The sequence below is a fragment of the Bifidobacterium pseudolongum subsp. globosum genome (genome assembly GCF_000741295.1).
GTDB lineage: Bacteria > Actinomycetota > Actinomycetes > Actinomycetales > Bifidobacteriaceae > Bifidobacterium > Bifidobacterium globosum.
Genome location: NZ_JGZG01000012.1, coordinates 1 through 57,671, shown reverse-complemented (window position 1 = coordinate 57,671; position 57,671 = coordinate 1). Strand labels below are relative to the sequence as shown.

At 64.9% G+C, this 57,671-nt stretch carries 37 protein-coding genes, 2 tRNA genes and 3 pseudogenes (1 of these 42 running past the window's edge); 8 read left to right on the top strand and 34 right to left on the bottom strand.

From position 1 onward, the window contains the following. From BPSG_RS07365 to BPSG_RS07335, 7 genes are all read right to left on the bottom strand, one after another. A protein-coding gene (locus BPSG_RS07365) for a C1 family peptidase (RefSeq protein ID WP_414133098.1) crosses the window boundary here: on the bottom strand, nt 1–588 show its 5' end (the start). Its footprint begins 750 nt before the window's first position; the window shows 588 of its 1,338 coding nt (coding positions 1–588); the start codon lies at nt 586–588; the stop codon falls past the left edge of the window. A 159-nt stretch (nt 589–747) separates the two neighbouring features. Next, nucleotides 748–2,340 (bottom strand): coiled-coil domain-containing protein, encoded by a 1,593-nt coding sequence (locus BPSG_RS07360; protein WP_051591986.1) that lies wholly within the window; start codon nt 2,338–2,340, stop codon nt 748–750. A gap of 135 nt (nt 2,341–2,475) precedes the next feature. Then, nucleotides 2,476–3,159 carry a pyroglutamyl-peptidase I gene (locus tag BPSG_RS07355; protein ID WP_026643501.1) on the bottom strand — a complete coding sequence of 228 codons (684 nt, stop codon included), beginning with the start codon at nt 3,157–3,159 and terminating at the stop codon, nt 2,476–2,478. Between the two features lie 5 nt (nt 3,160–3,164). Next, the gene (locus BPSG_RS07350) at nt 3,165–3,902 is read right to left on the bottom strand and encodes an IspD/TarI family cytidylyltransferase (RefSeq protein WP_051591985.1); all 738 of its coding nucleotides are present in this window, start codon (nt 3,900–3,902) and stop codon (nt 3,165–3,167) included. Between the two features lie 34 nt (nt 3,903–3,936). Further along, nucleotides 3,937–5,109 (bottom strand): purine nucleoside phosphorylase YfiH/LACC1 family protein, encoded by a 1,173-nt coding sequence (locus BPSG_RS07345; protein ID WP_099309738.1) that lies wholly within the window; start codon nt 5,107–5,109, stop codon nt 3,937–3,939. Between the two features lie 55 nt (nt 5,110–5,164). Further along, the gene (locus BPSG_RS07340; protein ID WP_026643499.1) at nt 5,165–6,685 is read right to left on the bottom strand and encodes a peptidase U32 family protein; all 1,521 of its coding nucleotides are present in this window, start codon (nt 6,683–6,685) and stop codon (nt 5,165–5,167) included. Nucleotides 6,686–6,739: 54 nt separating this feature from the next. Continuing rightward, entirely contained in the window at nt 6,740–7,603 is an 864-nt protein-coding gene (locus BPSG_RS07335) for an aldo/keto reductase (protein WP_026643497.1), read from the bottom strand. Between the two features lie 314 nt (nt 7,604–7,917). Between BPSG_RS07335 and BPSG_RS08760 the strand changes: the two genes are divergently transcribed. From BPSG_RS08760 to nrdF, 4 genes are read left to right on the top strand one after another with little or no spacing between them, the layout of a single operon-like run. Further along, nucleotides 7,918–8,184 (top strand): glutaredoxin domain-containing protein, encoded by a 267-nt coding sequence (locus BPSG_RS08760; RefSeq protein WP_230473169.1) that lies wholly within the window; start codon nt 7,918–7,920, stop codon nt 8,182–8,184. After that, complete coding sequence (gene nrdI, locus BPSG_RS08755; RefSeq protein ID WP_026643495.1) at nt 8,185–8,616, top strand: class Ib ribonucleoside-diphosphate reductase assembly flavoprotein NrdI; 432 nt, start codon at nt 8,185–8,187, stop codon at nt 8,614–8,616. Continuing rightward, on the top strand, nt 8,613–10,751 hold the full coding sequence (nrdE, locus tag BPSG_RS07320) for a class 1b ribonucleoside-diphosphate reductase subunit alpha (RefSeq protein WP_051592023.1): 2,139 nt from the start codon (nt 8,613–8,615) through the stop codon (nt 10,749–10,751). Before nrdI ends, nrdE begins: the two co-directional genes overlap by 4 nt. A gap of 35 nt (nt 10,752–10,786) precedes the next feature. Then, complete coding sequence (gene nrdF / locus BPSG_RS07315; RefSeq protein WP_026643701.1) at nt 10,787–11,752, top strand: class 1b ribonucleoside-diphosphate reductase subunit beta; 966 nt, start codon at nt 10,787–10,789, stop codon at nt 11,750–11,752. A gap of 109 nt (nt 11,753–11,861) precedes the next feature. Here the strand turns inward: nrdF and BPSG_RS07310 are convergent, their stop codons facing one another. The 5 genes from BPSG_RS07310 to rpsO all read right to left on the bottom strand — a co-directional run bounded on the left by BPSG_RS07310 (nt 11,862) and on the right by rpsO (nt 19,781). Further along, nucleotides 11,862–13,445, bottom strand: a complete 1,584-nt coding sequence (locus BPSG_RS07310; protein WP_051592024.1) for a DUF2207 domain-containing protein — start codon at nt 13,443–13,445, stop codon at nt 11,862–11,864. 147 nt (nt 13,446–13,592) lie between these two features. Further along, entirely contained in the window at nt 13,593–15,779 is a 2,187-nt protein-coding gene (locus BPSG_RS07305; protein ID WP_026643703.1) for a DUF2207 domain-containing protein, read from the bottom strand. A gap of 33 nt (nt 15,780–15,812) precedes the next feature. Continuing rightward, nucleotides 15,813–16,418 (bottom strand): LemA family protein, encoded by a 606-nt coding sequence (locus BPSG_RS07300; protein WP_033502223.1) that lies wholly within the window; start codon nt 16,416–16,418, stop codon nt 15,813–15,815. 259 nt (nt 16,419–16,677) lie between these two features. After that, entirely contained in the window at nt 16,678–19,251 is a 2,574-nt protein-coding gene (locus tag BPSG_RS07295) for a polyribonucleotide nucleotidyltransferase (protein ID WP_026643705.1), read from the bottom strand. 260 nt (nt 19,252–19,511) lie between these two features. Further along, a complete protein-coding gene (gene rpsO / locus BPSG_RS07290; RefSeq protein WP_022858378.1) occupies nt 19,512–19,781 on the bottom strand; it encodes a 30S ribosomal protein S15 in 270 nt (89 codons plus the stop codon). Between the two features lie 228 nt (nt 19,782–20,009). On the opposite strand from rpsO, the gene BPSG_RS07285 reads away from it, so the two are divergent. Continuing rightward, on the top strand, nt 20,010–20,981 hold the full coding sequence (locus BPSG_RS07285; protein WP_026643706.1) for a lactate/malate family dehydrogenase: 972 nt from the start codon (nt 20,010–20,012) through the stop codon (nt 20,979–20,981). 10 nt (nt 20,982–20,991) lie between these two features. Here BPSG_RS07285 and BPSG_RS07280 read toward each other — a convergent pair whose 3' ends face one another. The 6 genes from BPSG_RS07280 to BPSG_RS07255 form a co-directional block, all read right to left on the bottom strand. Continuing rightward, nucleotides 20,992–21,690 (bottom strand): hypothetical protein, encoded by a 699-nt coding sequence (locus BPSG_RS07280; RefSeq protein WP_026643707.1) that lies wholly within the window; start codon nt 21,688–21,690, stop codon nt 20,992–20,994. Nucleotides 21,691–22,962: 1,272 nt separating this feature from the next. Next, nucleotides 22,963–23,033, bottom strand: a tRNA-Gly gene (locus BPSG_RS07275). A gap of 112 nt (nt 23,034–23,145) precedes the next feature. Further along, nucleotides 23,146–23,583: a holo-ACP synthase gene (locus BPSG_RS07270; protein WP_033502222.1), complete on the bottom strand. Its 438-nt coding sequence runs from the start codon at nt 23,581–23,583 to the stop codon at nt 23,146–23,148. A 162-nt stretch (nt 23,584–23,745) separates the two neighbouring features. Beyond that, nucleotides 23,746–33,159, bottom strand: a complete 9,414-nt coding sequence (locus BPSG_RS07265; protein ID WP_026643709.1) for a type I polyketide synthase — start codon at nt 33,157–33,159, stop codon at nt 23,746–23,748. 61 nt (nt 33,160–33,220) lie between these two features. Beyond that, nucleotides 33,221–34,906, bottom strand: a complete 1,686-nt coding sequence (locus BPSG_RS07260; RefSeq protein ID WP_033502220.1) for an acyl-CoA carboxylase subunit beta — start codon at nt 34,904–34,906, stop codon at nt 33,221–33,223. Further along, nucleotides 34,903–36,798, bottom strand: coding sequence for an acetyl/propionyl/methylcrotonyl-CoA carboxylase subunit alpha (locus BPSG_RS07255; protein WP_051592025.1), 1,896 nt, complete (start codon nt 36,796–36,798; stop codon nt 34,903–34,905). Before BPSG_RS07255 ends, BPSG_RS07260 begins: the two co-directional genes overlap by 4 nt. Nucleotides 36,799–37,158: 360 nt before the next feature. Between BPSG_RS07255 and BPSG_RS08885 the strand changes: the two are divergent. From BPSG_RS08885 to BPSG_RS07240, 3 genes and pseudogenes are all read left to right on the top strand, one after another. Continuing rightward, nucleotides 37,159–37,506, top strand: a pseudogene (locus BPSG_RS08885) (biotin transporter BioY); the annotation flags it as partial. A 737-nt stretch (nt 37,507–38,243) separates the two neighbouring features. After that, nucleotides 38,244–39,173, top strand: coding sequence for a biotin--[acetyl-CoA-carboxylase] ligase (locus tag BPSG_RS07245; protein WP_051592027.1), 930 nt, complete (start codon nt 38,244–38,246; stop codon nt 39,171–39,173). A 51-nt stretch (nt 39,174–39,224) separates the two neighbouring features. Beyond that, complete coding sequence (locus tag BPSG_RS07240) at nt 39,225–41,345, top strand: DUF6020 family protein (RefSeq protein ID WP_162165648.1); 2,121 nt, start codon at nt 39,225–39,227, stop codon at nt 41,343–41,345. A gap of 2 nt (nt 41,346–41,347) precedes the next feature. Here BPSG_RS07240 and BPSG_RS07235 read toward each other — a convergent pair whose 3' ends face one another. The 16 genes and pseudogenes from BPSG_RS07235 to BPSG_RS07160 form a co-directional block, all read right to left on the bottom strand. After that, nucleotides 41,348–42,127, bottom strand: coding sequence for a PucR family transcriptional regulator (locus BPSG_RS07235; protein WP_026643712.1), 780 nt, complete (start codon nt 42,125–42,127; stop codon nt 41,348–41,350). Nucleotides 42,128–42,274: 147 nt separating this feature from the next. After that, nucleotides 42,275–42,964, bottom strand: coding sequence for a 50S ribosomal protein L1 (gene rplA, locus BPSG_RS07230; protein WP_026643713.1), 690 nt, complete (start codon nt 42,962–42,964; stop codon nt 42,275–42,277). A 22-nt stretch (nt 42,965–42,986) separates the two neighbouring features. Next, a complete protein-coding gene (rplK, locus tag BPSG_RS07225; protein WP_026643714.1) occupies nt 42,987–43,418 on the bottom strand; it encodes a 50S ribosomal protein L11 in 432 nt (143 codons plus the stop codon). Nucleotides 43,419–43,602: 184 nt separating this feature from the next. Beyond that, nucleotides 43,603–44,604 (bottom strand): transcription termination/antitermination protein NusG, encoded by a 1,002-nt coding sequence (nusG, locus tag BPSG_RS07220; protein WP_026643715.1) that lies wholly within the window; start codon nt 44,602–44,604, stop codon nt 43,603–43,605. An 85-nt stretch (nt 44,605–44,689) separates the two neighbouring features. Continuing rightward, nucleotides 44,690–44,920 carry a preprotein translocase subunit SecE gene (secE, locus tag BPSG_RS07215; RefSeq protein WP_022858364.1) on the bottom strand — a complete coding sequence of 77 codons (231 nt, stop codon included), beginning with the start codon at nt 44,918–44,920 and terminating at the stop codon, nt 44,690–44,692. A gap of 53 nt (nt 44,921–44,973) precedes the next feature. Then, nucleotides 44,974–45,046: transfer RNA gene (locus BPSG_RS07210), tRNA-Trp, on the bottom strand. Between the two features lie 237 nt (nt 45,047–45,283). Further along, a complete protein-coding gene (locus BPSG_RS07205; protein WP_026643716.1) occupies nt 45,284–46,519 on the bottom strand; it encodes a pyridoxal phosphate-dependent aminotransferase in 1,236 nt (411 codons plus the stop codon). Nucleotides 46,520–46,545: 26 nt separating this feature from the next. Next, complete coding sequence (gene proB / locus BPSG_RS07200; RefSeq protein WP_033502219.1) at nt 46,546–47,688, bottom strand: glutamate 5-kinase; 1,143 nt, start codon at nt 47,686–47,688, stop codon at nt 46,546–46,548. A 47-nt stretch (nt 47,689–47,735) separates the two neighbouring features. After that, nucleotides 47,736–49,420 (bottom strand): annotated as a pseudogene (obgE, locus tag BPSG_RS07195) (GTPase ObgE). 369 nt (nt 49,421–49,789) lie between these two features. Further along, a complete protein-coding gene (rpmA, locus tag BPSG_RS07190) occupies nt 49,790–50,041 on the bottom strand; it encodes a 50S ribosomal protein L27 (protein WP_026643719.1) in 252 nt (83 codons plus the stop codon). 49 nt (nt 50,042–50,090) lie between these two features. After that, a complete protein-coding gene (rplU, locus tag BPSG_RS07185; protein WP_026643720.1) occupies nt 50,091–50,399 on the bottom strand; it encodes a 50S ribosomal protein L21 in 309 nt (102 codons plus the stop codon). Nucleotides 50,400–51,020: 621 nt separating this feature from the next. Beyond that, nucleotides 51,021–52,040 carry a Cna B-type domain-containing protein gene (locus tag BPSG_RS07180; RefSeq protein ID WP_129903133.1) on the bottom strand — a complete coding sequence of 340 codons (1,020 nt, stop codon included), beginning with the start codon at nt 52,038–52,040 and terminating at the stop codon, nt 51,021–51,023. 73 nt (nt 52,041–52,113) lie between these two features. Further along, nucleotides 52,114–53,118: a class C sortase gene (locus BPSG_RS07175; RefSeq protein ID WP_225545170.1), complete on the bottom strand. Its 1,005-nt coding sequence runs from the start codon at nt 53,116–53,118 to the stop codon at nt 52,114–52,116. 28 nt (nt 53,119–53,146) lie between these two features. Then, nucleotides 53,147–54,700: an isopeptide-forming domain-containing fimbrial protein gene (locus BPSG_RS07170; RefSeq protein WP_026643721.1), complete on the bottom strand. Its 1,554-nt coding sequence runs from the start codon at nt 54,698–54,700 to the stop codon at nt 53,147–53,149. A 170-nt stretch (nt 54,701–54,870) separates the two neighbouring features. Then, entirely contained in the window at nt 54,871–57,432 is a 2,562-nt protein-coding gene (locus BPSG_RS07165; RefSeq protein ID WP_269146818.1) for a SpaA isopeptide-forming pilin-related protein, read from the bottom strand. A gap of 39 nt (nt 57,433–57,471) precedes the next feature. After that, nucleotides 57,472–57,671, bottom strand: a pseudogene (locus tag BPSG_RS07160) (IS30 family transposase); the annotation flags it as partial.

Here is a 57,671-nt window from a genome sequence, read left to right as displayed (position 1 = left end):
GTTCGGGTTGTCCTGCATGTGCGCCACGGCGGTGTGCAGCAGGCGGCGCAGCTGCGTGTTCATCTCCGAGGTGTTCTTTGACGATTCGGTTTCCGGGAAGAGGCTCTTCGGCACGGCGCCGTACTTCTTGTAGATGTTCATGGCCATCGTCCACTGGCCGCCGTCGCCCATCACGTCGTGCAGCATGTGCTGGAACAGGCGCGAGTCGACCGGCTCGCCCGCGCGGATCAGGCCGGCCATGTCTTGCATGAAGTAGTTGATGCGCTCAAGCTTGTCGAAGTACATCGCATAGTTCTGCGAGAATTCGAATTCCTTGAGGTTCATGTTCTTCTTGGCCACGAAGCGCGCCACGTTGAGCGAGCTGAACAGCCAGCAGCGGCCTGAATGGTCCTGATGCGTGGCCTCGCCGTTGTCTACCACGGTCGAGAACCGGCGCTGTAGCAGGCGTGCGCGGTCGTAGTTGCGCGCCACGTTGTTGATGCCCGCGGTCGTGACCGCGTTCATGGCCATGCGGTTGGACTTGTTGGCGTCGAAGTCGTGGCGCAGGGTGTCGAGTCGGTTGGCGGACAGGGGTTTGAGCTGAGGCAAAACGGGTTCCTTTCCATGCATATGGGTGGTGAATCAATACCAATGCACAAGGGTACTCCCAGACGTGCGTGTGCGCCCGTGGCACAGTCGGCGTACGTACCAAAAGGTCCGGCCCCACGGCAAAGCGTGGGACCGGACCTTGTTGTTACCGGAATGCGGTCACTGGTCGCTGGACAGCTGGGTGTCGTCGTTGATCGCGCCGTCTTCGTCGTCCACCACCTGGTTGTCGCGCTGGTCGAACACGGGGGCGCCTTCGGAGACCATCGAACGGTCGTTCTCCTGGGCCACGGCGATCACTTCGGTTTCGGCGGCTTGGTCATGGTCGCCCTCCTGGGCGTCGGCGGCCGGCGCGTCGAGCGGCGGCACGGTCGGCGCGGCCGCGGGCTGGGCCGGTTCCTCCGCGTTGTCAATCAGCACGTCGTCGTCCTGATCGCCGTCCGCGGTGTTGTCGCTTTCCACAAACGCGTTGACGACCGACATCGAATCGGTGGAATGCTGGTTGTCCATGCCGAATCCGAAGCCGGCGAACGCGTTGGCGAACATCGAGCGCAGTTCGGAGACACGCTGCGTGATGTCGGCCTCGCGGCTCTGCAGCTCGCCGATGCGCTTGTGCAGGCCGTCGAGCTCGGTCTGTGCGGCCTTGCGGCGCTCCTCGATCTGCGCGGCGGCCTCGCGGCTCGCCTTGTCGACGATCTCGGCGGCCGTCTTGTCGGCCTCCTTGCGCTTGTCCGCGGCGTACGTGTCGGCGTCTTCGCGGATTTGCTTGGCTTCGGCGATCTGCGCCTCGGCCTCTTCCTTGGCCTGTGCGCGGCGCTCCTCCAAGTGGCCGAGCAGTTCGGAGACCTTCTGCGTGGCCTCGTCCTGCTGGGCAGCGATGTCGGCGCGGATCTGCTCCACTTCCGCGTTCACCTGGCTCATCGTCTTCGTACGGTTCACTTCGGCGGAATCGGTGATCTCCTGCGCCTGAGACTTCGCGGCGTCGGTGATCTCGCCGGCCTTGCGCTGCGCTTCGGTCATGAGCTTCGACACCTGCTCGCGCACGTCGGCGAGCTTCTTGTTGGCGTCGGCGAGCGCCGATTCGATCTGGTCGTTCGTCTCGCTCTTGAGACGCGTGATCTCCTCATTCGCGCTCTTGCGCTGCTGCGCGATCGTGGCCGTGGCCTCGGCGCGCTGCTCGGACAGTTCGCGTTCCTGCGTGGCGCGCTCGGAGGCGAGGCGCTTGTTGTGCTCTTCGCGCGAGTTCGTGAGCTCAAGGTCGAGCGTCTGGCGCTGCTCCTTGACCGTCTTCGCGGTGGACGCGCGCAGCTGCGCGGCTTCCTGCTGGGCGCTCGTGATGATCGTCTGCGCTTCGTTCTGCGCGTTCTTGAGCAGCGTGTCCGCCTTGGCCTGCGCGTCGTCGACGAGATGCTGGGCGTCGAGCTTGGCGTTGTTGATCAGCGTCTGCGACTGGGACTGCGCTTCGACACGCGCGGATGCGGCGTCTTTCTTGGCGCGCTCGAGCAGCTCCGTGCTCGTCTGCTCGGCCGACGCGAGCATCTGCTGCGCGTTGGCGCCGAGCGAGGCGAAGGTGTTGTCGGTGCTCGCCTTGCGGTTCTTCTCTTCCTGCAGCTGGGCCTGCAGCTGCAGCACGTTGTCGTCTCCGGCCTTGACCTGCTCACGCAGGCGGTCGATCGTGGTCTGCGCCGCAAGCATCGCTTCGTCCACGCGTTCTTTGTCGTACCCTCGCAGCACGACCGGGAACCGCTCCACCATAGTCGTTTCCTTTCGTTGGCAATTCCCCCACGCACAACTGGTGCATGAGTGCGTCTTCTCTGCACTTTAGCGTACGCCACGCCGCACCACGCGCGGAACTCACATTGAGCGCAACCGCGCGGGCGCCGGCGCGCGCTACGGAATCAGGATGTCGGGGCCCATGGGCCGCTTGTAGTAGCGCGCCGCCTCGCGCACCACGTCGCGCCCGGCGGTGATCTGCTGGGCCAGCGGCAGGCCGTGTTGCGGGTGCGGTTGTTCGTTGACGGGCGGCAGGTTGACGAACCCGCACATCGTCGGCCTCGGCTGGCGCGCGGCCCAGGCCTGCAGGTGGTAGAACAACGCGTTGCACACGAACGTGCCGGCGTCCGAGCTGAGGGACGCGGGGATGTCGTCGGCGGCGAACGCGTTGAGGATCGCGCGCAACGGCAGGCCGGTCCAGTAGGCCGCCGGTCCGCCCTCGTCGATGAGGCGCTGGCCGGGAATCACGTTGTCGGCGTCGGGGCGCGTGGTGTCCTTGAGGTTGATCGCGCAGCGTTCAAGCAGGATGCCGCGCGCGGCCTGCTTGAGGCCGGTGGCGATCACGATGTGCGGGTGCACGCGGTCGAGCGTCTCGTTGAGCATGGGCCATGCCTTGCCGAAGCTGACCGGCATGTGCACGGCGTGGATGCGCACATCCACACCGTGCAGCGGGTCCTCGAAATCGTTGGGGTCGACGGCGATGCCCTCTTCGGCGAGCGTGTCGGGCACGATCAGCGCGGGATTGACCGCGATGCCCTCGTATGGGTCAAACCCCGAGATAACAACAGACAGTTCTTGCATGGGCATCACTCCGCCAGACGACCGGCGATCAGCTGCGCGAACGGCATGTCGTCCTGCGTCGTCACCTTCATGTTGAGCGGCGAGCCGCCGACGATCGCGACGGGCTCGTTCGGCAGGTAGTCCACCACCACGCGGGTGTCGTCGGTCGGGCGGAAATCCGGGTCGTCGGCGGCCAAGCCGTAGGCGGTGCGGATCGTCTCGAAACGGAAGGCCTGCGGGGTCTGCGCGCGGAACGAATGGCGGCGCTCCGGCACCTGCACCACGGTTTCGCGGTCGCCCAGGTCCTGTGTGAGCAGGATCGTGTCGGTCGACGGGCAGGCCACGGTGGCGGCCTTGAACTCGTCGAGCGCGTCGATGCAGCCGTCGATCTGGGCCTGTGAGACGAAGGGGCGCACCGAATCGTGGATGAGCACCTTCGCGTCTGCGGGCACGCCATGGTCGGCGAGCATGCGCAGCGCGGCCTCGGTGCTGTCGGAGCGTTCGGCGCCGCCGTCGATCACAGCCTGCACCTTGGTGTAGCCGGCGGCGGCGATGAGCTGTTCCACCGCTTGGCGCACCTGCGCGTTGACGACGACGAGGATGTCGGTCACACGCGGGTTGCGTTCGAACGCGGCGATGCTCCAGCCGACGATCGGCGTGCCGGCGAGCGAGACGAGTTGTTTGGGATTGGCCGGGTCGAACCGCAGGCCCGAGCCTGCGGCGAGCACCACGGCCACGACCGGGGTGGTCTGTGCGGTAGTCATTGTGATTCCTTACTTAATTCAATAAACATATGGGTCAGTGGCGCACGATCAGCGCGAGCATGCGGCCTTCGTGGGCCTTGTGCGCGAGCTGGGCGCGGCGGTGCGAGAACCACAGCGGGTTTTCGAGCGTGCACATGCTGTGGCGGATGTGCTTGATGCGCTCGTCGAGCTGTGGATCGCCCTCGTTGTCCTCGCGGCACAGCTGCTCGAGTTCGGCGTCCTGCGCGAGGTACTGTGTGGCGGCGTTGACGCGCGGCTGCGACGAATAGATGTGGCTCGCACTCACGCCGGCCTGCTCGAGCGCCATAAGCGCGGCCTTGTTGATGTCGATGCCCGGGCCGCCGAAGCGCGTGAGCGTGAACGTGCCCGGGAACCTCGCGTCGAACGCGTCGGCGATCTCGTCGCCGGTCTCATAGCAGTCGCCGCAGATCGCGGGGCCGAGCGTGGCCAGGATGTGCGCGGGGTCGGCGCCCTTGGCCTTCATCATTTCCACCGTGGAGCCGATGACGCCTTCCATGAGGCCTTTGCGACCGCAATGCGCGGCCGCGATCACGCCGGAGACGGGGTCGGCGAGCAGCACGGGCAGGCAGTCCGCGGCGAACACGCCGAGCGCGATGCCGGTCTGTGTGCTCACCTGCGCGTCGCCTTCGATGATCTGCACGGTGCCGTCCACCGATTCCACGTCGTCCACGGGCGCGGCCTCCTGCGTGCCCGAAGCGTCAAAGCCGAACGAACGGTTGGGCTCGAAGCGTTCGTCGATGTCGATGGCATCGCCCGAATGCACCTGGTTGATGAGCGAGAGCTTGGCGTGCAGTTCGTTCGCCAGCGCGTCGCGGTTCGCGCGCACATGGTCCGGCACGTCGCCGGATTTGCCGCCCAGATTGAAATGCGCCCACTCGTCGGTGCTGGCGCCACCCAAGCGCGTGGTGTAGACCACGGTGATGTTCGGCGCGAGCACAATCGGAATCGTCACCGGGATCGGGTTGCCTTCGCTGTCGGTCGGTTCGATCGCGGAGCTGTCGAGGATCGCCTCGTCGTACTGCGCGGCCTTCGCCGCGGCCTCGTCCTGCTGCTGCACGGTCTTCTTGCCGAGCGACTGCACCGCCTCAAGCAGGTCCTGCATGTTGATCTGCACTGGCTTGTGGTCGGCGGGTTGGTTGTTCTGCTGTGGTTCGGCGGACTGCGCCGATGGTTCTTGTGCACTCATACCGCCCACTGTAGCCGCTCCACCGGCGCGCGCGCATGTTCGCTGCGGGCGGGCGTCATTCGGCCTTGAGCGTGGGGCGCTTGGTGCGTGAGCGCAGCGCCGCGTTGACGGGCACTTCGACCGGCATCGGCAGCGAGAACACGTGCGCGGGATGGTTGATCAGCGCGACCGGCCCGCCGTCGGCGTCACGCAGGCCTTCAGCCGGCACAACATACTGCAGTGGCGCCTCGCCCGGCAGCAGGATCTCGACGAGCTGGCCCGGTTCGATCTTGTTGCGGCTCATGATCGTGAGCCTGCCCCCGTCTTCGGGCGTCCATTCGAGCGCCTCGCCCACCACGAGCCAGTCACGGAAATACGCGCTGCGGTCGGTGTTCTGTGTGACCTTCTGCTCGGGGTAGTAGAAGCCGGTGCTGTAGTCACGGTGCGCCACCTTGCCCGGCTCCTCGCGCAGCCAATCGGGCAGCTCCACGGGCGGGGCCGGGTGCACGCCCGCGTGCTTCCAACCGGCGTCTTCGGCGTATTCGGCCTGACGTTCCAGACCGGTGCGGCGCGCCTGGCGGTTCGACAGCTCGCCTTCGTCGACCGCGCTGTCCCAGTTCGGCATGCCGGCGAACGCCTCGTCGGCATGCAGCGTGACCGAGTCGGGCCCGTCGTCTTCTGTGCCTTCTTCGCCCGCGCGGATGACGCGGTCGCGGAACGGCTTGAGCTCGTTGCCCTCGGCGTCTTCGAAGCCTCGCTGCACCATGTATTCGTTGACTGCGCTCTTGTAGGCGTTCGTCATGGCCGCCACATAATACGCGCTCTTGGAGCGGCCTTCAATCTTGAGGCTCGTGGCGCCCGAATCGATCAGGTCGTCGAGGTGTTCCATCATGTTCATGTCCTGCGAATTGAACAGGTAGGTGCCTTGCGCGGTCTCCTCGATCGGGAACACCTGCCCGGGCCGCTTCTCTTCTACGAGCGAATACTTCCAGCGGCACGGCTGCGCGCATTCGCCATGGTTGCCGTCGCGTCCGGTCAGGTAATTGGAGATGAGGCAGCGGCCGGAGAACGCCATGCACATCGAGCCATGCACAAAGGTCTCGATGTCCAGGTCGTCGGGAATGTTGGCGCGGATGTCGCGCACCGCCTGCAGGTCCATCTCGCGCGCGAGCACGACGCGGCGCGCGCCGAGTTCGTAGAGCGCGTTGGCGGCGGCGTAGTTCGTGACGCCGGCCTGCGTGGACACGTGCAGTTCGAGTTCGGGTGCGATGCGACGCGCCATCATGAGCACGCCGATGTCAGTGACGATCAGTGCGTCGACGCCGGTGCCGCGCAACTGCTCGATGTAGCGTTCGATCGCGGTGATCTCGTTGTTGCGCGGCAGGATGTTGAGCGTCACGTAGACGCGCGCGCCGCGCTCATGCGCATAGCGCGCGCCTTGTGTGAAGTCGTCGAGGCTCAGGTTGCGCGGCGCCGAGCGCATGCCAAAGGCTTTGCCGCCGCAGTAGACGGCGTCGGCGCCGTAGTCCACGGCGGTCATGAGGCCGCGCAGATTGCCGGCCGGTGCCAGTACTTCGGGTTTGGAACGACGTTTGATCACAGGCGACCAGTGTACAGGCAGGTGCGGCTGACCCCACCTCCGGCAGTTGGGTCAGCCCAGCGTGGCGAGCTCTTCGGGGGTGAGCTCCAGGTCGCCGGCCTTGAGGCTGTCGAGAATCGTGGCCGGGCGGTGTGCGCCGGGGATCACAAAGACATGGTCGCCCTTGGCGAGCTCCCAGGCAAGCACGACCTGCTGGTAGCTCACGCCGCGCTTGTCGGCAATCGCACGGAACGGGTCGAACTTCGACTCGTCCTTCGGCTTGCGGAAACCGCCGAGCGGGCTCCAGCACACGAAGCTGATGCCGATGCGCGCCGCGTGCTCAAGCGTGTCCGCGGTCTCGGTGTAGATCGGCGAGAACTGGTTTTGCACGGCGATCAGCTTGTTGCCGAGGATCTCATGGGCGATGTCCATCTGCTCAATGGAGGCGTTGGAAACACCGGCCTCGCGGGCCACACCTTCGTCGACAAGCTGCTTGATGGCCTCGATCGACTCGCCGTACGGGATGCGCGGGTCGGGGCGGTGGAAGTACAGCAGGTCGATCGTGTCCACGCCGAGCGCGAGGGCGCTTTCCTTGGCGCGGCGGATCAGGTTCTCGGGGCTGCCGTCGACCGCCCATGTGGGCTTGCCATCGGTGAAGTTACGGTAGTGGCCCACCTTGGTGGCGATGAGCACCTCGTCTTTGGGACCACTCCAGCTGGCCATGGCGTCGCGCACGAGCTTTTCGCCGGTCTGCTCCTCGCCGCCCGAGCAGTAGTAGGCCCAAGCCGTGTCGATCTGCCGGCAGCCGGCGTCGAGGGCCGCATGGATCGTCTCCACGCCCATGTTGGGACCAAGGTTGTTCTCGATCGTCAGCGGCATTTCGCCCAGGCCGATCGCCGTGGTGTCGAATGGGCCCATTGTGCGGTGCAGTACCATCTGTTCTCCTTATGGTGGCCATTGTGATGCTGCCCCCACGGTAGCAGCCTCCCCACATTTTTGGGTTGCCCCGCGATAGTGCGCGCTCCAGCGCGCACTATCGTGTCAAGCCCCGGTGTGTCCCGCGCACTTTTTTCCGGCCCGGAAAAAAGTGCGCGGCGGGTCCTGTGATAAATCCCACATAGACACATCCGAGCCAATAGCCGGCGCACCGGCCACCACACCGATTTGCGGCACACTGTGGCGTTGCTCACAGGCCCAACTACTGCATCTAGTGACTTAACTGACTGTCAGACACAAGATATGGTGGTCACATGACAACTTTCACCATGGAAACCGCACACACACTGCACGTGACCGTCTACACCAAGGACAACTGCCAGCAGTGCGCCGCCACCGAGCGCGCACTCAACCGCATAGGTCTGGACTACAGGGAAATCAAAATCAATGAGGCTAACATCTCATTGCTGCAGGAAGCCGGCTTCACGCAGGCGCCGGTGGTCATGGTGAGCAAGGGCTCCGAGCTGCAGGACTTCTGGAGCGGCTACCGCCCCGACAAGATCCAGGGACTGCTTCAGTAAATGGCCGCCGTCGTCTATTTCTCGTCGGCGTCGAACAACACGGCGCGCTTCGTGGAGCACTGCGCGTTTGAAGGCGCCGGCATCCACACCGCGCGCATCCCGCTGCGCGCCGCCGACGATGCCCTGCACATTGATGAGCCATTTGTTTTGATCTGCCCCACATACGGCGGCGGCGAGGCCGGCAAAGCCGTGCCGGTGCAGGTCAAGCGGTTCCTCAACGACCCCGCCAACCGCCAATGGATCCGCGGGGTCATCGCCGCCGGCAACACGAACTTCGGCACGGCCTACGCCGCCGCCGGCCCCATCATCGCACGCAAATGCCATGTGCCGCTCATGTACCGCTTCGAGCTCATGGGCACAAGCGCCGACGTGCGCGCCGTAAGAAAAGGACTCATCGAGTTCTTCCGCACCCAGCCACAGGACCAGCCATGACCCAGAACCCACAGCAGGACTACCACGCGCTCAACGCCATGCTCAATCTGTACGGCAGCGACGGGCGCATACAGTTCGACAAAGACCGCGACGCCGTGCGCGCGTTCATCACCACGCACGTGGATCCCAACACCCAGAGATTCGGCAGCACAACCGAACGCCTGCAATACCTGATCGACCACGACTATTACGAGCGCGCCGTGTTCGAGCAATACTCCCCCGAGTTCCTCGACGCGTTCTACGCGCGCGCCGCCGGCCTGGGCCACGAGTTCGCCACGTTCGTGGGCGCGTTCAAGTTCTACCGATCGTACGCGCTGCGCTCATTCGACGGCGCGACCTACCTCGAGGACTTCACGCAGCGCGCCGCGGCTGTGGCGCTCGCGCTCGCCGCAGGAAACGAAGAGGAAGCCGAGCGGTTCCTCGACGAGATCGTGCTCGGGCGCTTCCAGCCCGCCACCCCCACGTTCCTCAACCTGGGCAAAGCGCAGCGCGGCGAGGCCGTCAGCTGCTTCCTCGTGCGCATCGAAGACAATATGGAGTCGATCGCGCGCGGCATCAACGCGGCGCTGCAGTTGAGCAAACGCGGCGGCGGCGTGGCACTGCTGCTGAGCAACCTGCGCGAAGAGGGCGCGCCGATCAAGCACATCGAGAACCAGTCGAGCGGCGTGGTGCCGGTCATGAAACTGCTCGAGGACTCGTTCAGCTACGCGAACCAGCTCGGCGCGCGCCAAGGCGCCGGCGCCGTGTATCTGAGCGCACACCACCCCGACATCCTCAAGTTCCTCGACACCAAGCGCGAGAACGCCGACGAGAAGATCCGCATCAAATCGCTCGCGCTGGGCGTGGTGATTCCCGACATCACGTTCCAGCTGGCCAAGGAACGCAAGCCGATGGCGCTGTTCAGCCCTTACGACGTGGAGCGCGTGATGGGCATGCCGTTCGCCGATGTGGACATCACCGCGCACTATGACGAGATGCTCGCCGACGAGCGCATCCGCCGCACCATGATCGACGCGCGCGCGTTGTTCACCACGATCGCCGAAGTGCAGTTCGAATCCGGCTACCCGTACCTGCTGTTCGCCGACAACGCGAACCGCGCGAACCCGATCGACGGGCGCATCACGATGAGCAACCTGTGCTCCGAGATCCTGCAGGTGCAGGAGCCGAGCACCTACAACACCGATCTGAGCTATGCACACGTGGGGCGCGACATCTCGTGCAATCTGGGCTCGCTCAACATCGCGAAGGCGATGGACGGCGACCTGGCGGCAAGTGTGCGCTCGGCGATCCGCGCACTCACCGCAGTGGCCGAAGCCACGCAAATCGACTCCGTGCCGTCGATCCGCCGCGCGAACGATGAGGGCCATGCGATCGGCCTGGGGCAGATGAACCTGCACGGGTTCCTGGCGCGCGAGGGCATCATGTACGGCTCGTCCGAGGCGCTCGACTTCACGAACTGCTATTTCATGGCGATCGCCTACCACGCCTACCGCGCGTCGAACGAGCTCGCGCGCGAGCGCGGCCGCGCGTTCGGCGGCTTCGAGCGCTCCACCTACGCGAAGCCGGCCGGCGCGGGCAATTACTTCGACCGATATGTAAATGGCACCGAAACGCTCGAGCCGCGCACGCCGGTGGTGCGCGAGCTGTTCGCGCGCTTCGGTGTGGCGCTGCCCACAGCCGCAGACTGGGCGGACCTGCAGCGCGCGGTGCTGCAAAGCGGGCTGTACAACCAGAACCTGCAGGCCGCGCCGCCGACCGGCTCGATCTCGTACATCAACCACGCCACGAGTTCGATCCACCCGATCGCCTCGAAGATCGAGATCCGCAAAGAGGGCAAGATCGGGCGCATGTACTACCCCGCGCCATACATGACGAACGAGAACCTGGACCTGTACCAGGACGCCTATGCAATCGGCTGGAAGGCGATCATCGACACCTACGCCGAAGCGAGCCGGCATGTGGACCAAGGGCTTTCGCTGACCTTGTTCTTCCCCGACACGGCCACCACGCGCGACATCAACAAGGCGCAGATCTACGCGTGGCGCAAGGGCATCAAGACACTCTACTACATCCGCATCCGCCAGCAGGCGCTCGAAGGCACCGAAGTGGCCGGCTGCGTCTCGTGCATGCTCTGAGCCAATCCACCTGACGACCTGTGAAAGGACCCATCATGACCGCATTGATCGACCGCGTGACCGCGATCAACTGGAACCGACTCGACGACGAGAAAGACCTCGAGGTGTGGGACCGCCTGACCGGCAACTTCTGGCTGCCAGAGAAAGTGCCCGTCTCGAACGACATCCCCGATTGGCGCGCGATGAGCGAGGCCGAGCACACACTCACGATGCGCGTATTCACCGGCCTGACGCTGCTCGACACGATCCAAGGCACAGTGGGCGCGGTCAGCCTGATCCCCGACGCGTTGACCCCGCACGAGGAGGCCGTCTACACGAACATCGCGTTCATGGAGTCGGTGCACGCGAAAAGCTATTCGTCGATCTTCTCCACGCTGTGCTCGAGCGAGCAGATTGACGAGGCGTTCAGCTGGAGCGAGCGCAATGAGCACCTGCAGCGCAAGGCGCAGATCGTGCTCGACTATTACGAGGGCGACGACCCGCTCAAACGCAAGGTCGCGTCCACCCTGCTCGAGTCGTTCCTGTTCTACTCGGGCTTCTACCTGCCGATGTATTTCGCCTCGCACGCCAAGCTCACCAACACCGCCGACGTGATCCGCCTGATCATCCGCGACGAGGCCGTGCACGGCTACTACATCGGCTACAAATACCAGCGCGGCCTCGCCTTGGCCACTGACCATAGGCAGGCTGAGATGGAGGACTACACGTACGCGCTGCTCGACGAGCTCTACGCGAACGAGGTGCTGTACACGCATTCGCTCTACGACCCGGTGGGCCTGAACGGCGACGTGGAGAAGTTCCTGCGCTACAACGCCAACAAGGCCCTGATGAACCTGGGCTACCCCGCGCTGTTCCCGTCCGAGGCGTGCGACGTGAATCCTGCAATCCTGGCTGCGCTCTCACCGAACGCCGACGAGAACCACGACTTCTTCTCGGGCTCCGGCAGCTCATATGTGATGGGCAAGGCCGAAGAAACCGACGATGACGACTGGGACTTCTGACACTTTTTTGCGCCTTGGCAAAAAGTGGAAGGTGTTCGAGGGGATATAGGCGAAAAGTGGGAGCTGCAGCTCCCACTTTTTCATGGCCACGCACAAAAGTGCGCGACTCCTACCGTGCGCCGCCGCGCCCACCGCCGGAACGACGGCTGCCGCTGTGGCCACCGCTTGAACTCGACTGCGGCATCGCGCCGCGGATCGTGGAACCCACCGACGAGAAGCTGTTGGAGACCATCGAACCGAACGACCCACCTGCATGCATGCCATGCATGCCAAAAGCGCCGCCGCGCGCCCGCGTGGCGCGGCGGCGCGCAGACCAATACACCAAGCTGTCGTTGGACGTGTGCACATTGGCCCACTCCGGGTCGGCGAGCTGCGGGTAGGCGCGCTCCATCTGCTCCATGAGCTTGTCGCTGATGCCGAAGGCCGCCGCATAGACCATGTACCGACCCCACAGCACAGTGTCGAACACGCCGCGGTCGCCGAATTCGCTGAAATCCTCCATGTAGCGCATCAGGCCGCCCACCTGGTCCGCATACGCCTCGCCCTGCGCCGTGAACGCCTGCCTCGGGCTGATCGCCACGGCGAACGTGGCGGCGAACAGCAACGGCAGCGAGATGACAAGCGCGAGCGCAATCTGCCCCACCGCCGCCGTGTAGATGAACGCGGTGAGCCACGAGGCGATCATCGCCGCGCCCCCGAGCATGCGCGCGCCCACACCGACCGGCACGGTGGCGTGCAACGCCTGGTATTCCGCATTGCAGGCATCCTCAAAACCACGCAGCCACGCGTAGCCTTGGCGCCAATCCTTCAACGCGGCCTGCATCTGCCCGAAGTCGAACACGGGCAGGCCAATGCGTTCGGACGCGCGCAGCAGCGCGAGCCCGATGACGAGCCGCCCGCGCGCCTCACGCTGGCGGGCGTTGCTGGCGATCCGCGCCTCCCGCCGCTCCTGTTCGAGTATGCGCTGCTTCATCCGCCCCGCTTGCTCGCGCGAGACAGCCGACGTCGGCTGCCGCTCCGCCATCACGACGACGTTAATGTATTCGCCGCCCGGCAGGTCGGTCACGGTGAACTGCAGCGACCCATCGTCAAGGCGCGTCGTCTCGCTCGCCGCGCCGGTGTGCAGCCACGCCCATGAGTTCGACTCGCTGATGTCCTTGGGGAATGCGAACGTGCCGGTCACGCGTGCGGCGGGCGTGCTGTTGAGCGCGCTGAACGGCTCCCATTCGAGCGCCACCACGTCGTCATATGCCGTGGCCACACCGTGCCACGTCATCGCCAGTTCGATCCGCATGCTCTTCGCCGAGCGCGTCGAGGGGATGTTCCACCCGATCTCCACGTCCTTCGTCTGCGCCGGCTCGCCCACGGCCGTGGCGGTGAGCGCGTCGAGCTCAGGATCAAAAGGGTCCGGATGCGATTCCGACTGTGTGATGTCGGCGATGTACCAACGGCCGGCGCATGTGCTGTCCCAGCCCACATCGCCGTAGCTGCCCGGCGAATGCACGGTGTCTTGTGTGTAGGTGCGGCCGGTCGTCAGATCGGTGACACTGATGTCGCTGATCGTCGTCAGGCGGTCGGAACTGAGCGTGTACTGCTGGAACATCTGGCGCCACGGCGTGCCGCGCGATTCCAGCCGGTAGTCGAAGGTCTGCGTGATGCGCAGGTCGCCGTTGTCGAGCATCTGCGCGCGCATGTCGACGGCGTTGTAGGAGACCTGCGCGCGGTTGCCGCCCGCGCCACGCTAGGCGAAGCCCATGATCAGCACGACGGCCGCGGTGATCGCCGTGACGACCGCCGCGGCGATGACCGCGCGCGCAGTGCGATGAGATCCCATCTTCCGTCACCGTCCGCCGAATGAGCCGCCGCCCGAGCCGCCGCCCGAGCCGCCGAAACCGCCGCCACCGAACGAGCCGCCCGAGCTGCTCGACGGCGCCGCGGCCGTGATTGTGGAGCTGACGGCGGCGAAGCCGGAGCTCAGCTGTGTGCCGAGGTCGCCGAAGCCGCCCGAGAATCCGCCGATCGCACCGCCAACGAATCCACTGCCCGAAGCGCCGATGATCGTGGACGGGCGTGTGGACCAGTACAGCAGCGACGAGGAGCCCGAGGCATGGTCGTCGAGCCACGCGGCGTCGGCAATCTGCGGATAGGCGGCGTGCAGCTGCTCCATCGCCTTCTTCGAGATGCCGAACGCCGTGGCATACACCAGATACCGGCCCCAGAGCGTCACGTCGAGCACACCGCGGTCGGAGAACTCGCTGAAGTCCTCCAAGTAGCGCACCAGACCCTGCACCTGCCCCGCGTATTCCTGCCCATCGTCGGTGATGCCGGTCGTGCGGCTCATCACGAGCGCGGCGCTGCCGATGATCGTCATCGGGGCGCTGATGCACAGCGCGAGCGCCAGATTGCTGTTGACGATCAGGAAGAACATCGCGCTGAACACGCCCAGCAGCATCGCGAAGATGCCGCATGTGCGCGCGGCCACGCCCACCGAGCGTGTGGCGTGCAGTTCGTCGAGTTCGCGCTCGCACGCGGTGGTGAACTTGTCGACCTCTTTGTGGCCGTCGGTCCACTTCTTGAACGCATCGCTCATCTGCTTGAGGTCGAACACGGGCGAATGCAGGCGCGTGCAGGCTTCGGTGAGCAGGCGCAGCATGCGCTCCTCCGACTCGCACAGGTTGAGTTCCTCATGGTGCGGGGCGAGCGCGCGCGGCTTGATCACCACGGTGCTCGTCTTGCCGATCTTCTTGCCTTCGGCCGTCTGCTGCGCGAGCATGCCGGCGAGCACGGCCGAATCGACGCGGCTCATGTCGATGCCGCGGTAGGTTTCGGCCTTGCCCGGGTAGATGGCGATCGCGCCTTTGGTCACGAGCGACATGACGGTCGCGGCCATCTGCCGGTTCTTCAGGTCGCCGCCTTTGCCGGTGAGCACACTGTACAGTTTCGCCGCCGCGCCGGGGCTCATCGCCGGCGGTTCGCGCCAGTATTCGATCTGCCCGGTGTACTTGGCGGCCTTGATGCTGCGTGCGGCGCTGATGACCGCGGCCACGCACAGCGCCGCACCGCACACGGCGATTACGATCCAGATGACGAGCTGGATGATGGCGCGCCGCTGTTGGCGTTCGTGCCATTCGCGCTCCTGGCGCGCCTCGTCGTCAAGGGTGAGCTGTTTGGCGTCGCCGGTGCCGCGGCGTTCCACGCCCACCGTGTGTGAGGAGTCGACCATCACCACGAGGTCGAGGAATTCGCCGGCCGGCACATTGTAGGCGGTGAACTCGAGGCCGTCGTCGATGCGCTTGGTCGTGGAGTTGCCGGTGTAATGCAACCACGCCCACGACTCGTCTTCGGGCGTGCCCGCCGGGAAGCGCACGGTGGCGTGCACCACGCCGATCGGCGTCTGGTTCTTCTCGCCGAACGGCTCCCACTGGAACTTCGTCACATCGTTGTAGGCGGTGCTCACACCATGCCAGGTCATGCCTATCTCGAACCGCATGCTCGACGCCTTCTCGGTGACGGGGATGTTCCATCCGATCTCCACCGTGCGCTCGTCGGAGCCGTCGGGGTCGAGCCCGTCGACCTGCGGCACGTACGGATCGGGGTCCGTGGTGCCGTACGTCACGTCGGCGATGTACCAGTGGTTCGCGTAGCGCGCGTTCCACTCGCCCGCCCCGATTTCGCTCGGGTTCTGCGGCGCGATCTCCGTGTACTCGCGGCCCGTGCTCAGATTCTTGACGCTGATGTCCGAGATGTTCGTCAAATTCGAGCTTTTCAGCTGGTATGTCTGGTACAGCTGCCGCCATGGCTTCACGTTGTCGTCGGAATCCTCGCGCTTGTCGAGTTTGATGTCCACCGTCTCGGTGATGCGCAGGTCGCCGTTGTCTTCGACCTGCACATCGTAGTCGAGCGAACGGTAGGTCAGGTCCGCCGAATTGCCTTCCGTGGCGATCAGGTAGCCCAACCCCATGGCGAACACCGTGACGATGACGCCCATGACGAGTGACAGTACGGCGGATTTGGTGGTGGTCCTCATGTGACGCTCCTAGTGGCGCGGCGCAGGTGCGGTTCAGGAACGCACTTGCGGCGCGGCGGGGTTCGTGAAGTTGACCTGCGGCACCTGGCGCGACTGTTCGTCGGCGGCGAAGTACTGCGCGGGCACGAAGTGGAACATGCCGGCGATGATGTTGGTGGGCACCTGCATGATGCGGTTGTTGTACTTGAGCACCACATCGTTGTAGAACTGGCGCGCGTAGGCGATCTTGTCCTCGATCTGGCGCAGCTGGTCCTGCAGGTCCATGAAGTTCTGGTTCGCCTTGAGGTCCGGGTACGCCTCGGCCGTGGCGCGCAGGTTGACCATCGCGTTGCTCAGCTGCTGTTCGGCGGCGGCGCGCTGTTCGAGCGTCGCGTTCGGGTTGCTCGCCGCGGCCATCGCGCCGGCGCGCGCCTGCGTGACCTGCGTGAAGACGGCCGACTCGTGCCCTGCGTAGCCCTTGACGGTCTCCACGAGGTTCGGGATCAGGTCGGCGCGCTGCTTGAGCAGTACGTCGATCTGTGACCAGCCGTTGCCCACGCGGTTGCGCATGCCGACGAGGCTGTTGTAGATGCCGATGATCCACACACCGATCACCACGATGAGCGCGATGATGATGAGGGCGATGATCCAACCACTCATGATTCTTGTATCTCCTTGCCAACTGATTGCCGGCCACTGCGGTGCCGTGCCGATACTGGGGCTTCATTGTCTCATAACGCCGCCGGGGTATTGACAACGTTGTCCAGCTCGTGGGCAACGCCTCTTCCGCGCGCGGCGCCGGATTGCTTTGCGAAGATACGCAAAAGGCCCTGCGCCACAATCATGGCACAGGGCCCCAGCATGGCCGCTCATTGCAACCCATGCCCTGTCAGCAGACAGGTGCATGGGCTACGCGAGATCAGTCCTCGAACGGGTCGAAGTCGCGGCGCACGCGGCGGCGCGGACGCTCGTGACGCTCCTCGCGGCCGGCACGGTACTCGTCGTAGTTTTCGTCGGCGGCGTAACGCGGGTTGCGGTCGTCATCGCGGCGCGAACGGCGGCGCGAACGGTCATCGCGGTCCTCATGGTGGCGGCGCGGGCGATCGTCGTAGTCGCGGTCGTCATCGCGGCGCGAACGGCGGCGCGGGCGGTCATCGTAGTCGTCGTCATAATCGTGGCGGCGGCGCGGACGGTCATCGTAGTCGCGGTCGCGGCGCGGGCGGCGCTCGGAACGGCGGTCGTCGCGGCGCGGGCGGTCATCACGGTCGCGGCGCGGCGCCGAGGACTCCTGGTTCTCAAAGCCCGGGATCGCGAGCGAGATCTTGCCGCGGTCGTCCACACCCTGCACCACGACCTCAACAGTGTCGCCTTCCTTGAGCACGTCCTCGACGGCGTCGATGCGCTCGCCGTCGGCGAGGTTACGGATCTGCGAGATGTGCAGCAGGCCGTCGATGCCCGGGGTCAGGTTGACGAACGCGCCGAAGCTCGTGGTCTTCACGACCTTGCCCGTGTACGTCTCGCCGGCTTCCGGCACATGCGGGTTGGCGATCTGGTCGATGATCTCCTTCGCCTTCGCGGCGGCCTCGCCACCTTCGGAGGCGATGTAGACCGTGCCGTCGTCCTCGATCGTGATCTCGGCGCCGGTGTCCTCCTGGATCTGGTTGATCATCTTGCCCTTCGGACCGATGACCTCGCCGATCTTGTCGACCGGGATCGTGATCGTGACGATGCGCGGCGCGGTCGGACTCATCTCGGCCGGGCCGTCGATGCACTCGTTGATCACTTCGAGAATCGTGGTGCGGGCCTCATGCGCCTGCTTGAGCGCGGCGGCGAGCACGTCGGCCGGAATGCCGTCGAGCTTCGTGTCGAGCTGCAGTGCGGTGATGAAGTCGGCGGTGCCGGCGACCTTGAAATCCATGTCGCCGAACGCGTCTTCGGCGCCCAGGATGTCGGTGAGCGTCTTGTAGACGTGTTCGCCGTCCACATCGCCCGAGACCAAGCCCATCGCGATGCCCGCGACCGGGGCCTTGAGCGGCACGCCGGCCGCCAGCAGCGACAGCGTGGAGGCGCACACGGAACCCATCGACGTGGAGCCGTTCGAACCGATGGCCTCGGAGACCTGACGGATCGCGTACGGGAACTCCTCGCGGCCCGGCAGCACCGGCACAATCGCCTTTTCGGCGAGCGCGCCATGGCCGATCTCGCGGCGCTTCGGCGTGCCGATGCGGCCGGTCTCACCGGTCGAATACGGCGGCATCTCGTAATTGTGCATGTAGCGCTTGGTCTGCGGACCGCTCAGCGCGTCGATCTGCTGCTCCATCTTGAGCATGTTGAGCGTCGTGACGCCAAGGATCTGCGTTTCGCCACGCTGGAACAGCGCGGAGCCGTGCACGCGCGGCACAATGTCCACTTCGGCGGACAGCGTGCGGATGTCGCGCAGGCCACGGCCGTCGATGCGGTAGTCCTGGGTCAGGATGCGGCGGCGCACGATCTGGCGCTGCAATTCCTTGAACGCGTTGCCCAGTTCCTTGTCTTTCTCCGCCTCGTCCATATCGGTGAACTCGACGGACAGCGTCTCGCGCACGCGCTCCTTGATCTCGTGGATGCGCTCCTGGCGCGGCAGCTTCTCGGCGATCGACAGCGCCTCGTCGAGGTCGGCGTGCGCGATCTCGTCGATGCGGTTGTACAGGTCGTCGGTGTATTCGGGGAACAGCGGGAAGTCGCGCGTCTCCTTGGCGGCGATCTTCTTGAGTTCGTTCTGCGCGTCGCACAGCACCTTGATGAACGGCTTGGCAGCCTCAAGGCCACCAGCCACAACCTCTTCGTCCGGCTTGGCCTGGCCCTCGTCATAGATGAGCGACCACGCGTTCTTGCCGGCGCCCGCCTCGATCATCGCAATCGCGACGTCGCCATTCTCAATCACGCGGCCCGCGACCACGATCTCGAAGACGGCGCGCTCACGCTCGCTCCAGCGCGGGAACGCGACCCACTGGCCGTCGATGAGAGCCAGGCGCACGCCGCCGACGGGGCCAGAGAACGGCAGGCCGGAGATGAGCGTCGACGCGGACGCCGCGTTCAGCGCGATCATGTCGTACGAATCGTCGGGATTGACGGCGAGCACCGTCTCCACAACCTGCACCTCATTGCGCAGGGTGTGCGGGAAGAGCGGGCGCAGCGGGCGGTCGATGATGCGGCACGCGAGAATGGCCTCCGTGCTCGGGCGGCCTTCGCGGCGGAAGAACGAGCCCGGGATCTTGCCCGCGGCGTACATCTTCTCTTCCACGTCGACGGTCAGCGGGAAGAAATCGTAATTCTCCTTCGGGCTGCTGCCGGCGGTCGTGGTCGACAGCACCATGGAGTCGTCGTCGAGATAGGCGGCCACCGCACCATCAGCCTGCTGTGCGAGGCGGCCCGTCTCAAAGCGCAGCGTGCGCTTGCCATATGAACCATTGTCGATGACTGCTTCCACAGCCTTGATTTCGGGACCCTCCATAGGGTTCCTCCTTTTGTTTTGTTCTGTTTCCTACAAACATCCTCGTCAGGCCCGCGGCTCGTGCGCCGCAAGACCGTGATTATGTCGCGCGCAGTCCGCGCGCTGTGGCAGGCGGTCAGCCCGACCGCTTGCCGCGTGATTCCACCAGTGCCTCATTGTAATACCAGCCATGGTGCGAGGGGCGGGGCCACGGCCCACTTCGCTCACGGCGGCAGCAAAAAGCCCGAGCCGGCTGTGCCGGGCTCGGGCTCAAGAACGACTTATCGACGCAGACCCAGGCGCTCGATCAGGTCACGGTAACGGTTGATGTCAACGCCCTTGAGGTAATCAAGCAGACGACGACGGTCACCGACCATGAGCAGCAGACCACGACGCGAGTGGTGATCGTGCTTGTGCTCCTTGAGGTGCTCGGTCAGGTCCGCGATGCGCTTGGTGAGCAGCGCGACCTGAACCTCCGGGGAGCCGGTGTCGCCCTCATGGGTAGCGTACTTAGCGATGATGTCCTGCTTTTCTTCAGCCGTCAATGCCACGGCATCCTCCTTATTGCACTGCGCGGTGCCGCCGGCATTGTGCCGGAGCGCTCTCTATCCGCGGGCGAAAACACGCCAAAGAGACAGTGTACCCACTCCCTGCGACCGTCCACCATGTGGCCTTTTTGTTCACCGAGCGGCGAGCCGCCCATGCGCCCCGCATGGACGCAACAGAAGCGCCCATACAATGTGCGCAACCATCCAACCGAACCATCAAGGAGGAACACCATGGGCACTGTTACGAAAATCGGCATCGTCGGCATGGGGCATGTGGGGGCGCACGTGGCGAACAGCCTCGTGCTGCAGGGCATTGGCGACGAACTGTATATGACGGAGCAGTGCTCGGGAGACGAGGACCACAGCGCCAAGCTCGCCGCCGAAGTGCAGGATCTGGGCGATTCGCTCGCCTTCTGCCCGCACAACGTGGCGCTCGTCAACTGCGGCGACGACTATGCGCGGCTCGCCGAATGCGACGTCATCGTCAACGCCGCAGGCAAGGTCAGCCTCGCGAGCAAGGACCGCGATGGCGAACTGTTCTACACCACGGAAACCGCGAAGACGTTCATCAAGCCGATCGCCGACGCGGGGTTCGACGGCGTGTGGATCACCATCTCGAACCCGTGCGACGTCGTCGCCACCGAGATCTGGAAACTCTCCGGCATGGACCCGAACCGCATCATCGGCACCGGCACGGCGCTCGATTCCAGCCGCCTCAAATATGCGCTCTCGCGCGCCACCGGCTACGACCAGCATTCGATCTGCGCCTACATGCTCGGCGAGCACGGCAGCAGCATGTTCGCCGCATGGAGCGCCGTCAACTTCGGCGGCAAGCCGCTCGCGCAGCTCAGGGAGGAACAGCCGGAGCGCTTCGGATTCGACGAGGCACAGGTCGAGCAGGAGGCGCGGCATGGCGGATATGTGACCTACGCCGGCAAACAGTGCACCGAGTTCGCGGTGGCCGACGCCGCCGTGCGCCTTGTGCGCGCCGTCGTGTCGAACGAACATTACATCACGCCGTGTTCGACGCTCATGACCGGCGACTACGGCGAAAGCGGCTTCTTCACGTCGCTGCCGTGCGTCATCGGCGCAAACGGCGTCGAGGAAGTGCTGCACTTCGACCTCAGCGACGCCGAACTGCGCGAATTCCAGTCGAGCTGCGCGCATGTGAAGGAAAATCTGCGCCGCATCAGGCTGTTGTGAGCGGTCGTGCTTATACGACCGTGAGCAGACCGCCGAACATCACGATGAGCAGCGCGATCGTCTCGAAGACGAGCAGCAGGATCAGCGACGTCCACACATGCGTGAGCACGTTGAGCGGCGAGTCTTTTTTGATCGCGACGAGCAGGCCCACCCACACCACGGCGAACACGGCGAGCGCCAAGCCGGCGGCGATGATGCCCAGATCGGCGGCGTTCGCCACACGCGCGGCGCTGCCGTAGATCACGTAGGTGGAATGCCAGAAGTCGAAGCGGAGCATCGCCACGCCGCCGATGAACTGCTCGACGCACAGCAGCACCACGAACAGCGTGAACCACAGCGCCTTGATCCGGTCGATGATGAGCATGACGACCGACAGCACGGCGAACACCGTGACCGACCAAGAGACGAGTGCGATCGCGCGCGGATCGATGGCGCCGAAGCGTTCGACGACCCACGCGGTGTGCTGCGAGCCAACCGTGCGGCCGGCCCAGTACGGCAGGATCAACGCGGCGAGCACGAGCACGATGTAGCACAGCGTGCGCAACGGGTGCGCGCGTTTGCGCTCGATGTCGGCGAGCGAGATGTCCGATTCGGGAATCGTGGCGTCCGGGTGCTTCGACACCACGTTGAGCTCCACATCCGCGCCGCTGGTGGGGTGTGCGGCGGCGGGGCGCGGCTCGTTGCGCACCGTCGTCTCCTCGTCGAGCATGCGTAGGGGGGCTGCGGTCTGGTCGTCGCCGGTGTGCTGCCGCGAGTGGTGCGCGTCTGTGGTGTGCGGGTCCGTGCGCATTCGTCAACCGCCTTCCTGTGGCTCGCCGTGTGCTGTGCGTGCGCGTCTGTGTACGACTGTGTGCGCGGGGCGGCGCGCTATGCCCAAGGTGGCGGCGTGCCGGCCCATGTTCTAGCCGCAACTCTAGCGCAACCCTGGTGCACAGGCGCCGATTCAGCTGCCGGAGGCCGTGTGCGGGGTGGAGTGGGTACAAGGTTCCCTGTGTCCCGTAGCGCCCCATGCAGGCCGCCTCATGCCCCACTGCGCCAACCCCTTCGCTCTGTAGTGCCCCTTCACACCCCACCCCCTTTGTTCGCGTGCGAATTGTACGCAGTTTCCAGCAGCTGCGTATAATTCGCACGGAAACAGGCCCCGTTGCGCAAGGATTGTACGCAGTCGTCCTCCTGCCGCGTACAATTCGTACGCTCAGCAGCCGTTTTGCGCAAGGATTGTACGCAGCACCCCATTTTTTGCGTACAATTCGTGCGCAGCCGCTGGCGCCGCAGCTGGCCGCACCCATCCATAGTTGCTTACACCCCACCAAACACATCCCCGGCGGCCCTGCGCGTCTGCCCCCTTAGCCACCAATAGCCCAGCCACCGGCCACTGGCACCCTATGTCTACTAGCTAGTCACCAACAGCCAAATCAACCGAGGTACGCAGCACCGTGTGTCTACCCTCTAGCCACCAACAGCTATGCCGGATACACCCAGCGGTACTGCACATCTATCCCCTAGTCACATACAGCCAAACCGGTCGAGGCATACCGCACTTCCCGTCTACTCACCAGCCACCAACAGCCAAATCAGCTGGGGTACGCAGCACTCCATGGCTACCTACTTCATGCGATCTGCGCTGCCGGGCGACGAACCTCTGAGCGCCCCTGACGAAAGTCATATCCGGGGCCGCTGAGCATGACAACCGTCTGTAACTGTCCGAAATCACGGGGCGGCATTGATTTTTGAGACAGACACGCCTCACAACTGTCCGAAAAAACGGAAGGGCATTGATATTTCAGACAGATACACCTAATAACCGTCCAAAACCACTCGTGATAGCCACCGATGCGCGTCAACGGTCATCCACTGCCCACACAGCACCGGCTAAGTCGCAATCAACACAAAACGACCTATTATGCCTATATTCCCCGGTTATACCGTTCCAGCATAAGCAAAAACGGCTGAAATCGTTGGAAATCAGCCGTTTTAGCGGAGCGGATGACGGGAATCGAACCCGCGTAATCAGTTTGGAAGACTGAGGCTCTACCATTGAGCTACATCCGCGCGCCGTCTCTCGCGAAACAACGTGTGCCATTATACACAACGCCACACCATCCGCAAATCCGGCAGATTGCATCCGACCTGCCCCGCGCACGGAAAACCGCGGCAATTGCGGTCACTGCGCGCACAGCACGACGACGGCCGACGCAATCGGCCCGTCATGCGAGATCGACACGAACCAGCGCAGATCCGCACCGTCCGGCGCGCCGACCGACGCCATCAACCGCTGATTCACCTCCCCACCGAGCACAATGTGCGGGCACCCGTTCGCCTCATTGAGCACTTCGATGCTCGCCCAAGGCGTGTTGTCGAGCGTATACGGCGCCGGTCCACTGCCGAGCGCCGCGCACCACGATTTGACGACCGACTCCTTGGCGGCCCACTTGCCCGCGAGATGCACGGCCTCGCCGTCGTTTTTCCGTCCGGCGCGCAGCTGCACCTGTCGCAGTTCGCGGGCGGAAAAAAGTCCCCTCCCCCGCGAACCCGGCATCTCAAGCTGTTCCCCGAACGCGCGCACGTCCACCACGTCGTGCCCAATGCCGAGTATTGCCATCGCGACCGCCTCCTCACACCGAATCATGCCTTGCCACCGCCAGTCTAGAAACCGGCCGCGCCAGACAGGCAATCAGCACAATCACCGCAACTGAGGGGGGGCGTGGTTCATCAAACATGAACCACGCCCCCTCAGCATATGCAGCCCCTCAGGCTGCCCGCGCTACGCGAAGTAGCCGTCGGCGCCCAGACGCGCGGCCGGGTCGAGCAGCATCCGCTTCTCCACATCGTGCGCGTTGTATCCGCGGCCATCCTCGTGGAAGCGGCGGTTGTCGATCGGCTCGTAGAGCGCGGCGCGGCCCATCATGCCCTCTTCGAAATGGCGCCGGCCCGCGGCGAGGCGCCCGTTCGCACGCTCGCGCCACCGCTCGAGCGCCTCCATGCCGGCCGTGCGCGCCACGGCCGCCTCGAACGCGCCGGGGTGCACGAGCCCCACGAACCCGCTCACGTGCCCAAATCCGAGCGACGTGGCGAGCGCGGCCTTCACCGTGCCGCGCGCGCCCAGGTTGAGCGGTTCGCGCAGCCACACCATGTGGTCGTCGCGCGCGAGCTTCGGGTCGACGCACTCGAGCGACGCGTTCGCCGGCACAACGCCCGACTTGAACAGCTGCGTGATGCCGTTCACCTGGAAGATGCACGCGCCGCCCTTGGCATGGCCGGTGAGCGACTTCTGCGAGATCACGAACAGCGGGTTGCCCTCGGAGCGCCCAATCGCATGGGCGAGCGTGTTGTGCAGCTCGGATTCGTTCGGATCGTTCGCATTGGTGGACGTGTCGTGCTTAGAGACCACGGCGATGTCGTCGGGCGTCACGCCGAGCGTCGCCAGATCGCGCACGAGCTTGGACTCGCGCCCGCCCATGCCGGCGGCGAGCGCGCCCAGTCCCGGCGCGGGGATCGACGTGTGCGCGCCGTCGGCGTACGAGTGCACGAATCCGACCACGCCGGCCACGGGCAGACCGAGTTCGAGCGCGATGCTGCCGCGCGTCAGGAGCACGGTGCCGCCGCCCTGCGATTCGATGAACCCGCCGCGCCTGCGGTCGTTGGCACGTGAGAAGAACCGCGGTTCGATGCCCTTGGCGAGCATTTCGCCCGAGTTGGCGGTGGCGTTCATGTTGCCGAACCCGATGACCGACTCCACGCCGATGTCATCGATCGCGCCGGTCACCACGAAGTCGGCTTTGCCGAGCGCGATCTTGTCGGCGCCCTCTTCGAGCGAGACGGCTGCCGTGGCGCACGCCGAGACCGGCTGCACCATGTTGCCGTAGCCGCCGATGTAGCTTTGCATCACATGCGCGGCCACGACGTTCGGCAGTGCCTCCTGCAGGATGTCGGTGGGGATCTCGTGCCCCAGGAAGCGGTTGAGGTACAGCTTGCGCATCGACGCCATGCCACCGAAACCGGTGCCCTGCGTGCTTGCGACCATCGACGGGTGCACGGACTGCAGGATCTCGCTCGGTGAGAACCCGGCCGAAAGATAGGCGTCCACGGTCGTCACGATGTTCCACAGCGCGATCGGGTCCACGTCGCCGACCATCGAGGCGGGGATGCCCCACTTCGTCGGGTCGAAGCCGTCGGGGAACTGACCGCCCACCGTGCGCGTCATCGTGGCGCGGCGCGGCACGCGGATCATCGACCCGGCGTGGCGCGTCACGGTCCATTCGCCGCTTTCGGCGTCGGCCGCGATGGACGTGTGGGCCTCGTCCATCTTCACGTATTCGTCGGCGATCGCGCGCGTGGGCACGGTAAAGCTCACGTCGCGGTCCAGGTAGACTTCGGCCTCCTCTTCGTCGGTGCCGTCGCGGTAGTCGGCGCCCATGCCCTCGGCGAACGGGCGCACGCCCGACTTCGCCACGACCTCGTCGTGGTACCGCTGCGCGATGTCTTCCTCGGGCACGAGATTGCCGTCTGCGTCATACCAGCCCGGCGTCGGTGAATCGGCCCAGCTGAGCAGGCCCATGCCCCACGCCAGTTCGAGCACGGCGCCGGCGGAGAGCTCCACCTGGCCGTCCGAATGGATGCCGAGTTCGGCTTCGGCGCGCGTGCGGCCCGAGCCCCACGGGCCGAGCTCGCCCACCGACACGATCACGATCTGGTCTTCGGGCCGCGCGGTCACGCCCTGCCATTCGGCGAGGTCGACGCGCGCCTGCCGCGGCACATGCGGGCTCGGCAGCGCCTTGATCGATGCGTGCGCCTCGGCCGCGGCGTCTTCGGCAGCCGCCTCGTCGAGCGCGGCGTCGGCCATGGCCTCGGCGCGCAGGGCGCGGATGTCGATCGGCGAGCCGCCCAATCCGCCGGTCAGGTCCACGTCGAGCGGCGCCGTACGCGCCTGCTCGCGCGCTTCGGCGGAGACGAGCTTGAGCAGCTCGGTGGCGATGTCCTCGGTGGAATACGTGGTCAGGCCGTGGCGCTCCACCACCTCGACAAGCGGGTCGTTGCCGCCCATGAGGCCGGTGCCGCGCACCCAGCCGATCTTCGGGTGGGCGAAGGTGACGCGGCCGGACCAGTCGTGCTCGGCGCGCGCACGGTTCACAATCGCGTCGAACGCGCTCTTCACCTCGCCGTACGCGCCGTCGCCGCCGAACACACCGCGGTTCGGCGAGCCCGGCAGCACCACATGCAGGCGGTGCTGCACATCGGTGTCGGCGCCGATCGCGGCGAATCCGGCGATCGCGCGCTCCACGCCCCACAGCATCAGACGCGCCTGCGATTCGAACAGCGCGCCCGAGTCCGCGAGCGAGCCGTGCACCGGCGGCGCGGCGAACGGGAAGAACAGGCTCGGCTCATACGCCGGCTTGAGCACGGTGGTGGTGGCGCCGTTCGTCTTCTTCTGCACATGGCCCACCCAGTCCACGAGCGCGTCCACATCGCGGTAGCTCGACAGGTTGGCGGGGACGAGCCACAGCTGCGCGCCGGCACGGGCGTGCGTGCGGTAGGTCTCGCGTGCCCACGCCTTGACGGACGGGCGGAAGCTGTGCGACGTGGCGATCACGATGGCGCCGCCGGCGAGCAGGCCGCTGACCACCTGCGCGGCGATCGAATTGGGTGCCACGCCTGTCACCACGGCCACATCGCCCGCGTACGGCGCGGGGTCAGCGCTCGCCGGCGCGGCCGCCGCATCGGCGATCTGCGCGTATCGACCGGCCAGATCGGCACGGCCGTCTTCGCGCGACCGCTCGGCGAACCAGCGCGCTTCGGCGGCCACGGCCTCGCCGAGCGCGGTGAAGTCGCCGTTGAGCGCAGCCGCATCGTTGTTGTAGAACGCACGGGCCAAGTCTTCGCGCGCGCTCGCCCAGCGGTCGTCGAAGAGGATCGCCTTGCGCGCGTCGAAGCGCGGCGCCACTTGTTCGGGCCAGTCGGCGCCGAGCTCGGCTTCCACCGCCGCCACGACCGCCGCATTGGCGTCGTCTTCCGGCGCGGGCTCCGGTTCGTTGAGGCCGAGCTTGCCGAGCACGAAGCGCGCGGTCTGCGCGAGCACGCCGTCGGAGCCGGTCACCTGCGCGGCGAACGCGTCGAGCGCTGCGGAATCGACGACCGCACCACCCGCGGACCCGACGGCGGACGGCTTGGACACGGCGATGCCCTGCTGCGCGGCGACGAGTTGCACGGCGGCGTCGATGAGCGCGTTTGCCTGCGCCACGTTGGTCGCGGCATCGGTGCCGAGTTCGGCCAGGTCACCGCCTCGCGCACTCGTGCCTTCGCGTGTGCCGAGCACGAGCGCGGCGACGACACGGCTCGCCCAGCCGTTGCCCAAACCCCACACGTCGCGCACGCGCGCCTCGACCTGCGCGGTCTTGACGCCGGCGGCGCCGAAGAGGCCGCGCATGCGGCCGCGCACGATGTCGGCGAGCACCGGGCCGAACGCCTTGTAATTCGGGGCGACCTTGTCGACGAGCGCGCTGAGTGCGTCGATGCTCGCTTCGGCCGCGTCGTCGACGCTCGCCACGCCCAGCTCGGAGCTGATGTCCATGAGCAGCTGGTTGCGGCGCGACGAGACGCCATTCGTCAGCGTGTCGGTCGTGTCCTGCCCGCCGATCTGCTCGGGGCGGATCTTCGCCGCGTACGCCAGCAGCGTGGCGATCGCGTCGTGCGCCTTGAACGGGATGTCCGCGACCTCGCTCCCCGCAACACCCTGTGCAGCGCCCTGCGCAGCGCCACTCTGGGTAGCGCCTTGCGCGCCCCCATCCGCGGCCGTCGTCTGTACGCTACGGGTAGTGCTTTCTGCGGCGACACGCCCGGAATCTGCGGGGTTTTGGGCACTCTGACCACTACCCGTAGCAGAAGAAGCACTACCCGTAACAGGGGTGGAGGCGGCAGACAACGCCTCGGCGACTGCGGGCTCCGGCTCAGGGGCGAGGGAATCCGTATCGGTCATGTAGATGCGGGATTCGTCGCGGCCCACGTTGTACACCGTCACCTTGCGGCGCGAGAACTCGGGCAGCTTGAGCGTCTTGGCACCCAGGTTCGCGAGCGTCGGCGCATTGCCCAGGCCCACTTCCACGTATTCCTCCACGCCGAGGCCACCCTGTTCGGCCGAGCCGAACAGCAGCGCCTGCGTTTCGATCCAGCGCACCGGCGAGGCGAACTGCCAGCTGAGCAGTTCGGTGAGCAGCAGGCGGCCGAGCTTCTGGTCATCGGCCGCGTACGCCTCCCACACTTCGCCATCGGCGAGCGCCTCGGCGATCCGCTCGGACGGCACGACCTCGAGGATCGCCGCCGCGAACTCGCGCGTCATCTCGAATGGCACGGCCACCAGGTTCGGGATGTACCGGCCTTCGAGCGCCCCGCGGTAGTCGATGTGCGCGGGCAGCAGCGCGTCGAGCTTGTCGCGGAACTCCGGCACGCCCTTGCGCAGCAGCGTGGAGTGGAACGGCACGTCGATGCCCGGCACGAACATGAACGCCTTCTTGCCACCGAACTCCGCCACGCGCCGCGCGGAGTCCTCGGCGAGCGCCTTGAGCCCGGCGATTGTGCCGGCCACTGCGTACTGCTGGCCTGCCAGATTGTAGTTGACGATCTCCAGAAACTCGCCGCTCGCCTGCGCGACCGACTCCACGTACTCGCGCACGTGCGCGTCGTCGACGCCGAACTGGTTCGGACGCAGCGCGCCCATGCGGTAGTTGGAACGGCCCTGCGCGTCGCGGTCGATGAGATGGTGCATCGTCGACCCGCGGTGGAACACGAGCTCGAGCACGGTCTCGAGCGGAATCACCCCGGCGAACGAGCTGAGCGCGTTGTATTCGCCGAGCGAATGGCCGGCGAAATACGCGGGGCTGATGTCGGCGCCGGCCTCGCGCAGGCGCGCGGTCTGCGCGAATGCGACCGTGGCGAGCGCGACCTGCGTGAACTGCGTCAGGTTGAGCAGGCCTTCGGGGTGGCGGTAGGTCACGCCGTTCGCGGTGAGCTCCTTCGGGTTGTCGCGCACCACGGCGAGGATCGAGAATCCGAGCCGCTCGCGCGTGAGCCTGTCGGCGCGCTCCCACACATCGCGCGCGGCCGCGGACTTGGCACGCTCGTCGAGCACCATGCCCTGCGCCTGGATGCCTTGGCCCGGGTAGACGAACGCGCTCGCCACGGGCCGCGTGATGGCGGTGCCGCGCGAGACGATCTGCCCGCTGCTGCGGCACGTCACTTCGAGCACGAGGCCCGCGTGCGCCACACGGCCGATGCGCTCCACCGTGATCTCCACTTCGTCGTCGAGCTGCACCATGCCGTACATGTTGTACGTCCATCCGGCGATCTCGTAGTGCGCGCCGGCGGTGTCGAGCGCCTGCACGGCGTGCTGCGCGGTGGCCGAGAGCCACATGCCATGTACGAGCGGCTGCGCGAGCCCACTGATCGCGGCGCCGCGGTGCGACGTGTGGATCGGGTTGAAGTCGCCCGACGTGCGCGCGAACGCCGTCATCTCGTGCGGCGCGCGCACGGTGACGCGGCGCAGCACGCGGCGCGGCGTTTCGCGGATGTCCTCAAGCAGGCCGCCGTAGTTCGGCGCGGGCGTGGGCAGCTCGTCGCTGTACGCGCGGCCACGGATCGCGAAGCGCTCGGTTTCGCGCGCCACGAGCGTGCCGTCGGCGAGGTGGTGCTCCACATGGATCGTCACCACGCGGCCCGACGCGGATTCCGCATACTGTTCGGCCCACCCGTACAGTGTGATCTGTTCGCCGGTGTGCTCGAGCAGTTCGTCCTCGGTGATGTCGAGTTCGATGAGGTGGTCGAGGTGCACGGCGTTGAGCAGGCCCTCGATGACCGGATAGCCATCGACCATGACCGAGCCGAGCGCCGCGTAGATCGTGGGCCATGCGGGGCCGACAAGCGCGTCGGGCGCGATGCGCGAGGGGGCCAGGTCGAGCGGCAGCGCGCCGCCGGTGGCCGCCTCATGGTCGGCGCCAAGGTTGGCGGAGAGCGTATACGTCGATTCGGCCACGCCGAACGGGAACTCCTGCGTGTCGTCGGCCGGGCGCACGTCGGGCATCGCGGTCAGCGCATCACCGGTGATCGCGGTGTTGCCGATGCCGGCGGTCGCCGCAAGCATGCGGTAGACATGTTCGGGCAGGCGCTCGCGGTCCACCACGGGAATCGTGCCGGTCGCGTCGAGCGCCACGTTGAGTGGGATCACGATATCGCGCACCGCGTGCTTGCTCAGGCCACCATCCGGATCGTTGTCCCAGAACGTGTCGAGGTGGATGTCAAGGTCGAACTGTTCCACGCCCGCGGCCTCGTCGCGGCCCACATGGCGCAGTTCGTACTGCTTGCTGCCGCGGTCGGTACCATAGGCCGGGTTGGCCGTCACGTGGCCGATCCACGAGATGTTGGCGCTCGCACGGATGAAGTCCTCGGCGCTGCGCACATCGCTGAGCGCCGCGAACACGGGCTCCGCCGCGGGCTGTGCACCGCCGGCCACGCGTGCGGTCATCGCGTCGCGGAAGCGGCCGAGGATCGCAGCGACCGGCTCATCGACGGTCGTGATGCCGGCCACCGAGATTGGGCCGGGGATGATGCGCACGGAATCGGCAGAATACCGCGGGTCCTCGGACTGCCACAGCTGGTCCTGGCCCCACCAGCGCAGCAGGTCGCCGTCGATCGCCGGCACGAACGGCATCGGCTTGGGGTATTCGCGCACGAGCGTCGTGAACCATGCCTCGTCCATCGGCGAAACCACCAGTTCGGCGATCTGCGGGTATGCGGCGAGCAATGCGTCGATCGCGGCGAACGGGTCGTCCTCCACGTCTGCGCGCGCGGCGAACATCGGCGTGAACTCGCCCTGTTCAAGGTCGATCACGCGCGCTTCGATGCGCTGCAGCAGGTGCAGGAACCGATCGGCGTACGTGCCGTCGACCCACGGGAACGCGAGTTCGGCGAAGCGGCGCGCCCAGTCGAGGTACGTCATCGTGCCCAGGTCGCCGAAGTACGGCTTGGCGGTGGCGTTGAGCGCGTCGATGATCTCGGCGCGGCGGCTCACCAGCTCGTCGGGGTGCTTCATCACACGCACGAGCAAACGCCCGCAGCGCGCCGAGGAGTTCTCCAGCTCGTAGATGTCGGCGTGCAGGTGGCTCAGGCCGGACGTGACACCGCCCACTGCCTGCCCGCTCGGCACCCACTGTTCGCCGAGCGGCGCGAACACGTCGCCGTGCTGCTCACCGACGCCAATGCCGGGCGTGTCGACGAGCATGCGCTTGACTTCGGGGCTCGTATGCGCTTCGCGCGCGGTCATGACGGCCGTGCCGACGAGCACGCCGTCGACCGGCATGTTCGGGCGGTCGTAGCGCGCCGCCCATTCACCGCTGATGTAGTCGGCGGCGCGCTCGGGCGTGCCGATGCCGCCGCCCGCCACGAGCACGAGGTTCTCATGCTCGCGGATCTGCGCGTATGTGGAGAGCAGCAGGTCGTCGAGCGACTCCCAGCTGTGGTGGCCGCCCGCGGAGCCGCCTTCGACCTGCATGAGGATCTTCGCAGGCGCCACCACGCGCGCGATCGCCGCCACCTGGCGGATCTGCTCGACCGTGCCGGGTTTGAACGCGACGAATGGGAAGCCGTCCGCGTTGAGTGCGCGCACGAGTTCCACCGCCTCGTCAAGCTCAGGGATGCCGGCGGAGACGACGACGCCGTCGATCGGCGCGCCGCTCGCGCGCTTCTTCGGCACGATGCGCTGCGCGCCGAACTGCAGATTCCACAGGTAGCGGTCCATGAACATCGCGTTGAACTCGACCGTGCGGCCCTCGTCGAGCTGCTCTTCGAGCTTGGCGATGTTGCGGTCGAACACCTCGGCCGTCACCTGACCGCCGCCCGCGAGCTCCGCCCAGTAGCCGGCGTTCGCCGCGGCAGCCACGATCTCGGGCTCCACGGTCGTTGGCGTCATGCCGGCGAGCAGCACCGGCGGCTTGCCGGTCAGGCGTGTGAACGCGGTCGAGACCTCGTCGCCGTGCGCGGTGCGCACTACGCGCGGGGCGAAGCACGACCAGTCCTGCGTGCGCGCGGGCTCGGCGCCCGGTTCGGCGAGTGCGGCGCGCGACTGCGCACCGGCCGCTTCGACGATGCCGACGCCCGTGCCCTGCGCGTTGTTCGCGAACAGCTTGGTGAGTGTGGTGCCCGGGCCCAGATCCACGACCCACAAATCGCGCGGGCTGTTTTCGGTGAGCAGATCGCGCACCTGCGCGGACCAGTCCACCTGGTTAAGCAGCACCTCGGCGGCGAGTTCGCGCGCATGGTCGGCACCGATGCCGCACGCGGCCGCCCACTGCCCCACGAGTTCCACCGCGCGCTCCATGAGCGGACTGTGGAACGGCAGCGTCACATCAAGGTATTCGAGCGTGGGGTCGAACACGCGGCCGCCGCGCACCTTGTCGGCGCGCAGCTGCGCCTGGTGCGCGTGCTCCTTGCCCACTTCCACAGCGAACGACGCGAGGTCCTGCGGGTGACCGGAGAGCACCACATGGTCCATCGCGTTGATCACGGCCACGGCGATCGGACCGCGCGCGTCGTTCACACGGGCGATGAGCTCGTCCGCCTGCCGCGGCATGATGCCCTTCACTGAAAGCATCGGTGTGGCCTCGCCGTAGCGAGGCACCATGCCGTGCGCGTGGGCCTCGCGCGTGCCGGCGGCGCCGATCAGTGCGGCGATCGCGAGGATCTCACTGATGGCATCACGCGCGGCTTCGATGGAGCCGGCGTCGATGATCGCGCGGGCCATGTGCACGCCGAGGATGCCCTGCGAGTGGCCGAGCAGCGCGCGCGGGGCGGCATGGGCCACGTCGTAGCCGAGCTGGGCGGCGTCGAGCAGCGCGCCGAGCTGCGCGAGCGCGATGCCTTCGACGCTCACGGTTGCGTCGGCCGCGGCGCCCAGATGCACGGGATTCGGCGTAAAGCCGAACAAATCGATTTCGCGGCCGGTCGTGGCCAGCAGCTCGGCGCCCACCGGCGCGAGCAGGTCGTGCGCAAGGCGCGCGTAGTTGTGCAACGCCTCGTCGAGTTGTGGGTCGGCGGCCAGCTCGGCGAGCGCGGACGTCCATGGCGTGGACTGGCCCGCGAACATCAGTGCGTGCGGCTCGCTGGCAAGGCGGCTGAGGAACGGTGTGGTGGTCATCGGTGTTCTTTCTGTGTTGGTCATATGTGATGGATACGTGAGTTGGTGCTTGGAATCGGTGCTAGAGGGGTTGGTTGCCGTGGTGGCGGGGGGTGGCGCGCACGCGGCGTTTGCCGGCGAGCAGTTTGAGCCCCTCCACGAGTGCGCCGCGCGTCTGTTCGGGGTCGATCATCGCGTCGATCTGCCCGGTTTCCATCGACAGGTTCGCGTTCACCGTGGTGCGTTCGTATTCCGCTGCGTACCGCGCGCGCACCTGCTCCACGTCCTGCCCCGCGTCGCGCGCCTTCTGCAGGTCCTTGCGGTGGATGATGTTGACCGCGCCGGTGGCGCCGAGCACCGCGATCTGGCTGCTCGGCCACGCGTAGTTGAGGTCGGCGCCGATCGCCTTCGACCCCATCACGATGTACGCGCCGCCGAACGCCTTGCGCAGGATCACGGTGATGAGCGGCACCTGCGCGCTCGCATACGCGTAGATGACCTTCGCGCCGCGCCGGATGATGCCCGCATGCTCCTGCTCGGCGCCGGGCTTGTACCCGGGGGTGTCCACGAGCGTGACCACGGGCAGGTTGAACGCGTCGCACAGCCGCACGAACCGCGCGATCTTCTCGGACGCATCCACGTCAAGGCCACCTGCGAGCACATTCGGCTGGTTCGCCACAATGCCCACCGGACGCCCGCCGATGCACGCGAACCCGACCACGGCCGAGCACGCGAACAGCTCGTGCACCTGCACGAATTCGCCGTAGTCCACAATGCAACGGATCACATCGAGCACGTCGTACGGCTGGCGGTCGTTCTCGGGCACGATCTCGTGCAGGCGCGCTGCCACCTCGCGGTCCGCGCGCGTGGCCATGTACGCGTAGGTGGGCGGTTGCGCGGTCGAGTTCGACGGCAGATACGCGAGCACGGTGCGCGCGTAGTCGATTGCGTCGGCCTCGTCGGCGCCCAGGTAGTGCGCCACGCCCGAGGTGGTGCTGTGCACGGTGCCGCCACCCAGGTCGTTCATGCTGATCGATTCGCCGGTGGCCGCCTTGATCACGTCTGGGCCCGTGACGAACATGTTCGAGTTCTCGCGCGTCATGATGATCAGGTCCGTCAGTGCAGGGCAGTACACGGCACCGCCCGCGCACGGGCCCAGAATCAGCGAGATTTGCGGAATGAAACCGCTTGCGTCGCAAGTTTTACGGAAAATACGCCCGTATTGCGTCAGTGCTGCCACACCTTCCTGAATACGCGCGCCGCCCGAGTCGATCAGCGCCACAACCGGCACCTGCATCGCGAGCGCCTGGTCCATCAGCCGGCAGATCTTGCGGCCCTCGGCCACGCCGAGCGTGCCTCCGCGCACCGAGAAATCCTGCGCGTAGACGGCCACCGTGCGTCCATACACCTCGCCGAAGCCGGTGATGACGGCGGCGCCGGCGTTGCCCGACGCGATGTCGCCGCCGCTGAACCGGCCGATCTCCTCGAACGTGCCGGTGTCGAGCAGCAGGTCGAGCCGTTCGCGCGCCGTGAGCTTGCCCTTCACATGCTGGCGGTCGCGCGCACGCTCCTCGGCGTCGCGCGCCAGCTGGGCCGCGCGCAGCACCGCCGGGCGGATCGGCTGGTGTTCCGCCGCGGGCGATGCGCCGGTGTTGCCTGTGCCGGGCGCGGATTGCACCGCCGCCTGCACGGCCTGCGCTGCCTCGTTGAGGCCGCCGTGCGCCTTGGCAAGCGCGAGCAGCGTGGGGGAATTCGTGATGTCGGTCATGCGTGCACCTCCTCGGATTGCGCGGATTCCGCGGCCGGCGCATGGTGCGCGTCGCCGCCGTGCCGTGCGCCCGCCACGTCCATCGTGAGCAGCGTCTCGCCCGCCTCCACGCCGGTGGCGGGGGCGGCGAAGATCTTGGTGACGGTGCCGCCGGCCGGCGCGTACACGTAGTTCTCCATCTTCATGGATTCGAGCACCACGAGCAGGTCGCCCTTCGCCACCGCCTGGCCGGGCGCCACGGTGATGCGCGTCACGATCGCCTGCATCGGCGCCGAGATAACGCCGGGCCGCTCGTCGCGCGCCTCCTTGCGCTCCACATGGTGCATGCCCTGTCCACGCAACGGCTGCGTGGGCAGTTGGGCGGCACGCGCGTGGGTGCCGCCGGTCAGGTTGGCCACCACATCGAGCGGCACGGTCAGCTCCACGCGCCGGTTGTTCACCTCGATCACGAACCGTTCGCTCGCCGTGCGCGCGGTGTCTTCGGCGGCCGCCGCGCCGGCGACCGACGCCGGCTGCCCAGCGCGCGCCGCCGCGGGTTCGCGGTTGAGGTATTTGCGTTCGAGCCATTTTGTGCTCACGTCAAACGGCACGCCATGCTCGCCGGTGAACTCGTCGTCGGCGAAGATCTGCGCGTAGAGATCAGCGGGCGTCGGCACGCCGGCGATTTCGAGCTCGGCGAGCGCGCGGCGCACACGCGCGATCGCCGCGGGGCGATCATGCGCGGTGACGATCAGCTTGCCCATCATCGAGTCGAATTTCGGCGAGATCGTGTCGCTTTCCGCGACGCCCGAATCCACGCGGATGCCCGGGCCGGACGGCCAGCGCACCGTCTCGAGCGTGCCCGAGCTGGGCGTGAGGTTCGACTTCGGGTCCTCGCTCGTGATGCGCAGTTCGAAACTGTGGCCGCGCGGGGCGGGCGCGGGCGTGAGGTGTCCGCCGGCGGCGATCGTGAGCTGTTCGCGCACCAAATCGAGTCCGCAGACCTCTTCGCTCACCGTGTGCTCCACCTGCAGACGCGGATTCACTTCAAGGAAATACGCCTTGCCCGTGTCGGTCACCATGAACTCGCACGTGCCGAGCCCCACGTACTGCACCGCCTCGAACAGACGGCACGAGTAGGCGTGCAGCTGCTCTTCGACCTCCGGGTCCAGGAACGGGGCGGGCGCCTCTTCGATGAGCTTCTGGTTGCGCCGCTGCACGGAGCAGTCGCGTGTGGAGTAGACGGTGAACTCGCCGTGCGCGTCGCGCCCGCACTGCGTTTCCACATGACGGCCATGGTCGATGAACCGCTCCACGAAGTACTCGGCCAGATCGCCGCCCTGCACCGCGTTGTGGTTCAGGTAGAACCCGCGCAGCTCGTCGTCGTTGCGCACGAGCGTGATGCCGCGGCCGCCACCGCCATCGGTGCGTTTCATCATGAGCGGATAGCCATGCGTGTGCGCGAAGTCGAGCAGCACGCGCATGTCGCTCACCGCATGCGAGATACCCGGCACCGGCGGCACCTTCGCCTTGGTGGCCACATTGCGCGCGCTGATCTTGTCGCCGAGCGCCTTGAGCGCGCGCGGCGACGGACCGACCCACACTGCGCCGGCGTCCATCACGCGCGTGGCGAACGACGCGACCTCGGAAAGAAAGCCGTACCCGGGGTGCACGGCATCGGCGCCGCTTCGTTCCAGGATGGAAATGAGCAGATCCTCGTTGAGATACGTGTCTGCGTATGTGTCTCCCGAGAGCAGATACGCTTCGTCCGCCATCTGCACGTACTGGCAGTGGCGGTCCTGCTCCGCGTACACCACCACGGTGGGGATGCCCATTTCGCGCGCGGTGCGCACCACGCGCAGGGCAATCTCACCGCGGTTGGCGACGAGCAGTTTGCTGATGTGTTGAGGCATGCGTCCTAGATTGCCGCGGCCGCCGTGCGCGCGCTTTTTGTTTTTCGCAAAGATCGCGCCCCGGTTTTGTTCACGGCTACAAACCGGCCGCCGCAAGCGCGTACGTAAGCTTGGGGCGGATTGGCCCGGGGTTGTGGCGGGCGGCCGGGATGCGCTGGCGCGCGGATGCCGCCCGATTGCCACACATGCCGCAGGTTGCGCGGTGTATGCACCGCGGCCGCGTGCCGGGTAGCGGCGCTGGGTTTCCATGCGGGTCTCCATGCATTCACAGCGGGCATGGTGGCGTGCATGGGCCCGGCACGCATGACGAAAGGAATAGATATGCAAAACACTGAAATCACTGCGCCCTCGCGTCTCACTATGCGGACATTCATGCTGCAGTGGGCGCCGTCCCTTGTGACGGCCGGACTGTTGTGGGCGGCCACCGCGGCGGGGCACATTCCAATTCCCGGAACGCCGGTGCCGATCACGTTGCAGACGCTCGTAGTGATGATGGCGGCCATGGTGCTCAGCCGGCGGCAGGCGGTGGCCGCGGTCGTCATGTATGTGGCGATGGGTGCGTGCGGCCTGCCGGTGTTCGCGGGCGGCATGTCCACGCTTGCGCTTGTGGGGCCGAGCGCCGGCTTCATCCTCGGCTTTGTGCCCGCGATCGCCGTGACCGCCACCCTCGCCGCCGCCGTGCAACGTGTGGGCGAGCGCTGGGGCATGCGGCACGGCAGCAGCGGTGTGCATGCCGTGGCAGATGACGTCACGACGCATGCGTCGTACCGTTCCATCGCAGACCGCAATCACATGGACACACCCTGCGCGCATGCATGTCGAGCCGCAATCGCCGATTTCAGCGCGGACTTATGGTACGGCTACGCCCGTGCATGGCGGGCAACGATGCGTTGGGCACTGCGGTTCGCGGCGTATTGGGCGGCGGCGGTGATCGGCTGCATCGTGCTGCATTATGCGTGTGGCCTGCTTGTGCAGACGGCGGTCACGGGTGTGCCGCTGCGCCTGATTGCGAGCGCCTCAGCCGGCTTCCTGCCCGGCGACCTGTGCAAAGCGGCCTTGGCTGCCACCGTGGCCGCCACCTTCCGCCGCTAGTTACCGCACGGTAAAGCACGGGGCCGGGTGGGAATGGCCGTGGAAAGGCTTTGTTGGATGTATCTCGCTTACGAGAGTGCCTTAACCATACAGCCTCGAAGTATTGGCCGCGCGACGCACTGGAATTTCAACAATTCACAGCACCAATACCTGCATGTGCCACAATTAAGGCACTCTCGTAAGCGAGATACCGCAAGAATCCCGAGAATCCACCCGTATTTCCCCCATCCAAAGCAACGTCATCCCAACAGCCCCCCCCCAAAAAAAAATATGACGTTCCCCTGCAGGCACCAGAGTCAAATCATGTCGGCAGCCATGCGCACACCCCGCAACCCCGTGGAATAATCGACTATATGTGTAGCAACGAGCAGCTGGGCGAACTGAGCGCCGGCAATCTAATCAATGACGACCTTCCGCAGACACGAGCGGTGGCGCACGTGTGGTCGCTCAAGACCGCGCGCTCCACGAATGCCACGGCCGAACAGCTCATCACGAGCGGCCAGTGGGACCGCAACGGCATGACGGTCATCGCCGCGCGCGAACAGACCGCCGGCCGCGGCCGCCTCGACCATACGTGGTTTAGCGCGCCGGACGAGTCGTTCACGGCGTCGTTCATCTCGGCGGTGGGCGCTGGCGTGGCGCACGACCCCACACTCAACGGCTGGCTGCAGATGATCGCTGGGCTGTCCGTGCTCGACGCGCTGCGTGAGACACTGCAGGAGACAAATCTGCAGTGGGTGCCCGATCCGGTGAACGCCGACAATTCCATAGACGACGTCAAGCTCAAATGGCCCAACGACATCGTGTTCCACGGGTGCAAGCTTGGCGGGATCCTCGCGCAGATGGTCACGCTGCCGGATGACCCGAACACGGTTGCGGTGATTTTCGGCGTGGGGTTGAACATCGCCGTGCCGCAGGAGGACCTGCCGATCGACGCGGCCACGTCGTGGCGCCTAATCACCGAGCCGGCGGACGACGGCGGCCGCCCGCCGGCGGAGCGCGTGATGGACCTGCTTGCCGCACGCACCGTGCGCAATCTCGAGGGGCGCCTGTGGCAGTTCGGGCTCAATCCGCACGGCTACGCGCAGAATCTGCTCAAGCGTGTGACCGAAGAGTGCTGGACGCTGGGGCGTCCAATCCTTGTCCATTACATGGATGGCAGCACGTGCAGTGGCATCGCCCGCGCGCTCGATGCCGACGCCTCGCTCGCGATGACCGACGACGCCGGCGCCGAGCGCCTCGTCCGCACCGGCGACGTGGGTGTGCTTCCCGTCGGCGATTGATGTGTGCGGCTCGCAGCAAGGCATTCTGGGCGAAATGTACAATCGCTGACTATGGATCGTGATCATCTGAGCCACTCCTCCACACCCTCCCGCGCACGCGACGCCGTTGCACCAGCTGGTCCGACTGCGGCTGCACAGACTGGCACCGCACCCGCGCGCGTAGGCGCGGCGCTGTGCTGGCTCATCGCGGCGCTGGCATGCGCCTGGATCGCCTGGTGCACGGCGATCGGCCCGCTCATGCGCGCCGACGCCGGGCTCGCCGCATTCCGCTGGACCAACGGCGTGGCGTTCGTGGCCATGTTCGTGGTGTGCTTCGGCATCGTGTGGCTGCTCGTCCGCTCCGCCCACCGCGCAGCCGACTCCGCCATACGCACAACCGCTTCCCTCGGAGGCGCAGCTGATCCCGCCGCACACCTAGCCGGCCGGACCATTGCCCTACCGCCGCGCGCCGCGCGCTTCTTCGCCGCCGCCGGCCGCCTCACAGTGCGTGCGACCCGCAACTGGCGCCGCATCTGGCTCGTGCTCGCGATCGGCTGGCTGTGGATCCCCACGACTCTGCTTGTGGCGTACGGCGCCGACATCCTCTCACAGACGCGCGAATTCGCCTGGGCGTGGAATCAGTGGACCGGCCTTGAGCAGCCGTACATCGGCTTCTTCTCGTTCGTGCCGATGGACATCTACCCCACCGCGCATTACATGTGGTCCACCGGCCCCACGTACCTGACCGACCAGCACAACATTGTGCTCACCGTGATCTACGGCGCCTCCGCCGCGCTCTCCCGCTACCTGACCGGTTCGAACGACGCCGGCTTTGTGGTGCTCGCCGCCCTGCAGTGGCTCTTCGCCGGCTTCTGCTGCGCCTCCGCCGCCAATCGCTTCTTCAATCTGCCGTGGATTCCGCGCACAGCATCGGCCCCGCACACACACCCGGATTACGCGCACCCCGAACGCCTGCACACCACGAATCCCGTCGATTTCGCCCATCCCGAACGCGGCCTGCGCATCCACACGCTCACCGCACACACACCCACCCCCGCCAGCCCGCTCGCCCGCGCGCTCGTGATGCTGCCGTTCCTGTGCTGCCCGCTCGTCACGTTCTCCACGATCTCACTGACCAAATCCCCACTCTTCGCGTTCGCGTTCACTTGGTGGTTCGGCCTGATGTACGAGTTGTACATGACCCACCGCAACACCCCCGGCCGCCCGCAACCCACACGCCCCGTCACAATCGCCGCGCTGGTCGTCTCGTGCGTCGTCATGCTCGTCAGCGCGAAATACGCGTGGTACATCATCATGATCCAAGTGGTGCTCTCGCTGCTTGCCGACCGCCGCCGCTGGCGCCTGTACACGCTCACCCTGCTGCTGCCTACCCTGCTTGTGCACGGCGCGATCGCCCTGCTCATCGGCTCCGGCGCGATCATCGGCGGCGACCCGATCGAAAGCCGCGGCGCGCAACTGCAGATGATCGCGCGCGTGGCGCAACGCAACCCGGGCGCGATTCCCGAAAGCGCAGCGAAAAAGCTCGCGCCGATCTTCAACATCGACCAGATGGCGCAGGCGTACCGCAGTGAGGACGCCGACCCGGTCAAATCGTCGGGCATCCAGTCGAAGAAGGTGAGCTACCGCTGGCGTTCGGTCACCGCGGAAGACATGAAGCAGTTCAACGCCGCCTGGCTCGAGATCGTACGCGCCGACCCGCAGACCGCGTTCGACGCGCTGTTCGCAAAATCATACGGGTATTTCGACGTGTTCGACCCGCCGTATGTGCCGATGAGCTATTACGTGGACAATGATTACGTACAGCGGTCCAACACGTGGATCAAATACTACAATCACAACTGGCGGTACGGCGTGGCGCATGTTGTGCGCGAGTGGAGCCGGATTCCGGTGCTCGGCTGGGTCACACACGGCAATTTCTACGTCACGCTCACGTTGCTCATCGGGGCCGCCGAGCTCGCGCTGCGCCGCTGGCGCGCGCTGAGCTGGCATATGCCGCTCCTGCTGTTGATGGGCGTCATGATCACGGCGCCGGCGAACAATTTCGAGCGCCACATGCTGCCGATCGCGTTCGTCTTCGGATTCCTATGCATCACGTTCGCGCGCGACAACCGCGGCGGCAGTTGGGTGCACGGCCCGGCGCGCGGCACAGCGCACGATTCGCCCCGCGCATAACGCTAGGCGTCGCGCATGCGGCCGATTGCGATTGCCGTGTTCAGCACGAACGCGTCGCGCGGGTCGGTCGCGTCCCAACCGGTCGTCTCAGCGGCGCGCTTGAGCCGGTAGCGCACGGTGTTGGGGTGGATGTTGAGCTCTTTCGCCGTCAGTTCCAACGATCCCCCGTAGCTTAAAAACGTGGAGACGGTCAGGAACGTCGGATCATCGGCGTGTTCGCCGTGCAGCACGCGGTACACGTTGCAGTACAGCTCCTCGCGCGCGATCTCGTCGCCGAGCAGCGCGCGCTCGGGCAGCAGGTCGTCCGCCCGCAGCGGACGTGGCGCATGCTGCAGCGAGGGCGCCGCCTGCAGCGAAAACAGCGTTTCGTGCAAGGCGTGGCTCGCCCCTTGCGCGCCGGTGCGCACGGGGCTCAGGTAGAGCGGCGCCGCGGAGAACGCGCCGGACACCGACGTGCACGCGACTTCCGGCGAGACGGCCGCCTGCACGCGCATGCAGACGAGCACGTACCGCCCGTACGTGCCGATCAATGGGGCCTCGCCGCCCAGATCGGCAATGGCTTTGCTCACCGCGGAGGCGGTGGCGCCGAGCGATTCCGCCGGTTCGCCGCCGATGGCGAAACAGCTGAAATCCCCGCGCCAGCCGATGATGTTGAGCAGCGAGACCACGCGGTCGTCGTCGAGCCCCGCGAGCAGGCATTCGAACGTGAGCCGCATGATCGTCGTGTCGTCCGTATGCCCCGCCAAAAGATCGAGGATATCCGCCTGCTCACTACCTTCCATGCTGCCCAGTGTAGCGGCGGGGCGTCATTTTCGGCCCCGCGCGCACAGGCGTCTCGGCATGCACACGGTGCCCGTCCGAAATGCAAGCAGCGCCCCGCACGCGGAGTGCGGGGCGCTGCTTGCAGTTCCTGAAGATCAGGACTTCGATCAGATCGACGCCGGATCGACCGGGATGCCCGGGTTCATGGTGGAGCTGATCGTGGCCTTGGTGATGTAACGGCCCTTCACGGTGGACGGCTTGAGACGCTTGATCTCATCGGCCACAGCGCGGAAGTTCTCATCGAGGGCTTCGGCGGTGAAGCTCAGCTTGCCGAAGAGGAAGCTGAGGTTGCCGTTCTTGTCGACACGGAAGTCGACCTTGCCGCCCTTGATGTCCTTGATCGCCTTGGTGACGTCCATGGTCACGGTGCCGGTCTTCGGGTTCGGCATGAGGCCACGCGGACCGAGCACACGGCCCAGGCGGCCGACCTTGCCCATCATGTCCGGGGTGGCGACCACGGAGTCGAAGTCGAGGAAGCCGTTGGCGACCTGCTCGACCAGATCGTCGTCACCGACGATGTCGGCGCCGGCCTCGAGGGCCTCGGTGGCCTTCGGGCCACGGGCGAACACGAGCACCTTGGCGGTCTTGCCGGTGCCGTTCGGCAGGTTCACGGAGCTGCGGACAAGCTGGTCGGCCTTGCGCGGATCCACATTCAGACGGAGCACAGCTTCGACGGTCTGGTCGAAGTTGTAGGCCGGCATGCTCTTGAGCAGAGCGATGGCCTCTTCCGGGGTGTACAGGTTGTTACGGTCGATGCGCTCGGCCGCTTCACGATACTTCTTGGAGTGCTTAGCCATGATGGTTACCTATCCTCTCAGCTCAGTCGTTCACGGTGATGCCCATCGAGCGCGCAGTGCCCTCGATGATCTTCATGGCAGCGTCGATGTCACGAGCGGAAAGGTCAGCCATCTTGGTTTCGGCGATCTCGCGGACCTGATCCTTGGTGACCGAACCGACCTTGGTGGTCAGCGGGTTGTCGGTGCCCTTGGTGATGCCTGCGGCCTTCTTGAGCAGCGCAGCCGCCGGCGGGGTCTTCAGGATGAAGTCGAAGGAACGGTCTTCGTAGACGGTGATCTCGACAGGGATGATCTGGCCCATCTTGTCCTGCGTCTTGGCGTTGTACGCCTTGCAGAAATCCATGATGTTCACGCCGTGCGAACCCAGAGCCGGGCCCAGCGGCGGGGCCGGGTTGGCCTTGCCAGCCTCAATCTGGAGCTTGATCAGCGCCGAGACTTTCTTCTTAGGAGCCATAATATGGTTCTTCTTTCTCTGAAGCGGTACAAACGGCACGAGACCTCCCCGTACCTTCCGCAACTGATGATTTGTCGCGCGCGTACGCACACAACTTTTCCAGTATGCCATGCGCGCGGGACTTGTGGGCCCCGCGCGCAACACAAAACCGGCCGTAGTGCACGGCCGGTTTTCACGTAAAGAATCAGGCGAGCTTTTCGACCTGCTCGAAGCCGAGCTCGACCGGCGTGTCGCGGCCGAAGATTGAGACGAGCACGGTGAGCTTCTGCGTCGTCGGCTCCACATCGGAGACGACGGCGGACATCGTGGCGAACGGGCCGTCGGTCACCGTGACCTGATCGCCCACGGCGTACGAGACCTCCATGACGCGCTTCTTGGCGGCGGCCGGCTTGTCACCCGCCTTCTTGAGCGCTTCGGACGCGATCATCGGGGCCATCATCGCCACGACCTCTTTGCGGGTCAGCGGCGCAGGCTCGCGGGTCGGGCCGACGAAGCCGGTCACGCCCTCGGTCTCGCGCACAATGCGGCGCGCGTCCTCGTCCGGCCACATGCGAATCAGCACATAGCCCGGCACACGCACGCGCGTGATGACCTTCTTGCCTTTTTCGGTGTGCTTCTCCACCTCTTCCATCGGCACTTCCACCTGGAAGATCATGTCTTCGAGGCCGAAGCTGGCCACACGGGATTCGATGTTGCTCTTCACGCGCTTCTCGTAGCCGGAATACGTGTGCAGCACGTACCACTTGCCTTCGAGCGTGCGCAGGCTCTTGGAGAATTCCTTGACGGCGAGCGCGCCGGCGTCGGCGGCTTCCTCTCCGGCTTCATCGGCTTGGGCGGCCGGGCCGTCGTTGTTGGCGTCCGCATCGACGGTGCCTTCGGATTTCGCGGCTTGGTCGCCTTCGGGCGAATCGTCGATGGAGTCCTGCAGGCTGTCTTGCGCGGCTTCGCGCGCATCGTCTGCGGACGTGGAATCAGCGGCTTCCACCGAGTCATACGCCATGCCTTCGGCGATGTCCTCGCTCGGCGAGGCGGCGGCGACGGCGTCAATCTCTCCCTGTGCGTCGGCCAGCGCGGCATCGGCGGGCTCCTGCGCACTGAACGTCATAGCCTGTACGTCTACCTGCGACTGGTCGTCAGCTGCGTCGGGCAGCTGGTCGAGGTTCTCGAGATTCACTTCGTCACTCATGCACGTTCACCTTTGCTCGATTGTATGTATTCAGAACGAATATTACCTTCAGCCAGAGTATAGCGGGTGGAGCGAACGGCGCGGATCAGCCGAAGATCAGCAGTGCGAGCTTGCCCAGACCAAAGTCCATTGCGGTAACGAACACCATGAGCAGCAGCACGAAGATGAACGACGCGAGCGACCACCAGAACAGCTGCTTGCGGGTGGGGGTCACGACCTTGCGCAGTTCGTCGATGATCTGCTTGAAGAACAAGCCGATGCGCATGAAGATGTTCGGATTGACGACTTCTTCGCCATGATCTGTCTTAGCAGCCATGATCCCTCCAGAATAGCTTGGTAAGCTCACTCGATCTTACTCAATGGTCTTTGCAGGGAAGGCGGGACTCGAACCCACAACCTACGGTTTTGGAGACCGTTGCGCTACCAATTGCGCCACTTCCCTAGGAAGATCATGCTCAGCCTGCCGCCCGGGCGCCTTTCGGACCCTGCCGGTGGCTTCGCAAAACCGCCAAGTGAATATAGTAGCGGCAATTGCCGACTTCGCCAAATCCCCGCGTGTATCTTCACGTGTCGCGCACGTTTTCCGCCCGTGCCGCGCGCCAATCCCAGCCCCGGCTACGGCGAAAGCCATGCGTGCGGGCGCACAGCATGGCTTTCATCCAGATCAGGCAGCTACCGCTCACGCGGCGGGCGAGGCGGCGACCCATTCCTGGAAGCGGCGCATGCCTTCGGCGAGCTGGTCGTCGGCGAGCGCGTACGAGAAGCGCAGATACCCGGGCGCGCCGAACGCTTCGCCGGGCACGGCCGCCACATGCGCCTCGTCGAGCAGCGCGGCCGCAAGCGCCGATGTGTCTGCGAGCACCTGCCCATTGGGGCCCATCGGGCGGTTCAGCAGCCCGCGCACATCCGGGAACGCGTAGAACGCGCCCTTCGGCGTGGGGCAGCGCACGCCCTCGATCTGGTTGAGCGCCGCGACAATCGCCTGCCGGCGCGCGTCGAACGCCTCGCGCATGCGATCCACCGCGTCGAGCGGGCCAGACACTGCCGCAAGCGCCGCGCGCTGTGCGATGTTGTTCACGTTGGACGTCATGTGCCCCTGCAGTTTCGCCGCCGCCTTGGCCACACGCGCGGGCGCGACCATCCAGCCGACGCGCCAGCCCGGCATGGCGTAGGTCTTCGCCACGCCGTTGAGCACGATCAGCTGTTCGCGCACTTCAGGCACGGCCGCGCCGATGTACGTGGTGTGCGCGCCGTCGTACGTGAGATGCTCGTAGATCTCGTCGCTGATCACCCAGATGCCGTGCTCGATCGCCCATGCGCCGATCGCGCGGATCGTCTCTTCGCTCCAGACCGCGCCGGTCGGATTGTTCGGCGAGGTGACGATAACCGCCTTCGTGCGCTCGGTGCGCGCGGCCTCGAGGTCGGCGACGTTCGGCTCGAAGTTCACTTCGGCGCCGGCGAACACTTCGACCGGTACGCCGCCGGCGAGCTTGACCGCCTCGGGGTAGCTCGTCCAGTACGGGGTGGGGATGATGACCTCGTCGCCACTGTTGAGCAGCAGTTGGAATGTCTCGTAGACGGCCTGCTTGCCGCCGTTCGTCACCACGACCTGCGCCGGCTCCACTTCGTAAGCCGAATCGCGCAGCGTCTTCGCGGCGATTGCCTCGCGCAGTTCGGGCAGGCCGGCAGTGGGCGTGTAGCGGTAGTTGCGCGGGTCGACCACGGCCTCGGCGGCCACGGCCACAATCGCCTCGGGCGTGGCGAAGTTCGGTTCGCCGGCGCCGAAACCGATGACGTCGATGCCTTCGGCCTTCATGGCTTTCGCCTTGGAATCCACGGCGAGTGTGGCGCTCGGCGCCACATGGTTGATGCGGTCAGACAGGGGGAGGGAATCTGTGTTGGTCATGGCTCTCATGCTACTGCCGGACCGCAACAACATGCCTAGATCAGCACCAGGTTGTCTCGATGGACGAGCGGATGCGCATATTCCTCCCCGAGCAGACGCCGCAACTGCGCGCTCGTGCGGCCGAGCATGTGCGGAATCTCCTCGGCGTCGAACCCGGCGAGCCCGCGCGCCAGGTGATTGCCGGCCTCGTCGTCGATCCACACGGCATCGCCCGCGGCGAACTGCCCGCGCACCTCCACCACGCCGGCGGCGAGCAGGCTCGCGCGCCCTCCGCGCACGGCGGAGGCGGCGCCGGAATCCGCCACAAGCGTGCCCTGCGGGTGCGAGGCGAATTTGATCCACAGGCGGCGCGCCGACCCGCGCTGGCGCACCGGCGCGAACGCGGTGCCCACGGAGTCGCCCATCAGTGCGGGCCCCGCGTTCGCCGCGCTCGTCATGACGGCGGGGATGCCCGAGACAGCAGCCATGCGCGCCGCCTCGAGTTTCGTGACCATGCCGCCGGTGCCCACTCCCGAGCCGGATCCTCCCACGCGGATCTCGTCAATCAGCTGGGTCACGTTCGGCACGAACGGCACGCGGCGCGACCCGGGCTCGCTCGGCGGCGCCGTGTACAGCGCGTCGACGTCGGTCAGCAGCACGAGCGCGTCGGCACGCACCATGTTCGCGATGAGCGCGGAGAGGCGGTCGTTGTCGCCAAAACGGATTTCGTTGCTGGCGAGCGCGTCGTTCTCGTTGACGATCGGCACGACGCCCAGCTCGAGCATCGTGGCCATCGTGCGGCGCGCGTTGCGGTATTGGCGCGGCTGCATCGTATCTTCCGCGGTGATGAGCAGCTGCCCCACGCGGATGCCGTACCGGCCGAACGCGGCCTCGTACTGCGCCATGAGCAGCCCCTGCCCCACCGAGGCGGCCGCCTGCTGGGTCGCCACGTCGGTCGGCCGCGAGCTGAACCCAAGCGGGCCGAAACCGGCGGCGATCGCACCCGACGAGACGAGCACGATGTTGCCGCCAAGCATGTGCACTTGGGCGATCGCACCGACGAGCGCGGTAAGTTTGTCCACGTCCAGGTGCCCCGACGGCTGAGTGAGCGAGCTCGACCCGACCTTCACCACCACGGTGTGCGCGGCGGCCACCGCCCGGCGCACGTCTTCCTGCGTCTTCGGCGTGGATTGTTCCATTGCGTTCAGCTCCTTCGTTCCCCAGAGAGACTACCCGTAGCGGAGGGTCACTCCTCCGACTCGTACTCCTCGGGGTCGCCACGGCCGAAGAGCGACGTCTCGTCGTGCCTGTCGTCGTCCACCGCAGGGTCGGCCCAGTGGCCGGCCTCGCGCTCCGCCTGCATGGCGGCGCGCACGGCGGCGCGGGCGTCCATCATCTCGTGGTACTGGCGGCGGCGCTCGGTGTTGGTGCGCCTGCGGCCGCGCGAATCCTCCGCCTCAAGGCGCAGGTCGCGGCCGCGCGAGCCGAGCTGCGTGCCGTCGAGGTTCTCCGCGCCGGCGGCGATTGTCGGATCCCAGTCGAACGCGACCGCGCGCGCGCCACGCCCGATGCGCACTTCGTCGCCCGGGCGCGCGCCATTCTTGCGCAGCGCGTCTTCCACGCCCAGCTTGGCGAGGCGGTCGGCCAAATAGCCCACGGCCTCGTCGTTGTCGAAGTTCGTCTGCACGACCCAACGCTCGGGCTTCGTGCCCGTCACTGTGAACCAGTAGTTGCCGTTGCGGTCCTCTTCGCGCTCGATCTCGAACTCCTGCACGCCGGCATTGCGGCCATTGCGGCGGCGCTGGCCCGGCTCGCTGAGCGGATTGATGACCACGCGCTCCTCTTCCACGGTCTCTTCGCGCGCCGCAATGTCCGCACGCATCTGCGTGACGAGATTCGCGAGCGCGAAATTGAGCTCCTTGAGCCCTTCGTGCGATGCGGTAGAGACAATGTACACCGGCAGATCGAGCTTTTCGAACTCCGGCTTGACGAACTCGGCGAGCTCCTTCGCCTCGGGCATATCGACCTTGTTGAGGATGATGATGCGCGGGCGTTCGGGGATCGGGATCGCGCCGAGCGGAAGCTCAAGGTCATTCGCGTATTCACCGAGCTCCTGTTCGAGCGCATAATAGTCGCTCAGCGGGTCGCGGCCCGGTTCGAGCGTGGCGCAATCGATCACGTGCGCGATGATCTCGGTGCGCTCGATGTGACGCAGGAACTGCAGGCCGAGGCCTTTGCCCTGCGAGGCGCCCGGGATCAGGCCCGGCACGTCGGCGATCGTATAGCGCATGTCACCGGCCTGCACCACGCCCAGATTCGGCACGAGTGTGGTGAACGGATAGTCGGCGATCTTCGGCTTGGCGGCGCTCATCGCGGCAATCAGGCTTGATTTGCCCGCCGAGGGGAAGCGACGAGCGCCACGTCGGCGATCGACTTCAGCTCAAGGATCACATCGCGTTCCTCGCCCGGTTCGCCCAGCAGCGCAAAACCGGGCGCGCGGCGTGTGCGGTTCGCGAGCGCGGCGTTGCCCAGGCCGCCGGCGCCGCCGGCCGCGGCGACGAATTCGTCACCGGCGTGGCGCAGATCGGCGAGCACCTCGCCGGGGCGCTTCGGCTGACCTTCGGCTCCGCGCGCGGTGAACACCACGGTGCCGATCGGCACGGGCAAGCGCAGGTCGTCGCCTTGCGAACCGTCTTTCGTGTCGCCCAGGCCCATCGTGCCGTTGCCGGCGGAACGGTGCGGCATGAACCGATAATCCAGCAGCGAATTCGCGTTCGGATCAGCCACGAAAATCACCGATCCACCACGTCCGCCGTTGCCGCCGTTCGGCCCGGCCAGCGGCTTGTATTTCTCCCTGCGGATGCCGGCGGAGCCATTGCCGCCGTCTCCGCCCTTCACATGTACTGTCACTCGATCTACAAAGTCACTCATAACCGACCATTCTATCGGTGCGGTGCTATTACCGCGGTTGTGCGCGCGATTTGGGTGAATCGACAGTTTCCCAATCACCGCGGAACGCTGTTGCGGTGCGCACGACCGCTCGATAGATGCCCTAATATGCAGTTGTGCGTGCGCAAACCATGCACGACTCTCAGATAGGCCACTATCTGCCGTATTCGGAGCATGTCCGGAGTGCATCACTCGCAGATGCACAGAGTAACGACGAGTTGTGAACGCCCCTGCCTCCCGACACACCCGGACTGTTCACGGGCGTACTGCCCCATCCGGCGCTTATACGAAAAAACCGCACCCCGGAGGATGCGGTAACGTGTAATGTCATGCAGCCGGAGCCGCAATCATTCACTCAGCGATGACGTCGACGACCTTGCGATCGCGGCGCACCGCGAACTTGACCTGGCCGTCCGCAAGTGCGAACAGCGTGTGGTCCTTGCCGATGCCCACGTTCTGGCCCGGGTGGAAGTTGGTGCCACGCTGGCGAACCAGAATGTTGCCAGCCACGACGGCTTCGCCGCCGAACTTCTTCACACCGAGGTACTGGGGATTCGAATCGCGACCGTTGCGCGAGCTGGAAGCGCCCTTCTTATGTGCCATTTCTCGTTCCTTTCGGTTAGCTGAAGTCTGCCGTCAATAATAACTGAAATCAGGCGATCTCAGTGATCTTGACGATGCTCAGCTTCTGGCGATGGCCCTTACGACGAGCAACGCCGGTCTTGTTCTTGAACTTCTGGATGCGGATCTTCGGGCCCTTGGCCTCATCTTCCACAACTTCGCCCTTGACGGAGATCTTCGCCAGATCAGCCGCGGCAATGGTGACCTTGGAGCCGTCGACAACGAGCGCGACCGGGAATTCCACGGTCTCACCCTTCTTGGCTGCAAGACGATTCACGAGGATGGTATCGCCGACCTCGACCTTTTCCTGATGGCCGCCGGCCTTGACAATCGCGTACATATCAGTTCCTTTATTCACTTGGAAAGCTTACTGCCCGGCACGTTCGAGCCTCGCGGCCAGACACCAGCAATCAAATATACACAGCACCATGTACTTTCGCAACACGCCGAAGACACGCCGCAACCGCGCGCCGACCGACCACCGCCAGCCAGTTCGGTTATCTCCCCGGTTATGTGCGAGACGACCACATTTTGCCCCCCGTATTATGTGCGAGACTCCCACATAATAGGGGGGATAACCGTGATTCGGCGCCCTCATCTACGACACGCCGAAGGCTCCGCGCCTACCTCACGCGAATAAGCCGACTCCGGCGTACACGCACACAGGGCCACTGCAAAGAAAAACGGGGCGCACTCTCTACTCGAAGTGCGCCCCGCTGAGGGGAAGAATTCAAACCACCATGGAATTCATGATGGTGTTTGACATGCAATACAATGACCACACGGTTTGTATTCTATCTGCGCATACGGCAATGCGCTCAGCATTGCGCACATCTTCACACACTCTACGCAACTGCAAAACACCGTGCAAATTCGCTGTACAAACACGGCAGCAAAAAGGGAGGCCACCCCGTAAGGTGGCCTCCCCGGCGAGCGCCGAACACTCAGCGCGCTACACAGCTCACGCTTCCTTCTTGCGCGTCTTGATGATCAGCAGCAGGCCCAGGATGAACGCAGCGCCCGCCACAACAACCACGAGCGCGATGTCCGCACCGGTCTGCGCCGGCGGCTTCTGCGGCGTGACCGGCGGTGCCGGCTTCGTGTTGGTGATCGTGACGCTGGCTTCGTCTTCCGCCGTCATGTCGTATTCGGAGATGGTGGTGTAACCGGCCGGCACGTTCTTCTCCACGACCTTCCAGTCGTTGCCGGATTCCAGCCCCGCCCACGAGTGCTGCCAGTTGTTGGCGTCGGAGAGCTCGACGGTCTCCTGCGACTCGCCGTTCTTGAGCAGCTCCACGGTAATCGACTGCGGGCGGCCGGTGTTGCCCGCGTCTTTCCAGACCTTCTTCACGTTGAGCGTCTCGGTCTTGACTTCAGGCACCACGCAGTCGCTCTTCGGCTCGATGTTCACCGCGCGCTGGTTCGCGCCGTCTTCCACATGCACGTTCGGCAGTGCCACAAGCATCGCCGAGCCCTTGCACTCAAGTGTTTTCTCCACAAAGCGGTTCGCGGTCACGAGGAACATGCCATCGCCCACGTTGGTGAACGAGACCGCGCCATCCGCGTCGGTCACGGCGCTGGCCGCCGGCTCGGTGCCATTGACCTCGATGTATCCTGCGAGCGTGTTCGCCATGTCACGGAACGTCTGCGGGTCGGCGTTGAGCACGTCCCAATTCACCGGATACTTCTCGGTGTCGGCGAAGTCACCGATTGGCTCGTAGCCACCTTCATCCGCCCACTTGGCCACGTTGTAGACGTGGAAGACCACGCCCTCGAGCGCCGTCTCGTCGTGCGCGTACGTGACGTTGATGGTGCCCTCACCACTGCCGGCGACAACGCTTGACGCGAGGTCGGTGCGGTTCTCCCCCGTATTGGTGTCTTCTGCGTAGACGCTCGGCACTCCTACGGCAAGGCTCGCAAGCATTGCCCCCGCGCACAGTATCGCCGGCGCAATCCGCTTTCCGACTGTAAGCCGTCCCATGTTGTCCCCCCTTGGTTTGGTGAGGTGTTCTTCTTCTCGTTTGTTATTATAAGCGTTTCGCATGCGGTTGGGTTCAGCGCCCCGCATGTTTGACCTGCGTGCCGCTCACTGCGTTGCGCCCGCGCTTACGGCTGCGGCGCACGATGAGCCAGATGATCCACAGGATGAACAGCACGATTGCGAGGGCGATGCCCGCGATGACGAGCGTTCGGTTCGTGTCCGCCTTGTCGTACTGCGTCTCGTCCGTTTCCGCCGGCGTCGGGATGCGGTGCCCGCGCACGAGCAGGCGGTGCGAGTTGACGCCGTAGGGCGTGCAGGTGATGAGTGTCGCGTAGTCCTGGTTCGGATCGAAGTCGAGGTCGCGCATTTCGGTTGGCAGGACGGTGCGTATCTGGTCGATCCGATACGTGTACGTGTCGTCGAGCACGTGGAACGCGAAGGTGTCGCCTTCTTTGAGGCTGTCGAGTCCGGTGAACAGTTTCGCCGATGGCAGGCCGGTGTGCCCGGAGACGGCGGTGTGGGTGCCTTTGCCTCCGACGGGCAGTGACGATCCCGCAAGGTGGCCACCTGCGATCTGCAGGACGGTGTCTTCGGTGCCGTGGTAGACGGGCAGACGCACTTCGAGTTTCGGTATCGTGATGTATCCCATGATCCCGGTTCCGGTCACGTCGAGCGTGCGGTTGTACTGCTCCATCTGGTCGTCAGTCAGGTGCCAACGGTCCGGCAGCGTGTTGAGTTGTTGATTGTAGGCGTGGGCTTGGTCGAGAAGTTCTTTCTTCTGTTCCCCGCTCATGTCCTTGACCTGCTCGACGTAGCCTGCGACCGCGCGCGAGGCGTGCATGCTGTTCCACCAGTTCGCGAACGTCGGGTAAGCAATCAGCCCGATGCCGCCGAGGAGCACAAGGGCGAAGAACACAATCATGATGTTGAGCCCTACGCCGCTTTTCTTCTTCGTTTGTGCGCCCATAGGGGCGCTGCCCGTCGATTCCTGTACGGAGCCGGCGGGCGGCGTAACGGTGGAGGAATCGGCACTGCGGTCAGTCTGAGGAGGCAGACTGGCTGAGTTTCGATTCCTCATATCACCTTTCCTTAGTGGAGTGGTTCACTCAGGCCTGACGGCGACGGAGCACAACCGCGAGGCCGATGCCGGCGATCAGGACGATCGCAGCGCCAGCAGCGTACAGCACTGTGGTGCCCATGCCACCGGTCTCCGGGAGCTTGTTACCACCGGTGTTGACGACGGTAGCCGCCGCACCGGTACGGGTACCGCTTGCCGCATTTTCAATAGTCGGGGTGACGGTGATTGTCACCTGCGGATCAGTCGACTCGGCATCATGCACAGCTTTGAGGGTGAAAATGACATCAGCAGCCTTGTTGAAGCCTGCCGGCGTGTAGGTTTCCTCGAGCTTATAAACGCCTGCATCGATGCCCTTAACATCGAACTTATAGGTGCCATCCTGCTTCGTGACCCGAAGGTTGTCATAGACCTTGTTAGTGGAGGTATTAGTCAGCTTGAAGACCGGCAGATCGTTGTCGTTCGGCGTAATTGTGAATTCCTTGGTGCCTTGGAAGTCATAGGTAAAGACCTTGACGAGATCTTCTGGCGTCTCTGCGGTATCGCCCTCACCCTGCTGCTTCGGATCGTTGGAGAACACGAGCTTTGCAGTGTTCGGGTTGCCTGCAGTTCCGATGACGGCGTCATCATTCAGAGTAGCCTCATATTCGACAACGATGGAATCGCCAGCTTTGAGGCCAGCAGCTGCTACGCACGTCTTCAGGTTTTCAGCAGTGAACTTAAGGGTGGTTGGACCAGTACCTTCAGAAGTGATGTTGAAGCAGTTCTTCAAATCCGTGGAACCGGACTTGATAGTAACTTTATCGTTACCCGAGTAAGTCAAGCCAACCGACATTGTATCCACGAACTGATAGTAGTAATTATCGTACTCACCATACTGTTCCGGAAGAGTACCGGTCAACTGGAACGGAACCGTATCGCCGATTGCGTAATCAGCGGAATCGTTCCAACCGGAATTCGTGCTCCCTGTCTCCGGGTCGGAGGGGTTATCCTTGACCTTCTTGACGAGGGTCACAGAGCCGTTCTTGATGGTGATGGAAGCACCTGCGGAACCGACGGTGTCCACCATGTAACGGGACTTGGTGTACTGGTTAGAACCGGCGGCAGTACCTGAGCCACCAACAGTAGTCAGGTCGAACAGGTAATAGCCCTGCTGGATGTTGGCGCTCGCACTGTTAATCGTGTCACCGGCAGTGGGGGACGCACCCATGAATGCCGTGGCGAATTGCTCAACATTAGTGGAGTTCAGTCCGTCGAGAACGGCCTTAATGAGATTGGCATCCGTAACGTCTGCAGCGATATCAGCAGCACCTTCGGCCTTGATGGCGTTCATACCAGCGATGACAGCTGCTTTATTCGCCGCGTTCACCGAATAGACGTAGTTCGTGTTACCGGCCTCGATGTTCTCGGACTCGATGTTGAGAATCAGGTACGGGGTAACGACGTTACCGCTCTGCCAATTGGTGAAGTTCACCGAGGCGGTTTCCGTGACCACTGCGTTGGCAGAGGTGGCACCGATGAAACCGGTGGCGGCGATCGCAGCGGCGGAGACCGCAGCGGCGAAGCCCTTCCAAACCTTCTTCATGTTATCTCCTTCGATTATTTGTTAAATTTTACGAATCTTTTGACTCATAAAACTCTATTTACTTCCCCCCAGCAATGAATCGAACGATTCGCGCAAGGGAGGGGCCGTCTATGGTGATAACCGATGTAGACGGCTCCAAATCTTTAATTGTTCATCATTGACTGTTTTGTTTAGATACGTTTCCGCATCGCTACGCCACAGCCTAGCATTGATATCGCTATGAGCGCAAACCCAAACAGCGCAATCTGCGTGTTGCCTTCACCGCCCGTAGCCGGCAGTTCCACACCAGGTTCATTGCTGATCACCTGGTTCGGATAGTTCAGCAGAGGTGTAGTCGGAGCCGGAATCGGGTCTCCAGTCGTTCCATCCGCGTTCTTCTTGTAGATAACCACATTCTGGAACTCGGGCGTATCCGGTCCGACGGTGAAGACGTAGACCGCATCCGGATCGGCATAGTAACCATCCGGCGCCTTGGTCTCGACCATCTCATAGTTGCCCCACGGCAGGTTGTGGAAGCCAATGCGCCCCGCAGTGGTGTAGGCGTCGTACGCCCAGTCGGGCTTGCCCCCCTCCTTAGCGCATGTGCCGGTCGTATCGCCATCGGCAGCCACACAGTCGGTGATCGTTACGGTAATCGCATTTCCTCCGTCATACGGGGTGTACTTGATCTGCCATTCGGAGCCGGCGAGGTACCTCGTGTCATCTTCCGAGCTCACCTTGCCCCAATACACATTACCGGTTTTTCGCGTATTGCCAATAGGTTTGTTATTAACATGCACAGTTTCTTCACTATCGGTGACAGTGAACTCGTACGGGCCGCCCACCTTGTCGTAGCCTTCCGGAACGGTGGTCTCCGAGATGCGGTACTTACCGACCGGCAGCTTCTTGACCAGGAACTTACCGGGATCTGGGTCCTCATCCTTATACGTCACCGAAGCGTTGCATGGGGCCTCGGTGCAGTCCAGCACATCGTTGATGGTCTTCCAGGTCACCTGACCTTCGGCGCTAGTGATCTCCTGCTCGATCGTCCAGCCGGAGCCAGCCAACGCCGTGTGGGTCGTGCTGTCTTCCTTCTCCCAAATCACCTGCGTAGGTTTATCGGAAATCCAGCCCATGGCACCCACAATGGAAGGCGTCACATCGCCGGTCCACGTGACCTTGCCGTCAGCACCAATCGTGAACTTGTACACAGTCGGATTCAACAGATACCCGGACGGGGCCGTCTTCTCCTGCAGCGTGTAGTCGCCTGCCGGCAGGTTCAGAATGGCGAACTGGCCAATCTGAGAGTTGGAATCCGCATAAGTGGCATCCCTTCCCTGAACCCGCATACGCGCTTTGCGGAAGGTTTGCAGCGAAGCGGTATCTTCGGCATCCTGCTTGGGAGAGGAAGCCGATTCGGCATTGTCGCTTGACTGCAAAGACACAGCATTGCGAGCGGCACTGCGGGTAACGGAACAGCCAGATGGTGCTCTGGAGTTCACATCTCCGTTATCGATATTGTATGCCTTCTCAGTGCCAGCAATCGATATTTTATCGGAACCTTTGACCTTATAGGTATTGGTATCACTGCCCATCGTTACCTTGACCTTGAAGGATTTCCCAACAATCGGCACATCATACTTATACCAATTAGTTCCTGCACACGGTGCCAGCTCCATGGTAGGCCGTGAGCCCCAAGTGGAGCCATTATCGTTGGAATCCCAATAGTGAATGCGCGGTGCAGTAGATGCATCAAGCCAATGCACATATACAGCCGTTGTATTGGATACGGGATTCGTCACCTTGATTTCAACGGACTTCCACTTGGTCTCATCATCCTTGCACTTGGCCCAGATGCGCGTGGTGCCGGTCTTAAGCGGCGTGACCACGCCCTTGTCCACGGTTGCCACAGAAGGATTCGAGGATTCCCATGTGATGCTGTTGTTGAGCACACCGGGATCGGCTGTCGCCGTCAAGGTGATGGTGTTCCCCACAGTCATCGAAATGCTGGCAGGAGCCGCCTGGCCATTGTATTGCAGGGTGAGGCTATTGAGCTCGACCGACTTGACCGTCAGCGTGACATGCGCTTCAAGGCGGTCACCACTTGCGTTGGTGTCTACAGTGGTTGCGGTAATCACTACCGGCTCGTTATTCGCTGGCACATGCAGCACGGTGACGTGCCCATCCTGCACTTCCACATCATCCGGATGGGAGGAGGACCACGTCACATCCTGGGTCGCGTCTTCGGGAAGTACTTTTGGCGTCAGGCTCAGCGTGCTTCCCTCAGCGACTTCCAGCGCACCAGAGGTCACGTTGTTTTCACCGTTGAACAGCTGGATGCCTTCCACGGCCTTGGTGTTGTCGGTGATCTCCTGGGACCACCCGTCTGCGCCCGTCTTGGTCAATGTCCAGACAGAGCCGGGAAGCCCCTTGTGCGATGAGTCGCCATCGGCGTACTTGCCCCACTGCACTGATCCGCCTTGAGGTTTGTTGATGATGCCGGGCACAGTTGCGCCATTGTCGCCGGGAACGTCGTTCTTGATTCCCCACTGGGACGAATCAGTGATTTGAGTTCCGCTCTTGTCATATGCGGCAATGATGTCCTTATTCGAGATAGAACCTTTGTCCGTGGTGTGGATGGCGTAGATGTTGTCTGATTTCACGTACCCTTGCGGAGCCGTCAGCTCCTTGATGTAGTACGTGGCATCGGGCTCAAGGGAATCCACACGGAATTTGCCGTCGGCTGGGTGGATTCTAATGGTCGTTGCAACACGTCCTTGTGATTGTATGCTTTATTGAGCGTATTCCATGGCATTGAGAAGTTCGATGATCCGTTCGCTTGGCTTGGCCCAGTCCAGTGTTTTGCGTGGTCTGTCGTTGAGCTCGTCGGCCACTGCATCGAGGTAGTCCTGACTGTAGGCGGACAGGTCTGTTCCTTTTGGAAAGTACTGGCGCAGCAATCCGTTGGTGTTCTCGTTCGTGCCCCGCTGCC

Bases quoted from the DNA above. Each gene is read 5' to 3' on its own strand.
- BPSG_RS07245 (WP_051592027.1), top strand. From the start codon at position 38,244: ATGTGTAGCAACGAGCAGCTGGGCGAACTGAGCGCCGGCAATCTAATC.
- nrdF (WP_026643701.1), top strand. From the start codon at position 10,787: ATGACCGCATTGATCGACCGCGTGACCGCGATCAACTGGAACCGACTC.
- BPSG_RS07280 (WP_026643707.1), bottom strand. From the start codon at position 21,690: ATGCTCGACGAGGAGACGACGGTGCGCAACGAGCCGCGCCCCGCCGCC.
- BPSG_RS07175 (WP_225545170.1), bottom strand. From the start codon at position 53,118: ATGAGGAATCGAAACTCAGCCAGTCTGCCTCCTCAGACTGACCGCAGT.
- rplA (WP_026643713.1), bottom strand. From the start codon at position 42,964: ATGGCTAAGCACTCCAAGAAGTATCGTGAAGCGGCCGAGCGCATCGAC.
- nrdI (WP_026643495.1), top strand. From the start codon at position 8,185: ATGGCCGCCGTCGTCTATTTCTCGTCGGCGTCGAACAACACGGCGCGC.
- BPSG_RS07170 (WP_026643721.1), bottom strand. From the start codon at position 54,700: ATGAAGAAGGTTTGGAAGGGCTTCGCCGCTGCGGTCTCCGCCGCTGCG.
- BPSG_RS07355 (WP_026643501.1), bottom strand. From the start codon at position 3,159: ATGCAAGAACTGTCTGTTGTTATCTCGGGGTTTGACCCATACGAGGGC.
- BPSG_RS07310 (WP_051592024.1), bottom strand. From the start codon at position 13,445: ATGCGCGCGCAGATGCTCGACAACGGCGACCTGCGCATCACGCAGACC.
- secE (WP_022858364.1), bottom strand. From the start codon at position 44,920: ATGGCTGCTAAGACAGATCATGGCGAAGAAGTCGTCAATCCGAACATC.
- BPSG_RS07240 (WP_162165648.1), top strand. From the start codon at position 39,225: ATGGATCGTGATCATCTGAGCCACTCCTCCACACCCTCCCGCGCACGC.
- BPSG_RS07265 (WP_026643709.1), bottom strand. From the start codon at position 33,159: ATGACCACCACACCGTTCCTCAGCCGCCTTGCCAGCGAGCCGCACGCA.
- BPSG_RS07300 (WP_033502223.1), bottom strand. From the start codon at position 16,418: ATGAGTGGTTGGATCATCGCCCTCATCATCATCGCGCTCATCGTGGTG.
- BPSG_RS07360 (WP_051591986.1), bottom strand. From the start codon at position 2,340: ATGGTGGAGCGGTTCCCGGTCGTGCTGCGAGGGTACGACAAAGAACGC.
- proB (WP_033502219.1), bottom strand. From the start codon at position 47,688: ATGGAACAATCCACGCCGAAGACGCAGGAAGACGTGCGCCGGGCGGTG.
- BPSG_RS07305 (WP_026643703.1), bottom strand. From the start codon at position 15,779: ATGAGGACCACCACCAAATCCGCCGTACTGTCACTCGTCATGGGCGTC.
- rplU (WP_026643720.1), bottom strand. From the start codon at position 50,399: ATGTACGCGATTGTCAAGGCCGGCGGCCATCAGGAAAAGGTCGAGGTC.
- BPSG_RS07285 (WP_026643706.1), top strand. From the start codon at position 20,010: ATGGGCACTGTTACGAAAATCGGCATCGTCGGCATGGGGCATGTGGGG.
- nrdE (WP_051592023.1), top strand. From the start codon at position 8,613: ATGACCCAGAACCCACAGCAGGACTACCACGCGCTCAACGCCATGCTC.
- nusG (WP_026643715.1), bottom strand. From the start codon at position 44,604: ATGAGTGACGAAGTGAATCTCGAGAACCTCGACCAGCTGCCCGACGCA.
- BPSG_RS07350 (WP_051591985.1), bottom strand. From the start codon at position 3,902: ATGACTACCGCACAGACCACCCCGGTCGTGGCCGTGGTGCTCGCCGCA.
- BPSG_RS07295 (WP_026643705.1), bottom strand. From the start codon at position 19,251: ATGGAGGGTCCCGAAATCAAGGCTGTGGAAGCAGTCATCGACAATGGT.
- BPSG_RS07335 (WP_026643497.1), bottom strand. From the start codon at position 7,603: ATGGTACTGCACCGCACAATGGGCCCATTCGACACCACGGCGATCGGC.
- BPSG_RS08760 (WP_230473169.1), top strand. From the start codon at position 7,918: ATGACAACTTTCACCATGGAAACCGCACACACACTGCACGTGACCGTC.
- BPSG_RS07235 (WP_026643712.1), bottom strand. From the start codon at position 42,127: ATGGAAGGTAGTGAGCAGGCGGATATCCTCGATCTTTTGGCGGGGCAT.
- BPSG_RS07270 (WP_033502222.1), bottom strand. From the start codon at position 23,583: ATGGCAATACTCGGCATTGGGCACGACGTGGTGGACGTGCGCGCGTTC.
- rplK (WP_026643714.1), bottom strand. From the start codon at position 43,418: ATGGCTCCTAAGAAGAAAGTCTCGGCGCTGATCAAGCTCCAGATTGAG.
- BPSG_RS07205 (WP_026643716.1), bottom strand. From the start codon at position 46,519: ATGAGAGCCATGACCAACACAGATTCCCTCCCCCTGTCTGACCGCATC.
- BPSG_RS07345 (WP_099309738.1), bottom strand. From the start codon at position 5,109: ATGAGTGCACAAGAACCATCGGCGCAGTCCGCCGAACCACAGCAGAAC.
- BPSG_RS07255 (WP_051592025.1), bottom strand. From the start codon at position 36,798: ATGCCTCAACACATCAGCAAACTGCTCGTCGCCAACCGCGGTGAGATT.
- BPSG_RS07260 (WP_033502220.1), bottom strand. From the start codon at position 34,906: ATGACCGACATCACGAATTCCCCCACGCTGCTCGCGCTTGCCAAGGCG.
- rpmA (WP_026643719.1), bottom strand. From the start codon at position 50,041: ATGGCACATAAGAAGGGCGCTTCCAGCTCGCGCAACGGTCGCGATTCG.
- BPSG_RS07180 (WP_129903133.1), bottom strand. From the start codon at position 52,040: ATGGGACGGCTTACAGTCGGAAAGCGGATTGCGCCGGCGATACTGTGC.